This window comes from Agromyces rhizosphaerae (assembly GCF_027925245.1).
Taxonomy (GTDB): Bacteria; Actinomycetota; Actinomycetes; order Actinomycetales; family Microbacteriaceae; genus Agromyces; species Agromyces rhizosphaerae.
The window spans coordinates 2,943,090-3,000,760 of the sequence record NZ_BSDP01000001.1; the positions used below are offsets into that span (position 1 = coordinate 2,943,090).

The window sequence follows — 57,671 nt, forward strand, 5'->3', positions numbered from 1 at the left end:
TATCGAGCGGGTGCCCGTGACGCACTCGTCACGGTCGCGCGACGCGCCGCGGGCCTCGATTGGCGCGAAGGGGGTTCGTGATGCTACCGTTGACCCTCGGTTCGAGATGCGAAATGCTCGGATCGGAACGCACCTCTAGCTCAATCGGCAGAGCAACTGACTCTTAATCAGTGGGTTCAGGGTTCAAGTCCCTGGGGGTGCACCAGCGAAGCCCGGTCAGACGCCTGACCGGGCTTCCGTCGTCTCCGGCAGGTGACGCGAGCACTACACGTCGAGTTGCGCCTCGCCGGCGCTCGGCCCGCTCGCGAGCAGGCGCACGACGCCGTCGGGCAGGGTGGCCCCGACGTGGTCGGGGAGCACGACCGGGTACAGCTCCATCTCGAGGCTGCTGCCGGGCGCGCCGAGCGGACCGATCTGCACGGTGTGCTCGAGGCCCCCGCCGCCCGAGGTCGGCGTGATGTTCTGGCCGGTCCACTCGCCCGTGTAGTAGTCGCCGTGGAGTGAGAACGTGACGGAGACGAGCTGTCCGTAGTGCTGGTTGTCGCCGAAGCTCGGGTCGAGGCCGACGGCGACGCGGAGCGTGTCGACCTCCGTCGTCGGCTGTCGTCCCGCCGCCAGGCGCAGCGTGAGCTGCCAGAGCGAGACGGATGCCGCGGCGGTGGGTACGGCCCCGGCCACCACGATGGCCGGGGCCGTCCAGGCGGCCGTTCGAAGCACGGATCTCCTCGACGGACCGCGGGTGCGGCGGTCCGGTCCGGTCGGAGTCTGGTGCACGTGTTGCATGGTGGAACCTCGGCCGCGGGCGTCGGTGGCGACACCGCGGTTGCTTCCCGAACCTGTCACATGGCGCGAAACGGAGGGAAGTCGTCACTTCGGGGGACACGGCCCTCGGCGTCCGGATGGTTCGTCGCGCTCGCCGGGCCCGCTACCGGCGTCGTCACAGGCGTGAGGACTACCCTGAAGCGTGACCTCAAGCGACTCCCACGTCGAGGCAGCGGCTCCAGAAGAGCCGGCCGCGACCACGTTCTCCGACCTCGGACTCGACGGCGAGGTGCTGAAGGCACTCGACGACGTCGGCTACGAGACCCCGTCCGCGATCCAGGCGGCCACCATCCCCACGCTGCTGAGCGGTCGCGACGTCGTCGGACTCGCCCAGACCGGTACCGGCAAGACCGCCGCGTTCGCGCTGCCGATCCTCGCCCGCCTCGACGTCTCGCAGAAGCAGCCGCAGGCGCTCGTGCTGGCGCCGACGCGCGAGCTCGCGCTGCAGGTCTGCGAGGCGTTCGAGAAGTACGCCGCGCGCATGCGCGGCGTGCACATCCTGCCCGTCTACGGCGGCCAGGGCTACGGCGTGCAGCTGTCGGCGCTGCGCCGCGGCGTGCACATCGTGGTCGGCACGCCGGGCCGCATCATGGACCACCTCGACAAGGGCACGCTCGACCTCTCCGAGCTCAAGTACCTCGTGCTCGACGAGGCCGACGAGATGCTCAAGATGGGCTTCGCCGAGGACGTCGAGACGATCCTCGCCGAGACGCCCGACGACAAGCAGGTCGCGCTGTTCTCGGCGACCATGCCCGCCGCGATCCGTCGCATCTCGCAGCAGTACCTGAACCTCCCCGAGGAGATCACGGTCAAGGCGAAGACGCAGACCTCGGCGAACATCACCCAGCGCTACCTGGTCGTCTCGTACGCCCAGAAGGTCGATGCGCTCACCCGCATCCTCGAGGTCGAGAACTTCGAGGGCATGATCATCTTCGTCCGCACGAAGAACGTCACCGAGGAGCTCGCCGAGAAGCTTCGCGCCCGCGGCTACTCGGCGCAGGCGATCAACGGCGACGTGCCGCAGGCGCAGCGCGAGCGCACGGTGAACCAGCTCAAGCAGGGCAAGCTCGACATCCTGGTGGCGACGGATGTCGCGGCGCGAGGCCTCGACGTCGAGCGCATCAGCCACGTGGTGAACTTCGACATCCCGACCGACAGCGAGCCGTACGTGCACCGCATCGGCCGCACGGGCCGCGCCGGCCGCACCGGCGACGCGATCAGCTTCGTGACCCCGCGTGAGCGCGGCCTGCTGAACCGCATCGAGAAGGCGACCCGCCAGCCGATCGAGCAGATGCAGCTGCCGAGCGTCGACGACGTCAACGTGACCCGGCTGACCCGCTTCGACGACCGCATCACCGCGGCGCTCGAGCAGCACGAGCGCATCGACGGGTTCCGCGACATCATCGCCCACTACGTGCGACACCACGACGTGCCCGAGGCCGACGTCGCCGCGGCGCTCGCCGTGGTCGCCCAGGGCGACTCGCCCCTGCTCATGGAGCCCGAGCCCGAGCGGCCCCGGCGCGAGCGCGACGACCGGCCGGCGCGCGACCGCGACGAACGCGGTCAGCGTCCCCGACGCGGGAGCGGCAAGCCGATGGAGACTTACCGCATCGCGGTCGGCAAGCGGCACCGCGTGGAGCCCCGCCAGATCGTCGGCGCGCTCGCCAACGAGGGCGGCCTGCAGCGCGACGACTTCGGCGCCATCCAGATCCGCCCGGCGTTCTCGCTCGTCGAGCTGCCCGCCGACCTGCCCGGCGACGTGCTCGACCGGCTCTCGGGCACGCGCATCTCGGGCAAGCTCATCGAGCTGCGCCCCGACACGGGCGCGCCCAAGCGTCGCGACCGCGACGACCGCGGGCCGCGCCGCGACCGGGACGACCGCGCACCCCGTCGCGACCGCGACGACCGGCCGCCGCGCAAGCCCCGCCACAAGGGGTAGTCGTGCCGGGGCCCGGGCGAGGCCTGCAGGTCGTCGGTCCGCCCGGGCGAGCCCCCGAGCGGGCGCAGTAGACCACCACATCGTGGATCTGCACAGGGGGTCGACAGCGCCTCGTCCGCGGCGTAGCCTCCCCTAATCCGTAGCCCCCGTCTACGAAGTTCCGCGCACCCGAACCACCGCGCGGCCGACGGAAGGCCGGGAGTGCGCGCAACATCAGGTGATGGTCCATTTCGTGGACCGTCGAGAAGGACTGTCAACTCGGGACTGGCATGGACGGTTCCGTCGCTCCTCGTCGTGGCGAGCGTTCCGTCGTACGCCGCGTCGGTCGGTCCTCCGATCATCAGCGTCGGAGGAGCCTGCAAGCTGCCCGGCGCGTCGTGCTCGGACGTCTTCACCAACGGCTACGTCTTCGAGGTGTCCGTCACGAACACGACGAACGAGACGATCTGGCTGTACAACCAGCCCGGCTACATGATCGTCGTCACGGACGACAGTCCCGACATCGACCTCTTCTTCCAGGCTGCGGTGAACGGAGTGACGGGACTCGTCGTGACGTTCCCCGCCGAGCTCACTCCGGGCGCCTCGGTGACCGTCATCCTGAACGCGGGGAGCAACGGCGACGCGGGGAACATCGCCGACATCCAGGGGACGATCAGCGTTCCATGGGGCAACACGCCCGGTCCGACCGATCCTGTCCCGCCTCCCGCCGTGGCCGGATTCACCGCCCCCGGAACTCCACCGATCCAGAGTCCTGACTGCAGCATCACGCTGCCGCCGAACTGCGGCACGCAGCCCGGCTGAGTCCGGTCACCACCCGTTGCTCGCAGGTCGACCGCTCAGGCATCCGGTTCGCGAGCCGCGTGCAGGCGCGCAGCCTGACGCAGCAGGTGCTCCTGCTCGAGCGAGCTGGTCGCGCGACGGGCGGCCTCGTCGTACTCCGCCGCGGCCGCCTCGACGTCGCCCGTGCGCTCCAGCAGGTACGCGCGGGCCGCGTGGAAGCGCGGCAGGTCCGGATCGAGCGGCTCGAGCGCGGCGAGTCCCGCGCGGGGCCCTTCGGCCTCGCCGACGGCGATCGCGCGGCCGAGTCGCACCACGGGGGAGTCGGCGAGGCGGACGAGCTCGTCGTACCACTCGACGACCTGCACCCAGTCGGTCTCGGCTGCCGTCGGGGCATCCGCGTGCAGCGCGGCGATCGCGGCCTGCGCCTGGTACTGCCCGAGCCGGTCGCGTGCGAGCGCCGCCTGCAGGATGTCGATGCCCTCGGCGATCGCCTCGACGTCCCACCGCGAACGGTCCTGCTCGGCGAGCGGCACGAGCCGGCCGTCGACCACGCGTGCGGCCCGCCGCGCATGGTGGAGCAGCATGAGGCTCAGCAGGCCCCGCACCTCGGGCTCGTCGGTGAGGAGCGCGAGCTGTCGCGTTACGCGGACCGCCTCGACGGCGAGGTCGATCTCGCCCGAGTAGCCCTCGTTGAACAGCAGGTAGAGCACCCGCAGCACGCGCGACAGGTCGCCGGGCTGATCCAGCGGGACGCCCGCGAGGCGCTGCTTCGCGCGGCTGATGCGCTGCGCCATCGTCGGTTCGGGCACGAGGAAGGCGTCGGCGATCTGCCGCGTGGTGAGGCCTGCGATGGCCCGCAGCGTGAGCGCGATCGCCGACGTCGGCGAGAGCGACGGATGCGCGCAGAGGAAGTAGAGCCGCAGGGTGTCGTCGTGGTGCGACGCGGGGCCGGGCTCGGGCTCCGCGGCGATGCGCTCCTCGCGCGCCGACCGCGCCGCGTCGCTGCGCGCCTGGTCGAGGAACGCCCGCCACGCGGTGGTGACGAGCCACGCGCGCAGGTCGCGCACCGAGGCGGGGTCGGTGCGTTCGAGCGCGCGCACGAGCGCGGTCTGCACGGCATCCTCGGCCGACGCGAAATCCGCCCCGCGCCGGACGAGGATGGCGACGACCCCGGGGATCGACGCCCGCAGCGCCTCAGCGTCCCATGCGGTCATGGAGCCTCTGCGGGCGGCGCGCCCATCACCTCGCGCAGCTCCAGCCACTCGCCGAGCGGGTCGCCGCCGGCCCACGGCGCGGCCGACAGCGCCGAGGCGAGCGCGAGTGCGCGATCGTAGCTGTCGACCTCGACGAGCATCCATCCCGCGATGAGGTCCTTCGTCTCGGCGAAGGGTCCGTCGACCACCGGCGGGCGGCCCTCCCCGTCGAAGCGCACCCACGAACCGCCCATTGCGAGGCCCTCCGAGGAGACCAGCTCGCCGGAGGCGATGAGCCGCTGCTCCATGTCGCCCATGTAGGCGATGTGCGCCGCCCACTCGTCGGCCGTGAGCTGGTCCATCGGCACGCTGTTCAGCGCGGGCCGCCCGCCGCGGTAGTGCTTGAGCATCAGGTACTTCGGCATGTCTGCCTCCCGTTCGGTGCGGCCCATTCTGGCCGCTTCACCGGGGAGACGGAACCGGCGTGCCGTTCTCGACATCTTTCGGCGGATGCGGCGATCTGACCGCTCGCGGAGTCGCCGGCGTCGGAGGCCGGGCGGATGCTCAGTCGTCGTAGCCGCGAGCGACGAGCGCCTCGCCGAACGCGTCGGCGGTGCGTAGCGAGCGCACGATCACGGGCACCGCGATCGCCCGCAGCGACCCGCCGGCCCCCCGGGCGCGCCGCGCGTCGAGCACGTCGCGCACGATCGCGGCGAGCAGCGGCACGCAGCGGATCGTGAGCGCGAGCACCAGGCCGACTCGCTCCGCGTCGATCCACGGCACGCGTCGCAGCGCGGCCTGCACCGTGTCGAGCAGTGCCTCGACCCGGGTGGTCATGGTGAAGACGGCGGCGAGGGTCACGGCCGTGAGGATGCGCAGCGCCATCGCGGCCGCATCCGTCCAGGTGCCGAAGAACGCGTGCACCGGCACCGCGACCGCGAGCAGCCAGAGCACCGGTGCCACCTGGCGCGCCGCCTCCCGCAGGGGCAGGCGCGCGAGCGGCACGAGCGCGCATGCGAGCGCGAACGCCACGGCGAGCCAGACCGGATCGCGCAGCACCGCGACCACCGTGACCGTCACGGCCAGCAGCGCGAGCTTCACGCCCGGCCGCATCCGATGCAGCACCGAGGTGCCCGGCACCGCGAAGCCGATCACGCGACCACCTCGCGGTAGGCGTCGAGCGCCACGGCCGGCACGTCGTCGGCGACGATGCGCCCGGCGTCGACGACGAGCACCCGGTCGAACCCGGCCAGCGCGTCGAGGTGGTGGGTGACCATCACGAGCTGCTGGGGGAGCGCGGCGAGGTGCTCGCCGACGATGCGCGCGTTGCGCGCGTCGAGCAGGGTCGTCGGCTCGTCGGCGACGAGCACCGCGGGGCGCGCCACCAGCACCGCCGCGAGCGCGAGGAGCTGCTTCTGCCCGCCCGACAGCCGGTGCGCGGGCCGGTCGGCGAGGTCGGCGAGCCCGAACGACGCCAGCGCCTCGTCGACGCGCGCGGTCACCTCGTCGGCCGGCAGCCGGTGCCGGCGCAGGGTGAACGCGACGTCCTCGCGGACGGTCGGCATGACGATCTGGTTGTCGGGATCGGTGAAGACGAAGCCCACTCGGCGGCGCACGTCGCGGCCGTGCCGGGCGACGTCGAGGTCGTCGACGAGCACGCGTCCGGCGGTCGGCCGCACGAGCCCGTTGACCATGCGCGCCAGGGTCGACTTGCCCGACCCGTTCGCGCCGACGATGCCGATGCGGCGCTCGGTGAGCCGGAGCGAGACGTCCTCGAGCACGGGCACGTCGCCGAAGCGGTGCCCGACGCGGTCGAAGACGATCTCGGCCATGCTCACGAGCGGTCGTCGCGGTCGGCAGGCGGTGCGTAGGCCTGGTCGTCGGAGCCTTCCGGAGCGGCGTCGGCACCCGCATCCGTCCCGTCCGTCGCCGTCGCCCACGGCCACGGCTTCGGCTCGATGAGGCCCGGCCAGGCGCGGTGCACGGCGGCGGCGACGAGCACCGTCGCGACGACCTTGATGAGGTCGCCCGGGATGAACGCGAGCGCACCGAGGGCTGCGACGTCGAGCGGGATGCCGACCGAGACGGCCGTCCACGGGATGCCGATCAGGTAGATCGCGACGATGCCGCCGATCGCGGTGACGAGCAGCGCGGGCAGGATGCGGTAGCGGGGGAGCAGGCGCGCGGTGCACCAGCCGATGACGAACGCGCCGAGGATGAAGCCGAGCAGGTAGCCGCCGGTCGGGCCGACGAACACGCCGAGGCCGCCGCGCCCGCCCGGCAGGATGGGCAGGCCGATCAGCGCGAGCACGACGTAGGTGGTGACCGCGAGCGTGCCCTTGCGCGGCCCCAGGATCGCGCCGGCGAGCATGACGCCGAGCGTCTGCAGCGTGATCGGCACGCCGAGCGACCCGATCGGGATGGCGCCGGGCAGGCTGAGCCCGGCGATGAGGGCGGCGAACACCGCGATCTGGGCGAGATCGCGGACGGTGGAGCGTGCAGGCATGTGCGTGTCCCGTCGGTCGGATGGATCGGCGGTTCTCACGTTATGCAGCGCCGGAGGGGCCGCGCGCGGATGCCCGTACAAAAACCGGGCCCGGAATTTTCACGCGCGCCCGGCGCGCGGTCGCTACGCGGCGTCGGCGGCCGCGAGCTCGTCGGCGGAGACCGGCGTGATGTCGGCCACGACGTCGGCTGCAGCGGCATCCGTCGGGTCGGCCCAGACGACGAGCGGCTCGGGCGTCCAGCTCAGCGCCATCTCGCTCGTGGCCGCCGCGTGCTCGGCGTCGCCGGTCGAGTGGGCGTCGGCCTGCGTGGCGAGGATCTCGCGGGTCAGCTCGGCGGCGATCTGGTGGGTCACCATCGCACGGAAGATGCCGTCGGTGTCGTCGTCGGTGCGGCGGACGAGGGTCCAGTCTCCGGATGCGCCGATGAACTGCGCGAGGCGCGCGTTCAGGAGGTCGAAGACCTGCTCACCCGTGAGGGTGATCTGCTTCGGCGCCTCGGCGGCAGCGGCTCGCGCCTTGCGGCGCCGACGGCGGCGGAACATGCGGGCCCCTTCCGGGAGTGGATCGACTGCTGCACCAAGTCTGGTACGCGCGACGCGTGCCCCACCCCCGACACGCCGCCCCCTGTGGACGGCGGGAGGGTCAGTCCTCGATCTCCTCGAGCGCGTACTCCTCGGCGACCGTGCCGATCGCGATGGCGAGGCTCGCGCCCCACGCCACCCACATGAGCAGCAGGCGCCAGTCCCTCGGTCCGCTGGCGGTCGCGCGCACCACCCCGATGCCGCTGAGGAGCGAACTGATCACTGCACCGCTGAAGAGGTACTTGCGCATGCGCCCACGCTACCGCGATGTGTCGCGAGGCTGAGAGCAACCTTGGAATCCGTGGGAACGGTTCCGTCCTGACCGATCGGTCAGCCTACGCTGCTGTGGTGACCTCGACGACGCCCGCGGCCCGCAACCGGCCGAGCGACGAACTGCGCCTCGCGGCGCTGCGCAACTTCGCTGCCAACGGGTTCGCCGGCGCGTCCCTGCAGCAGATCGCCGACGACGCCGGGTACGCGAAGTCGAGCGTGCTGTACCACTTCGGGTCGAAGGAGGCGCTGCTCGAGGCGGGGATCTCGCCCGCGCTCGAGGCGCTCGAGCAGGTGATCGACGAGCTCGTGGCATCCGACCTCACCGCAGGAGACTGGGTGCGCTTCCGCGAGCGGTTCATCGAGATGCTGCTCGCGCACCGGCTGGAGGTCTTCACCTTCATCAACCACCGGTCGTCGTTCGCCGGCGCGCCCGTCTGCACGCGCACCGACGCGGTCATCCGGCGGCTGACCGACCTCATCTTCGCCCAGCGGCCGAGCACCGAGGAGCGCCTGCGCTTCGGCATCGCGCTCGGCGGGGCCGCATACGCCCTCGTCGCGGGCATGACCTACCGCGACGAGGCCGACTTCGCCGAGGACGACGTGGTCCGGCAGGCGCTCAACCGCATCGTCGGCGAACTGCTCGAACCCGTCACCGCACAGCGATAAGGACACACCGTGGCACTGCTCCTCCACCGTCTCGGCCGCTTCTCGTACCGCCGTGCCTGGCTCGTCATCGTCGGCTGGGTGGTCGTGCTCGGCGCGCTCGTCGGCGGCGGCTTCGGCCTCGGCGGGCAGCTGCAGGAGTCGTACGCGATCCCCGGCACCGAGTCGCAGGACGCGCTCGACACGCTCGAGGCGGTGTTCCCGCAGACCGCCGGCGCCTCGGCGAACGCGATCGTGCAGGCGCCCGAGGGCGGCATCGTCGAGAGCGAGCCGTACCGGTCCGCGATCGAGGAGATGGCCGACGAGCTCGAGGGGCTCGAGGGCGTCGCCTCGGCGACGAGCCCGTTCGACGAGTACGCGGGCAACGCGGTCTCGGGCGACGGGCGCACCGCCTACATCCAGGTGCAGTTCGACGGCCAGGTCACCGACGTGACCGAGGCGCAGATCGAGGCCGTCACCGACACCGCGACGATCGGCGAGGAGGCCGGCCTGCTGGTCGCGTTCGGCGGCGACGTGTTCCAGGAGACCGAGTTCGGGCTGACCATCACCGAGGCGTTCGGCGTGATCTTCGCCGCGGTCGTGCTCGTGGTCACGTTCGGCTCGCTGCTCGCGGCGGGCATGCCGCTGCTCAGCGCGCTCGTCGGCGTCGGCGTCTCGTTCGGCGGCATCTCGATCGCCGCCGCGTTCACGACGGTGTCGAGCACCGCGCCGATGCTCGCGGTCATGATCGGGCTCGCGGTCGGCATCGACTACTCGCTGTTCATCCTGTCGCGCCACCGCACCCAGCTCGCGCGCGGCGCCGACCCCGAGGACTCCGCGGCCGAGTCGGTCGCGACCGCGGGCGGCGCGGTGGTGTTCGCCGGCCTCACCGTGATCATCGCGCTGCTCGGTCTGCTCGTCGTGGGCATCCCGTTCCTGTCGGTCATGGGCCTGTCGGCCGCGCTCGCCGTGCTCGTCGCGGTGCTCTGCGCGGTCACCCTGCTGCCTGCGGTCATGGGACTCGCCAGGGGGCGGCTCGCGCCGAAGCCGGGCGGGCGCACGGCCCGGCGCGCGATCGCAGCCGACGAGGGTGGTTCGCGCCCGATGGGTCGTCGCTGGGTCGACGCGGTGCTGAAGGCGCCCGTGGTGGCGGCGCTCGCGGTTGTCGGCGTGCTGGGCGTCGCGGCAGCGCCCGCGCTGAGCCTCGACCTGAACCTGCCCACGAGCGGATCGGAGCCCGAGACCTCGCCGGTGCGCGAGGCGTACGACCTCATGGAGGACGGCTTCGGTCCCGGCTACAACGGACCGCTGGTCATCACCGTCGACATCACCCAGACCACCGATGTGTTCGACGACCTCGACGCGATCGGCGCGCGCCTCGAGCGCCTCGACGGCGTCGAGTACGTGGCCGACGGCATCCCGAACGAAACCGTCGACACCGCCATCATCCGCGTGATCCCGGAGACCGCTCCCGACGACCCCGCGACCAAGGCGCTGGTCGAGTCCATCCGTGAGCTCGGCCCCGAGATCGAGGCCGACTACGGCACGCCGATCGCGGTGACCGGCTACACCGCGGTCTCGATCGACATCTCCAACCGTCTCTCCGACGCGCTGATCCCGTTCGCGCTGATCGTCGTCGGGCTGTCGGTGCTGCTGCTCATGGTCGTGTTCCGGTCGGTCTTCGTGCCGCTCACCGCCGCGCTCGGGTTCCTGCTCTCGGCCTTCGCCGCGATCGGCGCCACGGTGGCGATCTTCCAGTGGGGGTGGTTCGCCGACCTGCTGCACATCGAGCCCGGCCCGATCCTGAGCTTCCTGCCGATCATCCTGATGGCGGTGCTGTTCGGCCTCGCCATGGACTACCAGGTGTTCCTCGTCTCGGGCATGCGGGAGGAGTACGTGCGCACCGGCCGGCCGCGGCAGTCGGTCGTGCACGGCTTCCAGCACGCCGCACGGGTCGTCACGGCGGCCGCGCTCATCATGTTCTTCGTCTTCTTCGCGTTCGTGCCCGAGGGCTCGGGCGTGATCAAGGGCATCGCCTTCGCGCTCGCGGTCGGTGTGGCGTTCGACGCGTTCCTCGTGCGCATGACCCTGGTGCCCGCGGCCATGGCGCTCGCAGGCAGGGCCGCGTGGTGGCTTCCCGCGCCGCTCGCGAGGCTGCTGCCCGACGTCGACATCGAGGGCGAGGGGCTGCGGCTCCACCTCGACGACGCGAGCTGGGCCGCGCGCGACGGTGGCGCCATCGGGGCATCCGCGGCCGTCTTCGGGCTGGCCGACGAGCCGATCGGACCGATCGACCTGCACGTGGCCGAGGGCGGCGTGCTGCACGTGACCGGCACCCCCGGGTCCCGGCGCATCGTCGGTGCGACCCTCGCGGGACGGCTCGACCCGGTGGACGGCCGCCTGCACGTGCTCGGCGCCCCGTTGCCGTCGGATGCCTCGCGGGTGCTGCGCCGAGTGGCGCTCGTCGACCTGCCCGGCGCCGCCGTGGACGGCGACCGCACGGTGCGCGAGGTGGTCGCCGAGCGCGCCGAGGCGGCCGCCCCGTGGTGGCGCCTGACCACGCCCCGGTCGGCCGTGGACCGCGCGCTCGACCGGCTGCACGGCGCGGGCGTCGAGCTCCACCCGGATGCCCCGCTGGCGAGCCTCGACCCGGTCGCCCGCGCGGCGGTGCAGGTGACGGCGGCGCTCGCCGAGCGCCCCGCCGTGCTCGTCGTCGAGCAGGACGACGCGGTGCCGGCAGCCCGCCACGCCGAGTGGGCCGAACTGCTCGACCGGCTGCTGCCCGTCGACGTCACCCTCGTGCTCACGGGCCCGGCGGACACCGCCGACGCGGTGCCGACGCGACGCGCGCGCCGCGACCTCGACCTCTTCTCCATTGACACCGACGCGCCCGGCGCGTCCGCGCACGACCGGAAGGCCGGCCTCCGATGACCACCAGACTCGACGCAACCCTCGGCCGCACGCCCGCCCAGCGCCGCACCCGCCTCGCGGTCGCCATCGCCGCCATCGTCGCCGTGCCGCTCGCCGTCGCGGGGCTCGTGACCGCCGCCATCGCCGGCGGGGACGACCAGCTCGAGGCGATCCCCGCCGTGGTCGTGAACAACGACGAGTTCGTCACCATGACCGATGCCGACGGCGAGGAGCAGATGCTGCTCGCGGGCCGGCTGCTCGTGACCGAGCTGACCGGACCAGACGTCGTCGGGTTCGACTGGACCATCTCGAACGACGAGGAGGCCGCCGACGCGCTCGCCGACGGCGAGGCGTACGCCGTGCTGACGATCCCCGCCGACTTCTCGGCCTCGGTCGCCACGATCTCGGGCGACGACCCGGTGCAGGCCGAGCTCGCCATCGTCACCGACGACGCGCACGCGTACCTCACCGGTTCGGTCGCGCAGTCCGTGGGCGATGCCATGTCGGGCGCCTTCGGACGCGAGATCACCGAGCAGGTGCTCGCCGGGCTCTACGGCGGGCTGCAGACCTCCGCCGACGCGATCGGCGAGGCGGCCGACGGCGCGACGCAGCTCGCCGACGGCGTGGACGACCTCGCGGGCGGACTCGACGGCCTCGCCGGGGGCGCCACCGCCACCGCCGACGGCATGTCGGCGACGGCCGACGGCGCCGCCGCGACCGCGTCGGGCGCGGGCGAGATCGCCGGCGGCGTCGGCGGGCTCGCGACCGGGCTCGACCAGCTCGCCGCGGGCGTCGGTTCCGCATCGACGGGCGCCGCGGACGCGGCATCCGGCGCGTACGCGTATGCCGACGGCGTGGCGTTCTACGCGTCGGGCGTCGACGAGGTGGCCGCCGGCGCGGGGGCCTTCTCGGCCGGGCTGTCCGATCCCGCGACGGGTCTCGACGGGCTGACCGCCGGCGTCACGAGCTACGTCGGCGGGGTGAGCGACGCAGCCGACGGGTTCGGCATGCTCGCGCCCCAGCTCGAGGCGGTGCTCGCCGCCGCCGACGCGGCGGGCGTGCCCGGTGCCGCGCAGCTCATGGGTGCGCCCACCGCGACCGCGCAGGGTCTCGACGCGCTCGTCGTGGCGGGGGAGACCGGCACGCCGACCCAGCCCGGCCTGATCCCCGGCACGGCAGCCGCGGTGGGCGCGACCCAGGCGGGTGCCGCAGACCTCGCCGACGGTGCAGCACAGGTCTCCGCCGGCTCCGACGAGGTGACGGGCGGCGCGAACGAGCTCGCCGCCGGCGTCGACGGGCTCGCGGCGGGGCTCGCCCAGCTGTCGATCGCGTCGACGGATGCCGCGGGCGGTGCCTCCGCACTCGCGGGCGGCGCGTTCGCGCTCGCCGACGGTGCGAGCCAGCTCGCGGGCGGCGCGACGCAGCTCGCCGACGGCGCCCGCCAGATCGCGGACGGCACGAGCGGCGCGGCATCCGGTGCCTCGGAGCTCTCGAACGGTGCCGGCGCGCTGGCCGAGGGGCTCACCGAGGGGGCCGACGAGGCCGCCGCAGCCGCCGACATCGACGCCGAGCAGGCGGCCGCCGTGGTCGCGGAGCCCGTCGTGATGACCGCCGAGCGCGCCAACCCGATCGGCTCGGTCGGCGAGGCCGTCGGCATGTTCTTCGTGCCCGTGGGGCTCTGGGTCGGCGCCCTCGCGCTCTTCCTGATCTTCCGCCCGGTGACCGCCGCCGAGCTGCGCAGCACCGCGCCCACGGGGCGCATCGTCTTCCGCGGGCTCGCGCGGGCCGGCCTCATCGGGCTCGCCCAGGCGGTCGTCGCGACCGTGCTGCTGCACGTGTCGCTCGGCGTGACGTGGTCGACGCTGCCGCAGACGCTCGCGTTCGCGGGACTCGTGGCACTCGTGTTCACCGCGCTGCACGCGTTCCTCGCGACCTGGCTCGGGCGCATCGGCATGATCGTGTCGCTCGTGCTGCTCGCGGTGCAGCTGCTCGCGTCGGGCGGGCTGTTCCCCGTCGAGATCCTCAGCGCGCCGTTCCAGGCGATCAGCCCGTTCCTGCCGCTCACCTGGGCGGTCGCGGGCATGCAGGCGATCGTCTCGGGCGTCGGCGGGTCGGCCGTGGCGGTGCCGGCGCTGATCCTCGCGGCGTTCGGCGTGTTCGCGGTGATCGGCTCGCTCGCGCTCGTCGCACGCCGCCGCGGGGCGCGCTCGTTCGGCTTCGCCTCGGCGTCCCTCGCCGACCGCTGACGCGGGTGGGTCACTTTTCAGGAGCGGTGGCGACTGCCGCGTCGCATCGGTGCGGCGGGGTCCTCGGTGGCGCCGGATGCGTGCGGAATCGGTCCAGCAGCGACCAGTCGTTGCGCCGGCGCGCCGCGGGTTCCTGAAAAGCGACGGGTCTCCCGCGTCAGGCGGGGTCGGGAACCGGCTCGGATGCCACGGCGGTGTGCTCGCGCGCGAAGTCGAGGGTCTCGCGCAGCAGCTGCATCCGCTCGTCCTCGTTCCGGGCCTTGCGGGTGTTGACTTCCGCCGCGATCTGTCCGTCCCAGCCCGCGTCCGCGAGATCGCGCAGCGTCTCGGCGACCGGCTGCGTGCCGCGGCCCGGCAGCAGGTGCTCGTCGAAGATGCGGCCGTCGTCGCTGCTGCCCGAGCCGTCGCACAGGTGGATGTGGCGCAGGCGCCCGCCCACCTCGCGGGCGAACTCGCGCGAGTCGACGCCCGCGAGCGAGGCGTGCGAGAAGTCGAGCGTGATCGCGTCGCAGTCCATCGCCCGGGGATCGGGCCCCGGCGCGTAGGCCTTCATGTTCCGCCCCGCGACGCGCCACGGGAACATGTTCTCCACGGCGATGTGCACGCCGTACTCCTCGGAGGTCTCGCGGACGATCTGGAGGAACTGCTCGGCGTAGCCCGCCTGCCAGCGGAAGGGCGGATGCACCACCACGGTGTCCGCCCCGGTGTCCCGCGCGAGCGCGGCCGTGCGCTCGAGTTTCACCCGGGGGTCGCGCCCCCACACGAAGTGCGTGAGCAGCAGCACGGGCGCGTGGATCGACATGACCGGCAGCCCGTGCGCGTCGGCGAGTGCGAGCAGCGCGGCGGCATCCTGCGTGGTCTCCTCCTGCGTGACCATGATCTCGATGCCGTCGAAGCCGACCTCGGCGGCCTCGCGGAATGCGGCCGCGGGCGGGAGAGGGTAGACGCACGTGGTGCTCATGCCGATCGGGATCATCAGCCGCAGTGTGGCAGGTCCGTGTGAACGGCGTGTGACGCCCGGGCGCACGCGTGGAGAAGCTGCGCGAACGGCCGACTGTTAGCCTGTGGGCGAAGTCACGAGGCGGTTCGACGAGCCGCGCGGAAGGAACACCTGCGTGAACCAGCAGCCCGACCAGACCCATCCCGACGACGTGTACTCGATGGTCATCGTGTCGAACCGGCTGCCGGTCGACTACGACGAGCAGCCTGACGGCACGCCGGGGTGGAAGACCTCGCCGGGCGGACTGGTCACCGCGCTCGAGCCCATCATGCGGGCCGCCGACGGCGCCTGGGTCGGCTGGGCCGGCGTCGCCGACCGCGAGTTCGCGCCCTTCGAGAACGACGGCATCTCGATCGTGCCCGTGCCGCTCAGCGAGGACGAGATCCAGGAGTACTACGAGGGCTTCTCGAACGACACCCTCTGGCCGCTCTACCACGACGTCATCGCGCCGCCCACGTACCACCGCGAGTGGTGGGACGCGTACGTGCGGGTCAACCGCCGCTTCGCCGAGGCCGCCGCGCGCGCCGCCGACGAGGGCGCGACCGTGTGGGTGCAGGACTACCAGCTGCAGCTCGTGCCGAAGATGCTGCGCGAGACGCGGCCCGACCTCGTGATCGGGTTCTTCAACCACATTCCGTTCCCCGCATACGGCATCTACTCGCAGCTGCCGTGGCGACGGCAGGTGATCGAGGGCCTCCTCGGCGCCGACGTCATCGGGTTCCAGCGACAGGCCGACGCGGGCAACTTCCAGCGGGCGGTGCGCCGGCTGTACGGCTACACGACCCGCGGCGCGGTCGTCGAGGTGCCCGAGGGCGACGACGTGCGCCGGGTGATCGCCCGCCACTTCCCGATCTCGATCGACGCCGAGGGCTTCGAGCAGCTCGCGCGGCGCCCCGACGTGCAGGCGCGCGCGAAGGAGATCCGCGAGGGCCTCGGCAACCCGAAGACCGTGATGCTCGGCGTCGACCGGCTCGACTACACGAAGGGCATCCGGCACCGGCTGAAGGCGTTCGGCGAGCTGCTGCGCGACGGCCGGCTGAGCGTGTCGGATGCCTCGCTGGTGCAGGTCGCGAGCCCGTCGCGCGAGCGCGTCGAGACCTATCGCCAGCTCCGCGACGAGATCGAGCTGACCGTGGGCCGGCTGAACGGCGACTACTCCACCATCAGCCACCAGGCGATCGCGTACCTGCACCACGGCTACCCGCGCGAGGAGATGGCGGCGCTCTACCTGGCCGCCGACGTGATGCTCGTGACTGCGCTGCGCGACGGCATGAACCTCGTCGCGAAGGAGTACGTCGCCTCGCGCTTCGACGAGGACGGCGTGCTCGTGCTCAGCGAGTTCGCCGGCGCCGCCGACGAGCTGCGCCAGTCGGTGCTCGTCAACCCGCACGACATCGAGGGGCTGAAGGACGCGATGGTGGCCGCGGCCGAGATGCCGCGCAAGGAGCGGGCGAGGCGGATGCGGGCGCTGCGACGCCGCGTGCGCGACTACGACGTGGCCCGCTGGTCCGCCGACTTCCTCGAGACCCTCACGGGCAACGCGACGATCCGCCCCGGCGTGCGCGACGACCTCGGCCGGGCGCTCGCGCGCCTCGCGGCCACCGAGCGGCTGCTGGTCGCCCTCGACTTCGACGGCACGCTCGCGCCGCACGTCGACGTGCCCGACGACGCCCGCGCCTCGGACGGGGCCAAGCGATCGATCGAGCGACTCCTCGAGGCGAAGGACACCGCGGTGGCATACGTCTCGGGGCGCGCGATCGACAGCCTCCGGCACGTCTCCGACCCGCACGACGACGTGCTGCTCGCCGGCTCGCACGGCGTGGAGCTGCAGTTCGCAGGCGGCGAGGGCGCGCTCGACCTCCACGAGACGGAGATCGCCGACCTGCACGCGCTCTCGAAGATCCTGGACGAGGTGGTCGACTCCGCACCCGGCGCCTGGGTCGAGCGCAAGCCCGCGGGCCTCGCACTGCACACGCGCAAGCTCAGCACCTCGGCGGGGGAGAAGGCGCAGCGCGCCGCCCGCACGAAGGTGAAGCAGGAGCTGCCCGAGCTCACGCTCCGCGAGGGCAAGAACGTGCTGGAGTTCGCCGTGCGGTCGAGCACCAAGGGCGACGCGATCGCCCGGCTGCGCCAGCACACCGGTGCGACCGCGGTGCTCTACGTGGGCGACGACGTGACCGACGAGGACGGCTTCGCCGCGCTCGAGCCGGGCGACGTCGGGGTGAAGGTCGGCCAGGGACGCACGTTCGCCCGGTACCGCGTGCGCGGCACCGATGACGTCGACCGCCTGCTCGAGATGCTCGCCGAGCTCCGCGCCGCGCGCTGAGGCCGCGGGCGGGCGCGATTCGAGGCATCCGCTGGGCAATAGACTGCCTGCATGCCTCACGATCCGAAGCCGCGTAGTCGCGTCGTCACCGACGGTATCGAAGCCACGACCTCCCGGGGCATGCTCCGCGCGGTCGGCATGGGGGACGCCGACTGGGACAAGCCGCAGGTCGGCATCGCCAGCTCGTGGAACGAGATCACGCCCTGCAACCTCTCGCTCGGCCGCCTCGCGCAGGCCGCGAAGGAGGGCGTGCACGCCGGCGGCGGCTACCCGCTGCAGTTCGGCACCGTGTCCGTCTCCGACGGCATCTCGATGGGCCACGAGGGCATGCACTTCTCGCTCGTCTCGCGCGAGGTCATCGCCGACTCTGTCGAGGTCGTCATGCAGGCCGAGCGCCTCGACGGCTCGGTGCTGCTCGCCGGCTGCGACAAGTCGATCCCGGGCATGCTCATGGCCGCGGCGCGCCTCGACCTGGCATCCGTGTTCCTCTACGCCGGTTCGATCGCGCCCGGCTGGGTGCGCCTGTCGGACGGCACCGAGAAGGACATCACGATCATCGACTCGTTCGAGGCCGTCGGCGCCGTCAAGGCGGGCAAGATGAGCGAGGCCGACGCCAAGCGCATCGAGTGCGCCTTCGCGCCCGGCGAGGGCGCCTGCGGCGGCATGTACACCGCGAACACCATGGCCTCCGTGGCCGAGGCGCTCGGGCTGAGCCTCCCCGGCTCCGCGTCGCCGCCCTCGGCCGACCGGCGCCGCGACTACTTCGCCCACCGCTCGGGCGAGGCCGTCGTCGAGATGCTGAAGCAGGGCATCACCGCGCGGCAGATCCTCACCAAGGAGGCGTTCGAGAACGCCATCGCGGTGGGCATGGCGCTCGGCGGCTCGACCAACATCGTGCTCCACCTGCTCGCGATCGCCCGCGAGGCCGACGTCGAGCTCACGCTCGCCGACTTCAACCGCATCGGGTCGAAGGTGCCGCACATCGGCGACCTGAAGCCGTTCGGCAAGTACGTGATGAACGACGTGGACCGCCGTGGCGGCCTGCCCGTGCTCATGAAGGCGCTGCTCGACGCCGGGCTCATGCACGGCGACGCGCTCACGGTCACCGGCAAGACGCTCGCCGAGAACCTCGCCGAGATGGACATCGAGCCGCTCGACGGCGAGGTGCTCCGCTCGCTCGACGACCCGATCCACGAGACCGGCGGGCTGACGATCCTGCACGGCTCGATGGCGCCCGACGGTGCGGTCGTGAAGACGGCCGGCTTCGACGCGGCGACGTTCGAGGGGCCCGCCCGCGTGTTCGAGCGCGAGCGCGCCGCGATGGACGCGCTCACCGAGGGGCAGATCTCGGCCGGCGACGTCGTGGTCATCCGCTACGAGGGCCCGAAGGGCGGCCCCGGCATGCGCGAGATGCTCGCGATCACCGCCGCCATCAAGGGCGCCGGGCTCGGAAAAGATGTACTACTCTTGACGGACGGCAGATTCTCAGGCGGCACAACCGGCCTGTGCATCGGCCACGTAGCACCCGAAGCGGTCGACGCAGGTCCGATCGCCTTCGTGCGCGATGGTGATCTGATACGGGTCGATATCGCAGCTCGCAGCATCGACCTACTGGTCGACGACGCAGAGCTGGCAGCCCGCCGCGACGGCTGGGCACCGCTTCCCCCGCGCTATACCCGTGGCGTCCTCGCGAAGTACTCCAAGCTCGTGCGCTCCGCCTCCGAAGGCGCGACCACGGGCTGAGTCTCGCTCGCACCCGCACGCACTCGCATCAGAACAGGAATTCGCATGTCCACGGACTCGACCACCGTGCCCACGCCAGCCGCCGCCAGACCAGCGGCGCCCGAGACGATGACCGGCGCCCAGGCGGTCGTCCGGTCGCTCGAGAAGCTCGGCATCCGCGACGTCTTCGGCCTGCCCGGCGGCGCCATCCTCCCCGTCTACGACCCGCTGCTCGACGCGCCCGACATCAACCACATCCTCGTGCGCCACGAGCAGGGCGCCGGCCACGCGGCCGAGGGCTACGCGTCGGCGACCGGCAAGGTCGGCGTCGCGATCGCCACCTCCGGCCCGGGCGCCACGAACCTCGTGACCGCGATCGCCGACGCGCACATGGACTCGGTGCCGCTGCTCGCGATCACCGGCCAGGTGTTCTCGAACCTGATGGGCACGGATGCCTTCCAGGAGGCCGACATCGTCGGCATCACCATGCCCGTGACGAAGCACTCGTTCCTGGTCAAGCGCGCCGAGGAGATTCCCGCGACCATCGCGGCCGCGTACCACATCGCCTCGACCGGCCGGCCCGGCCCGGTGCTCGTGGACATCACCAAGGACGCCCAGCAGGACACGCTCGAGTTCAGCTGGCCGCCGAAGATGGACCTGCCCGGGTACCGCCCGATCACGCGCGCGCACGGCAAGCAGGTGCAGGCCGCGGCGCAGTTGCTCGCCGAGGCGAAGAAGCCGGTGCTGTACGTCGGCGGCGGCGTGATCCGCGGTCGCGCGTCGGAGGAGCTGATCGAGCTCGCCGAGACGACGAACGCCGCGGTCGTGACCACGCTCATGGCGCGCGGCGCGTTCCCCGACTCGCACCGGCAGCAGCTCGGCATGCCCGGCATGCACGGCACCGTTCCCGCGGTGCTCGCGCTGCAGGAGGCCGACCTGCTCATCGCCCTCGGCGCGCGCTTCGACGACCGAGTGACCGGCAAGGCGGCCCTGTTCGCGCAGAACGCGAAGGTCGTGCACGTCGACATCGACCCGGCCGAGATCTCGAAGATCCGCACCGCCGACGTGCCCATCGTGGGCGACGTCAAGGAGGTCATCACCGAGCTGACCGCGGCGTACCGGGCCGTGGCATCCGATGTCGACCTCGGCGAGTGGTGGACCTACCTCGACGGGCTCCGCGACGAGTTCCCGCTGGGCTACACGCCCACGAGCGACGGGCTGCTCGCGCCGCAGTACGTCATCGAGCGCATCGGCGCCCTGAGCGGACCCGAGGCCGTGTACGCGGCGGGCGTGGGCCAGCACCAGATGTGGGCGGCGCAGTTCATCAAGTACGAGCGCCCGAACTCGTGGCTGAACTCCGGCGGCGCAGGCACCATGGGCTACTCGGTTCCCGCGGCGATGGGCGCCAAGGTGGCCGAGCCCGAGCGCGTGGTGTGGGCGATCGACGGCGACGGATGCTTCCAGATGACGAACCAGGAGCTCGCGACCTGCGTCATCAACGACATCCCGATCAAGGTCGCGGTGATCAACAACTCGTCGCTCGGCATGGTGCGGCAGTGGCAGACGCTGTTCTACGACGGCCGCTACTCGAACACCGACCTGAACACGGGCCACGACACCCGCCGCGTGCCCGACTTCGTGAAGCTCGCCGAGGCGTACGGCGCCCTCGGCATCCGCGTCGAGAAGGAGGACGAGGTCGACGCCGCCATCAAGCTCGCCCTCGAGACGAACGACCGGCCGGTCGTGATCGACTTCGTCGTGAGCGCCGACGCGATGGTGTGGCCGATGGTGCCGCAGGGCGTCTCGAACTCCTTCGTGCAGTACGCACGCGACCACAGCCCGGCCTTCAACCAGGAGATCTAGCAGATGTCACACGTGCTCTCCCTCCTCGTCGAGGACAAGCCCGGACTGCTCACCCGCGTGGCGGGACTGTTCGCCCGTCGCGGCTTCAACATCGAGTCGCTCGCCGTCGGTCACTCCGAGATCGAGGGGCTCTCGCGCATCACCGTGGTGGTGGACGTCGAGGACCTCCCGCTCGAGCAGGTGACCAAGCAGCTCAACAAGCTCGTGAACGTCATCAAGATCGTCGAGCTCGACCCGAGCCAGTCGGTGCACCGCGAGCACCTGCTGATCAAGGTGCGCGTCGACAACACGACGCGTTCGCAGGTGCTCGAGGCGGTGAACCTCTTCCGGGCGCGCGTCGTCGACGTGGCGACCGACGCGCTCGTGATCGAGGTGACCGGCGACTCGGGCAAGACCAACGCGTTCCTCAAGGTGCTCGAGCCCTACGGCATCAAGGAGATCGCACAGTCGGGCCTGCTCGCCATCGGGCGCGGCTCGAAGTCGATCACCGACCGCGTCTTCAAGAACTAGACGGCACCCGCCGCACACCCAGACCCCGATCAAGGAGAAAGAAACAGCATCATGGCTGAGATCTACTACGACAGCGACGCCGACCTCTCGCTCATCCAGGCCAAGAAGGTCGCCGTCATCGGCTACGGCTCGCAGGGCCACGCGCACGCGCAGAACCTCCGTGACTCCGGTGTCGAGGTCGTCATCGGGCTCAAGGAGGGCTCGAAGTCGGCCCCGAAGGCGCAGGAGGCGGGCTTCGAGGTGCTGAGCGTGGCGGATGCCGCCGCGAGCGCCGACGTCATCGTCATCCTCGCGCCCGACCAGTTCCAGCGTCACATCTACGCCGAGTCCGTCAAGGACAACCTGAAGCAGGGCGACACCCTCGTCTTCGGCCACGGCTTCAACGTGCGCTTCGGCTACATCGAGGCGCCCGAGGGCGTCGACGTGATCCTCGTCGCGCCGAAGGCCCCGGGCCACACGGTGCGCCGCGAGTTCGTCGCGGGTCGCGGCATCCCCGACATCATCGCCGTCGAGCAGGACGCCACCGGCACCGCCTGGGACCTCGCGAAGTCGTACGCCAAGGCCATCGGCGGCACCCGCGCCGGCGTCATCAAGACGACCTTCACCGAGGAGACCGAGACCGACCTGTTCGGCGAGCAGTCCGTGCTCTGCGGCGGCGTCTCGCAGCTCGTGCAGTACGGCTTCGAGACCCTCACCGAGGCCGGCTACCAGCCCGAGATCGCCTACTTCGAGGTGCTCCACGAGCTGAAGCTCATCGTCGACCTCATGTGGGAGGGCGGCATCTCGAAGCAGCGCTGGAGCGTCTCCGACACCGCCGAGTACGGCGACTACGTGTCGGGCCCGCGCGTCATCGACCCGCACGTCAAGGAGAACATGCAGGCCGTGCTCGCCGACATCCAGTCGGGCGCGTTCGCCAAGCGCTTCATCGACGACCAGGACAACGGCGGCAAGGAGTTCCAGGAGCTCCGCGCCAAGGGCGAGGGTCACCCCATCGAGACCACGGGTCGCGAGCTGCGCAAGCTGTTCGCCTGGGCCCAGGTCGAGGAGGACGACTACGTGGACGGAGAGGTCGCGCGCTAGTACGCCGCATCCGCTCACGAGGGCGCCCCCGCACATCGCGTGCGGGGGCGCTCTCGTCGTTGGCGTCAGTCGGACGCCTCGATCGCCCCCGTGACGTCGGCGCAGGTGGCGACGTACGGCTCGTCGCCGAAGTAGGTCGACCACTCGAGCTCGGTGAGGTCGCGGCCGACCATGCGGCAGGCGGCGTCGCGCATCGGCTCGGTGGCGATGTCCCAGATGAGCACGCCCTCCGCGGCGTTGGTGGCGAGCATCGTGCCGTCCCGGCTGATGAAGCCCGACGGCCACCACACGTTGGGGCCGCCCGGCATGAGGATCTCGTCGCCGAGCCGGCGAGCGTCGTCGAGATCGTAGAGCGTGATGGACTGGTCCCATCCCGAAGTGAGCAGCGTGCGGCCGTCGGCGCTGACCTCCATGTGGAGTGGTGCCACGCCCGACTTCGGAAGCGAGTGCAGCGGCTCGAGGTCGCCCGTGCTGCGATTCAGCCGCGATGCGCTCGCGCTCAGCGCGTCGCCGTTCGGCAGCCCGACCACGTCGACGTCGTCCTCGAGCCCGCGCGCGAGTTCCTCGCCGGTCTCGATGTCGTAGACCGACGTGAACGAACGGCCGAGCGATTCGTCCCACCAGGTCAGCGTCATGCGCCCGCTGTCGCCGAGCTCGGCGTGGTCCATGGCGTCGATGAGCGGGTTGACCTCGGTCTCGATGAGCGGACCCGTCGCGCCCGTCTCCGGGTCGATCAGCATCATGCCCGCCTGCGTGACCGCGAAGACGTGCGGTCCGCCGCGCTCCGCCGGGATCCACCAGCCGCCGCCGGCCGACCCCGGCATGTCGATCACCCGAGTCTCGTCGGAGCCGACGTCCTGCAGGTAGCGGTCGCCGATGCCGGTCTCGGAGACCGCGACCGTCTCGTCGGTCACCCAGAGCATCTCGTACGCTGGTGCGCCGACCCCCTCGTCGGCGGCGATGTCCCAGAGCTGCATGTCGTCCACGGTCTCCACCAGTGGTGGGGGCGCCGGTGCGGTGATCAGCATCGTGTCGTCCATGCCGAACCCGCCGATCGTGATCCGGTCCTCCGCGATCGCCCGCGTGATCGACGGCCGTCCGTCGATCCGCCAGACGAGCGCGGCGGCCGGGGACCGCGAGGTGAACGTCACGATCTCGTCGCCGTCGCCCACGACGTCGATGCCGCGGTTCCAGTCGGAGAGCGTGTCGAGACTCGCGCCGGTCGGCAGGCCGGTGTCGAGCTCGAACGCCCGCACGAGCCCCACGCCGTTGTTGCACACGAGCACGACGTCCGGCACGACCGCCGCGTTCACGCAGCGCATCTCGCTCGCCTGGCGTCGCCAGAGCTCCTCGCCGGTCTCGAGGTCGACCTTCACGACGCCCTCGTCTCCGCTCGCGATGAGCCCGCCCTCACCGTCGGGAACGAGGGTGAGATGGGCGTACCCGTACGGCACCTGCCCGAGCATGCCGACCGGGTCCAGCGTCTCCGCGTCGTAGATGCCGATGCCGTCGTCGCCCGTGGTGTAGAGCCGATCGTCGACCAGTGCGACGCCGTTCGTCCGGATGACCGCCGCCTCGAATTCGTCGGGGTCGTGCTCGACCAGCTGGGTGATCTCGCCGGTCTCCAAGTCGATCCAGCCCGGGTCCCCGGTGATCGAGTGGCCGAAGTACGCGCGCGACCCGTCCTCGGTGAGGACGGGGATCTGCCCGGTGCGGTCGTCATAGGTGACGGTCGGGAACGGCTGCGTCCCGGTCGCGAGATCGATGACGACGAAGTGGTTCTTGCAGCAACTCGGCTCGTCCGGCCGCCGCATCTCGCCGGTCTGGATGAGCGCCGTGGACCCGTCGCCGCTCACGAACACGTCCCGCTCGAAGTAGAAGTTCACGGGTGGCAGCTCCACGTCGAACTCGCGCAGCGTCTCGCCGGTGTCGAGGTCGATCACGCGTATCGACGCGGGCTCGGTCGGGGCTTCCGCCGTCTCCGCGTCGGTCAGCTCGTCCTCCACGATGAGGGCGGTGCGGGTGCCCGGCACCGCCGCGCTGAACGCGCGCGTGCCCTCGCCGATCCAGTGCCGGGCGACCAGGCCGTCGCCGCCGGTCAGGTTGCCGAGGAGTGCGGAACGCGCGCGTGCATCGTCGGGCCAGCGGCGATACAGCTCGGCGGCGAGCAGCGCGGCCACGTCGCGGTCGCTGTCGCGGATGGCGAGGGACGTGGCGGCGAGCGCCTCGATGGTCGCCTCTTCGGCGGCGGCGGATGCCTCGGAGCCGCGCACGACCGCGATGCCGCCCGAGACCACGGCGACGAGCAGCAGTACGGCTGCGGCGATGAGCGCGCTGCGCAGCCACCGGTTGCGCGTGCGGTCCCGCACCGATCGGGCCTCCAGTTCGCGGAGCTCCGCCTCGTTCCGAGCGATCGATGCGTCGAGGTAGGCGGACTCGACGGGCGTGAGGTCGGGCTGCGCGCCCTCGCGCCACTCGGTGGCGCCGTGCAGGCGGGCGCCGCGCAGCAGGTCGTCGTCGGGGCGGCCCGCAGCATCCCAGGCGGCGGCGGCGACCTCGACCTGGCGGAGGATGCGCGCGTTCGCGGCGTCCTCGGTCAGCCATCCGTCCAGCCGCGGCCAGGTCGTGCCGACCGCCTCGTGCGCGATGATCGCGGCGTCGCCGTCGATCGTCACCAGGCGCGCGTGCACGAGCCCCTCGACGACCGCGCGACGCTGCGGGTTCGTGCTGAGCGTGGCGAGCGGCACGCGCCGACGCACGGTCATCCCCTCGGGCGTGCGCTCGACCAGGCGCATCATGAGCGATCTGCAGACCTCCTGGCGGGCGGGGGAGAGGCCCTGGAACACCTGCTCCGCCGACTGCGCGATGGCGCCCGCGATACCGCCCGACGTCTCGTAGCCGTCGACCGTGAGCGTCGCGCCCTCGCGCCTGGTCCAGGTGGCGACCAGCGCGTGCGAGAGCGGCGGGAGGATGCCCGGTCGATCACCCGCGTCGCGCAGGATCACCTCGACGAGCCCGGACTCGATCTCGAGGCCCGCGGCTTCGGCTGGGCGGGCGATCGCCTCACGTAGTCCGTCGGGGCCGAGCGGGGGCAGTGCGTACAGTCCGCGGCCGACCAGCGGCCCGAGGGACGGAATGGCGGTCGCGCCGTCGAGGAAGTCGGAGCGGAGCGCCAGCACGAGGCATCCGCCGTGCTCGACCCATGCCGCGGAGCGCGTGCCGATGTCGCGGAGCTCGTCGTCCGGCAGCATCCGGAACTCCTCGGCCTGGTCGATGCAGACGACCGCCGCCGTGCCCGAGAACGCCGCCCGCAGCTGCTCGGCGCCGGTGGCGCCCGGCGTCACGATCACGACCTCGCGGCCCTGATCGCGCAGGCGGGGCACGACGCCGGCGCGCACGAGCGACGATTTGCCCGAACCGCTCGGTCCGACGACCGTCACCACCGACTGGCGGCCGCAGCGCGCGAGCACCTCCTCGATGTCGTCGTCGCGGCCGAAGAACCACGCGCGGTCGTCGTCGCCGTACGCGGCGAGGCCGCGGTAGGGGCATGCGTCGGAGACCTCGCGCTCGGCGAGCGCGATCGCGGGCGCCTCGAGCTCGGGGTCCTGCCGGAGCATCGCCGTCTCGAGGTCGACGAGGCTGCGGCTCGGGTCGATGCCGAGGTCGCTCGACAGCCGCTCGCGTGCGCCGCGGATGACGGCCATCGCCTCGGCCTGCCGGTCGGCGCGGTAGTTCGCGAGCGCGAGGATCGCCCAGCGGTGCTCGCGCAGCGGCTCCTCGCGCACCAGCCGCTCCGCGTCGGCGATCACCGCGCCCCGCTCGCCGGCCGCGAGCCGCGCGTCGAGCAGCTCCTCCTCGGCGCTGCGCCGCACCTCGACCAGGCGAGCGGCCTCGATCGCGGCGGGCGGCCAGTCCGCAGCATCCGGCAGCGGAGCCCCGCGCCAGAGCGCGAGGGCCTTCTCGAAGCCGGCCGCGGCGCGATCGTGCGCGCCCTGGAGCGCGTGTCGGCGGGACTGTGCGACCGCCTGCTCGAACTGCACCGCATCGATCGCGTCCGCGTCGAGGCCGAGCCGGTAGTCGACGCCCACGGTGCGCACCGCCTCGGCGCCGAGCTTCGAGCGGATCTTCGCGACGGCGTTCCGCACCTGCTGCGCCCACGTGGCGGGCGGTGCGTCGCCCCAGCACGCCTCGGCGAGTTCGTCGGGGGAGACCGCCGCCTCGCGCCGCACGATGAGCGCGGTCAGGATGGTGCGTTCCCTCGGGCTCAGCGAGGGGCCGCCGGTGTCCATCGGTCCCAGGATTCGCATGCTCATGCCTGCAGTGTCGAGAAATCGTCAGGTGTTCGTCAATGCTGCCGTGCTTGGACGGATATCGCACGGATATCGACCGATCGTCCCCCGATATCCGCGATTGCGAGCGTGAGAGCAGTCGCCGGAACCGCTCCGGCCGAAGGGAGCATCATGAACACCCGCATCGGAATCCACCGGGCCCGCATCGTTCGCGCCTCGGCCGGGGCTGCACTGGTCGGCGCGCTCGCACTGTCGGTCTCCGCCTGTGCAACGGTCGCGACCGACCCGGAGGCGCCGGGTTCGGGCGGCGCCACGGCGGGGCGTTTCGCCGTCGTCTCGCACCTCGCGACCGCGGACGCCCTCGAGCGGGCCATCCGGCAGGAGGTCGAGCAGCGCCAGGCGCTGGCCGAGTCGCTCGCGGGCCTTCCCGCGGACCGCATCCAGCAGCGCGTCGACGCGCAGACCGCCTCGGTCGGCCGGACGGCGCGCTCGGTGAAGGAGTGCGCGGCGCTCGCGCTCGCGCAGCGCCCGCTCGTCACCGCCGACACCGCGGAGCGACTGGTCGGAGGCTCGTGCGCCTGAGCTCGGGTGCTGCGGCGTGCGAGGGTGGTCGCCCGGGTTGAGCGCCGCACGGTCGGCACTCGCTCGGATGAATCGCCCTCGCACTGCCATGTCCGCGCCGGTTCCCGGACCGCTATCGTCGTGGGCATGACCCGATCCGACGACGACGCCCTGCGCTGGGCGGGCGACGAGGACGCCGACCTCGCCCCCGGCTGGAAGCCGGTCGGCGAGCCGTCGGTCGTGCCGCCCGCGCCCGACGAGCCCGACGAGTCCACCATGGGCGCGACCACGCTCGTACTGTTCGGCGTGTTCGCCGGCGTGTACCTGCTCTTCTCCGCGGGCTGGGCGCTCTCGGCGCTGGAGGCGGGGCCGGTGTTCGCCGACCCGGTCGCGCAGGTGATGTACGACGTGGGCCGCTGGCTCGCGGTGCTCGCCGCTCCGCTGTGGTTCGCCGGCGTGCTGCTGCTCGCGCACGGGCGGGCGCGGCTGTGGTGGCTGCTCGCCGGCGTGGTCGTGCTGGTGCCGCTGCCGTTCGTGCTCGGGGGAGGGATCGCGTGAACGCCGACGAGCGACAGGCCCGGGCGGAGGCCCGCGAGGCCACGGATGCCCCCGAGTCGACGGATGCCCCTGAGACGACGGATGCCCCCGAGTCGACGCCCGACGCGTCGGCGACCCGCTCCGCCGCATCCCGCTGGGTGTTCGCCGTGGTGGCCGGCGTCTTCGGCCTCCTCTACGCGTACGACCTGTGGGAGGGCGTCGGCAACTTCGTCGGCGTCGGAGGGCAGGCCGCCGCGCTCGGCATCGGCATCAGCACCTGGGGGCTGACGGTGCTCGTGATCGGCCTGGTCGCGCCGCTCGCCGTGTTCGCGGGGGCGTTCTGGCTGGCGCACCGCCGCGGTGCGCTCGCCGTGCTCCTGCTCTTCCTCACCGGCTGGGCGGTGGTGCAGGTCGTGCAGCTCGACCTCGAGGTGCTCTTCGGCCTCGGCGGGTACGACTTCGGCTCCTGAGGTGCCGCGACGGCGCCGATGAAGCCCGGCGTCATGCGTTTCGGGGGCCCCGCGGCGCTCCGCTAGAGTGATGCTGGCCGGCCGCCGCCGAGCGACGCCGAGCCGTCTCCTCGCGTCTTGCTCACCACCACGAAGGATCCACCCGTGTCACGACCGGTCGTCCTGATCGCCGAAGAACTCTCGCCCGCCACCGTCGACGCCCTGGGGCCCGACTTCGAGGTCCGATCGGTCGACGGGACGGATCGCCCCGCGCTGCTGGCCGCCCTCGCCGACGCGAACGCCATCCTCGTGCGCTCCGCGACGAAGGTCGACGCCGAGGCCATCGCCGCCGCGCCGAACCTCAAGGTGATCGCCCGCGCCGGCGTGGGCCTCGACAACGTCGACATCAAGGCGGCGACGCAGGCCGGCGTCATGGTCGTCAACGCCCCCACGTCGAACATCATCTCGGCCGCCGAGCTCACGGTCGGCCACATCCTGAGCCTCGCCCGGCACATCCCCGCCGCCCACGCCGCGCTCGCGGTCGGTGAGTGGAAGCGCTCCGCGTACAGCGGCACCGAGCTCTACGAGAAGACGGTCGGCATCATCGGGCTCGGCCGCATCGGCGCCCTGATCACGGCCCGACTGCAGGCGTTCGGCGTCGAGGTGATCGCGTACGACCCCTACATCACGTCGGCGCGCGCCCAGCAGCTCGGCGTGCAGACGGTCTCGCTCGAGGAGCTGCTCGAGCGCAGCGACTTCATCACCATCCACATGCCGAAGACGCCCGAGACGACCGGCATGATCGGCGCCGAGCAGATGAAACTGATGAAGCCGACCGCGTACATCGTGAACGTCGCGCGCGGCGGGCTCATCGACGAGGACGCGCTGCACGACGCGCTCGTCGCCGGAACGATCGCGGGTGCGGGCCTCGACGTGTTCGTGAGCGAGCCACCGCGCGAGTCGCCGCTGCTCGCCCTGCCGAACGTCGTCGTCACGCCGCACCTCGGCGCGTCGACCGGCGAGGCGCAGGAGAAGGCCGGCGTCTCGGTCGCGAAGTCGGTGCGCCTGGCGCTCGCGGGCGAGCTCGTGCCCGACGCCGTGAACGTCGCCGGCGGCGTCATCGACCCGTACGTGCGACCCGGCATCCCGCTCGTCGAGAAGCTCGGCCAGATCTTCTCGGGGCTCGCGACCGGCTCGCTCACCGCGGTCGACATCGAGGTGCGCGGCGAGCTCGTCGACTACGACGTCAGCGTGCTGAAGCTCGCGGCGCTCAAGGGCATCTTCACCAACGTCGTCAGCGAGACGGTGTCGTACGTGAACGCCCCCGTGCTCGCCGAGCAGCGCGGCATCGCCGTGCGGCTCATCACCGAGGCCGAGAGCCCGGAGTACCGCAACGTCATCACGATCCGCGGCGCCCTGGCCGACGGCACCCAGGTGTCGGTCTCGGGCACGCTCACGGGCACGAAGCAGACCGAGAAGCTCGTCGGCATCAACGGCTACGAGATCGAGGTGCCGCTCGCCGAGAACCTCATCGTGATGCTGTACACCGACCGCCCCGGCATCGTCGCCGTCTACGGCCGCGAGTTCGGCGAGTCGGGCATCAACATCGCGGGCATGCAGATCGCGCGCCACGAGGCGGGCGGGCAGGCGCTCAGCGTGCTCACCGTCGACTCGCCGGTGCCCGCCGAGGTCATCGACCGCGTGCGCACCGCGATCGACGCCGACGCGCTCGTCGCGATCGAGATCACCGAGTAGCGCGCGGCCCGCGGTCGAGCGGGGCGGATGCCGCGCGGCATCCGCTCACGACCCGGCGAGCCGCTCCACGAGCGCGACGATCGCGTCGACCTCGTCGCGCCCGATCGAGTCGTCGGCCTCGCCGCCGAGCGCCGAGTTGAAGTAGAGCCCGTCGCCGATGAGCGAGATGGCGAGGGCGAGCGTCGGGTCGGCGACGTGCGGTTCGATCGTGGCCAGCCAACGGCGGCGGATACTGCGGAGCCCCGCCTGCGCCGTGGGATGCCCGCCCTGGGCGAGGCGCGCGGTGGCGACGAACGCCCGGTCGAGCGGTGAGCCGGTCGCGACCGACGTGCGGAGGTAGTGCGCGACCGCACCCTCCGGTGCCTGCGCGATGGCCGCCACGTCGCCGTCGACCAGCCGGTCGAGGCGGGCGACGAGCCCGTCGACCAGCGCCTCCTTCGTGCCGAAGTGGTAGAGCAGGCCGCCCTTCGAGACGCCGGCCTCGCGCGCGGTCGCCTCGAGCGTCGCCGCGCGCTCGCCGTCGTCGATGAGGATGCGCTCGAACGCGTCGAGCACGGCTTCGCGGGCGCTGGGCGGACGTGCCATGCCCCCGATGCTAGCGGTGCGCATCCGCAGCCGGAGGGTGTTACTATACCGGCTGGACGGTAAACGAACGGAGACAGGCAATGACGGGGGCGATGACCGGGGCGATCGCCGTGGTGCGCACGGGACGCGGCGAGCACGGGGCGGATGCACCCCGCGAGACGCACGGGAACGGGCCGACGCGCGGCCGGGCACGGCGCTGGGCCGCGCTGGTCGTGCTCATGCTGCCCGTGCTGCTCGTGTCGATCGACAACACGGTGCTGGGATTCGCCCTGCCGCAGATCTCGGCCGCGCTCGCGCCGACCGCGGCCGGCCAGCTCTGGATCATCGACGCCTACCCGCTCGTGCTCGCGGGGCTCCTGGTCGCCATGGGCGGCATCGGCGACCGCGTCGGCCGCCGGCGGCTGCTGCTGATCGGCTCGACCGGGTTCGCGCTCGTCTCGATCGTCGCGGCGTTCGCGCCGACCGCCGAGGCGCTCATCGCTGCGCGCGCGGTGCTCGGCTTCTTCGGCGCGATGCTCATGCCGTCGACCCTCAGCCTGCTGCGCTCGACCTTCACCGTGCGCGAGGAGCGTCGGCTCGCGATCGCGATCTGGGCGTCGGGCTTCGCGGCCGGCGCCGCGCTCGGCCCCATCGTCGGCGGCCTGCTCGTCGAGCACTTCTGGTGGGGGTCGGTCTTCCTCATCGCCGTCCCGGTGCTCGTCCCGCTGCTCGTGCTCGCGCCGATCCTGATCGACGAGAGCCGCGACCCCGCGCCCGGCCCGGTCGACCTGCTCGGGATCGTGCTCTCGCTCGCGGCGATGCTGCCGGTCGTGGCGGGCATCAAGCTGCTCGCGACCGACGGCCCCGGCCCGCTCGCGTTCGCGCTGCTCGCCGTCGGCGTCGCGGCCGGCGCCTGGTTCGTGCGCCGCATGCTCGGGTCGCGCGACCCCATGCTCGACGTGCGCCTGTTCCGTCGCGGCGCGTTCGGCGGCGCCGTCGTGGTGAACCTGCTGAGCGTCATCGCGCTCGTCGGGTTCCTCTACTTCGTGTCGCAGCAGCTGCAGCTCGTGATCGGCCTCGAGCCGGTCGCGGCCGCGCTCGTGCTCGTGCCGGGCCTCGCCGCGATGATCGTCGCGGGCCTGGTCGTCGTGCCGATCGCGCGCCGCGTGCGCCCTCGCATCGTCGTGCCCGCCGGCCTCGCGCTCTCGGCGACCGGATACCTGATCGTGGCGCTCACGGCGGAGATGCGCTCCGTGCCGGCGATCATGATCGCGTTCGTGCTGCTGGGCATCGGCATCGGCGCGGCCGAGACCGTCTCGAACGAGCTCATCCTGAGCACGGCTCCGGCCGACCGCGCGGGCGCCGCGTCGGCGGTCTCCGAGACGGCGTACGAGCTCGGCGCGGTGCTCGGCACCGCCGTGCTCGGCAGCATCCTCACCGCGCACTACCGACAGGTGCTCGTGGCCCTGCCCGGGCTCGACCCGTCGGCCGCGGGCGCGGCGCGCGAGACGCTCGCCGGCGCGATGGGCGAGGCCGAGCGGTCGGGCGGCGAGGTCGGCGCGGCTCTCGCGGCATCCGCAGCCCATGCCTTCGAGTCGGGCATCGCGGTCACTGCGTCGATCGGGGTGGCGCTGATGCTGGTGGCCCTGCTGGTCGCGGCGACCACCCTGCGCGACACCGACGGCTGACCGCGGAGACGACGACGGGCCGGGCATCGCGCCCGGCCCGCCATCGAGAAGTGCGTCAGACCTCGTCGGGTCCGGGAGCCGTGTGCTCCGTCCTGGTCACCTTGTTGCCGTTCTCGTCGACCGTGGTGCTCGAGGTCGACGACGCCGTGCGACGGCGGGCGAGCATGATGATGCCGATGATCACGACCACGGCACCGGCGACCATGAGGATGATCCCGACCATGCCGAGGTTGATCCAGTCGACGGCGACGTTCAGCGCGAAGGCCAGGATGGCCCCGATCGCGAACAGGACGATTCCGAGTCCGATGCTCATGTGCAGCGTGCTCCTCTCTTCATGGTCATGGCCGCATTTCGGCCGTGACCTGCCCGCGATCCGGGGTGGGGATCGCGACGACACGTCACTCTAGCGAGCGGAGCCGATTCGGACAGTACGCTGGAAATCATCGAAGGAGAAGGAGTACCATGCCCCGCACCGTCAGGCTCGCCGTCATCCCGGGCGATGGAATCGGACCCGAAGTCGTCGAGCAGGCGCTGCGCGCGCTGGACTCCGCGATCGCGGGCGAGGACGTCGCGATCGAGCGCACCGAGTTCTCGCTCGGCGCGGCCCGCTACCTCGAGACGGGCGACGTGCTGACCGATGCCGACCTCACGTCGATCGCCGGCCACGACGCCATCCTCCTCGGCGCGGTCGGCGGGAAGCCGGGCGACCCGCGCCTCGCGGGCGCCAACATCGAGCGCGGCCTGCTGCTGCGCCTGCGCTTCTCGCTCGATCACTACGTGAACCTCCGCCCGTCGGTGCTGTACCCGGGCGTCGCGAGCCCGCTCGCCGACCCGGGCGAGGTCGACTTCGTCGTCGTGCGCGAGGGCACCGAGGGCCCGTACGTCGGCAACGGCGGCGCGATCCGCGTGGGCACGCCGGCCGAGGTCGCCAACGAGGTGTCGGTGAACACCGCGTACGGCGTCGAGCGGGTCGTGCGGCACGCGTTCCGCGTGGCATCCGCCCGCGACCGCAAGAAGGTCACGTTCGTGCACAAGACCAACGTGCTCGTGTTCGCCGGCTCGCTCTGGAAGCGCACGGTCGACCGCATCGCCGAGGAGTTCCCCGAGGTCTCGGTGGACTACCTGCACGTCGATGCGGCGACGATCTTCCTGGTCACGGATCCTGCTAGATTCGACGTCATCGTCACGGACAACCTCTTCGGCGACATCCTCACGGATCTCGCCGCCGCGATCAGCGGCGGCATCGGCCTCGCCGCCTCGGGCAACATCAACCCCGACGGCCGGTACCCCAGCATGTTCGAGCCCGTGCACGGTTCGGCTCCGGACATCGCCGGGAAGGGCATCGCCGACCCGACCGCCGCCATCCTCTCCGTGGCGCTCCTGCTCGACCACCTCGGTCTGCCGGAGGCCGCGGGGCGCGTGCAGCGGGCGGTCGCCGCCGACATCGCCGAACGCGCCGGGGCGCAGCGCTCCACCTCCGAGGTGGGGGATGCCATCCTCGGGCGAATCGGCGCACACTAGACACGCACCCCTCGAAGAAGGAACCGCGATGACGATCCACCTCCCCATGGCCGACCAGGGACTGACGTTCCAGGTGACGCCGAACGAGCACGCCAAGACCGACGCCGAGCGCGAGGCGATCCTCGCCGCGCCCGGCTTCGGCCAGCAGTTCACCGACCACATGGTCGACATCTGCTGGTCGGTCACGGGCGGCTGGCACCGCCCGCGCGTACAGCCCTACGGGCCGATCCAGCTCGACCCGGCCGCCGCGGTGCTGCACTACGGGCAGGAGATCTTCGAGGGGCTGAAGGCGTACCGCCACGCGGACGGCTCGATCCACAGCTTCCGGCCCGAGGCGAACGGCGCGCGCCTGCAGCGCTCGGCGCGTCGGCTCGCGCTGCCCGAGCTGCCGGTCGAGTACTTCATCGAGTCGCTCAAGCAGATGATCGCGGTCGACGGCGCCTGGGTGCCGAGCGCACCCGAGACGAGCCTGTACCTGCGGCCGTTCATGTTCGCCAAGGAGGCGTTCCTCGGCGTGCGGCCCGCGCACAAGGTGGCGTACTACCTCATCGCGAGCCCCGCGGGCGCGTACTTCCACGGCGGCATCGCGCCTGTGTCGATCTGGCTGTCGACGAACTACGCCCGCGCGGGCAAGGGCGGCACGGGTGCGGCCAAGACCGGCGGCAACTACGCGTCGAGCCTGCTGCCCCAGTCGGAGGCGGCCGAGAAGGGCTGCCAGCAGGTGCTGTTCCTGCGCGACGGCGAGTACGTCGAGGAGCTCGGCGGCATGAACGTCGTGCTCGTCTACAAGGACGGCACGCTGGTCACGCCCGAGTCGGACTCGATCCTCGAGGGCATCACGCGCGACTCGGTGCTGCGGCTCGCGGAGGACCGCGGGCACACCGTGGAGCGCCGCAGGGTGACCATCGACGAGTGGCGCGAGGGAGCGGCATCCGGCGACATCGTCGAGTCGTTCGCGTGCGGCACCGCCGCGGTGATCACCCCGATCGGGCAGATCGTGGCCGAGGACTTCACGATCGGCTCGCCCGACGCCGAGGCCGGCGAGCTCACCATGTCGCTGCGACAGGAGCTCACCGACATCCAGTACGGCCGGCTCGACGACCGCCACGGCTGGATGCTGCGCCTCGACGCCTGACGGTTCGACTGCGGGGCGAGCGGATGCCCCGGGGCATCCGTTCGCCTCGCCATGGCCGCTTGTAGGCTGAACGCGTGAAGATCGCGCGTTTCAGCCACGGTGGAGCCATCACCTTCGGGATCATCGACGAGGAGGAGCGCGAGCTCGTGGTCCTCAAGGGCGACCCGATGTTCTCGGGGTACGACCCGACCGGCGAGCGCGTGCCGCTCGGCGAGGTGGCGCTGCTGGCGCCCGTGATCCCGCGGTCGAAGGTCGTGGCCGTGGGCCGCAACTACCACGAGCACGCGGCCGAGTTCGGCAACGAGGCGCCGAGCGAACCCCTGCTGTTCTTCAAGCCGAACACGTCGGTGATCGGCCCGGGCGACGCGATCGTGCTGCCGCCGCAGAGCGAGCGCGTCGACTTCGAGGGCGAGCTCGCGGTCGTGATCGGGCGCATCGCCCGGAACGTGGCCGCGGAGGACGCCGACGACGTGATCTTCGGCTACACGGTCGCGAACGACGTGACCGCGCGCGACCTGCAGAAGACCGACGGCCAGTGGGCCCGCGCGAAGGGCTTCGACACGTTCTGCCCGGTCGGGCCGGTCATCGAGACCGAGTTCGACGTGTCGGCGGGGGAGATCGAGACGCTCGTGAACGGCGAGCGGAAGCAGCACGGCACGTTCGACCTGATGGTGCACTCCATCGCCGACGTGATCGCCTACGCGTCGGCCGCGTTCACGCTGCTGCCCGGCGACCTCGTGCTCACGGGCACGCCCGCGGGCGTGGGCCCGATCGTCGACGGCGATCGCGTCGAGGTGAAGGTGCCGGGCATCGGCACGCTCGGCAACCCGGTCCGCAGCGCGGGCTGATCCGCCCGCGGGGGCATCCGCCCGCCGTTCTCGGCGCCCGGCCGCGCGCCCTAACATGGAGGGCGATGAGCGACACCTCCCACCCCTTCTCGACCGCCACCGGCTCCGACGTGCGCGTGCGGTTCTGCCCCTCGCCGACCGGCACGCCCCACGTGGGCCTCGTGCGCACCGCGCTGTTCAACTGGGCGTACGCGCGCCACACCGGCGGCACCTTCGTGTTCCGCATCGAGGACACCGACGCCGCCCGCGACAGCGAGGAGAGCTACGGCCAGCTCATCGACGCGCTGACCTGGCTCGGCCTCGACTGGGACGAGGGCGTCGAGACCGGCGGCCCCCACGGCCCGTACCGCCAGTCGCAGCGCGGCGAGATCTACCGCGAGATCATCGAGCGCCTGCTCGCGGCCGGCCACCTCTACGAGAGCTACTCGAACGCCGAGGAGATCGACGCGCGCAATGAGGCGAACGGCCGCCCGAAGCAGCTCGGCTACGACAACTTCGACCGTGACCTGACCGACGACGAGCGGGCCGCGTTCCGCGCCGAGGGCCGCTCGCCCGCACTGCGCCTGCGCGTGCCCGACGCCGACCTGTCGTTCACCGACCTCGTGCGGGGCGACATCTCGTTCCCCGCCGGTTCGACCATCGACTTCGTCGTGGTGCGCCCCAACGGCGCCCCGCTCTACACGCTCGTGAACCCCATCGACGACGCGCTCATGGGCATCACCCACGTGCTGCGCGGCGAGGACCTGCTCTCGTCGACGCCCCGCCAGATCGCGCTGTACCACGCGCTCATCGACATCGGGGTGACCTCGTTCGTGCCGCAGTTCGGCCACCTGCCCTACGTGATGGGCGAGGGCAACAAGAAGCTCTCCAAGCGCGACCCCGAGTCGAACCTGTTCCACCACCGCGACCGCGGGTTTATTCCCGAGGGGCTCGTGAACTACCTTGCGCTGCTCGGCTGGGGCTTCTCGGCCGACCGCGACGTGTTCAGCCGCGCCGAGCTCGTCGAGGCGTTCGACGTGCACGACGTGAACCCGAGCCCCGCGCGCTTCGACCTGAAGAAAGCCGAGGCGATCAACGGCGACCACCTGCGCGCGCTCGACGTCGCCGACTTCGCCGGCCGCACCGTGCCGTACCTCGAGGCCGCCGGGCTCGTCGAGACGCCGATCGCGCCCGCGCAGGAGGCCGTGCTCGCCGAGGCCGCGCCGCTCGTGCAGGAGCGCATCGGGCTCTTGGGCGAGGCGCCCGGCATGCTGGGCTTCCTGTTCACGGATGCCGCCGGGCTGGCGTACGCCGACGACGCGCTCGGTGCGCTGAAGGACGACGCCCCGGCGACGCTCGCGGCGGCGGGGGAGGCGCTCGTGCGCATCCCCGCGGCCGACTGGACCCACGACCAGATCGAGCAGGCGCTGCGCGGTGCCCTGGTCGAGGGGCTGGGACTCAAGCCCCGCCTCGCGTTCGGCGCGGTGCGCACCGCGATCTCGGGCCGGCGGGTGTCGCCGCCGCTGTTCGAGTCGATGCAGATCCTCGGCCGCGACGACTCGCTCGCGCGCATCGAGCGGCTGCGCGCGCAGCTCGCGGGCTGAGCGCGGGCGCGGCGCGCCCGGCTCGTTCGCTCGGTTTTGCCCGAGGCGTGAGTCTGGGCTAGAGTTGCATGTCGGTTCGGGCTTCGGTTCGAGCCGGGTTCGGGCTGCGGTCTGGGCCATTGGGGTATGGTGTAATTGGCAACACGGCTGATTCTGGTTCAGTTGTTCTTGGTTCGAGTCCAGGTACCCCAGCAGTGAAGAACCCCCGCTCAGGCGGGGGTTTTCGTGTGTCGGCTCTCTTGTCCGGTTCTTGCCGCTAACCCGTGTTGCCTCGTTCGCGCTCATCGAACTCGGCACATGAAGTTCGCTCGTTTGCCGATGTCTGAGTGGACCTATTGAACCCGAAACTTGAACCCGAAACGCACGTACTGCTAGCTTCATCCCCATCGGGCGACCCGCAGGGTGACACCGGTCGTCCTCATTCGGGGCCGGAGGTGTTCCGTGGATACCGCGCTCTACTTTCCGTACATTCGCGTTCCGCAATCAGCGTGGTTCAGTCAGGTGCTGCTCTATTGGGACCAGGCGGCGACAATTGTGCCGAGAGAGATGATCAGCGACCCAGAAAATCTCGACCCGTACATGAGAGAGCTACAAGAAGCTCGGCTCCTCACCTTGCTCGAGCCGGAGAACGAGATTTGGGAGGTGCGCGAAGACGCGTTCAGCGAGGGCTTCCTCCGCGTATTGGGCGAGCGCCAGATTCCTGATACCGCTGAGAAGCGCTCGCTGATACACGCTGGCAAGGTCTCGCACGAGCTCTTCAGCGAGTTGGAGGATCGAGGTCTCGCTGCCTACGCGCACGGGCCAGAGTGGTCCACTTGGTACGAGGTCGAGTCGTCCACGGCAGAGCAGTACATGGCTTACCTTGCGGCAGTCATGAGCGCGAAGCTGGAGAACTCGCTGCCGGTGACTGATCGGTCCGCGTCGATTGCCGCGATGGGAAACGTCGAGCGTCCTGTTGCGCAAAGCCTGGCCGAACTTCGGTATGCGGTCGTGAACGAAGCTCTGCCGACTCCGCTCGGACCCGTGCCGCCAAACGAGCTGCGCGATTTCAAAGAGAAGTACCACGAGGAACTTCGTCGCTGCAGGGTTTACCTCGACGGCCAGCTCGCGGATGTTGCGGCCAAACCGACGGCAGAACTTCAGGTCGCCAAGTTGAAGGACGTAAACCGTGCAATCGAGGATGACGTAGCAAAGCTCGTCGAGCAAATGAACAGGCGCAGGTGGCCAAGAGTGGCATTTCGCGGTTTTGGGGCGGTGGCTGCAGGAGTGCTCACAGGTGCGACTGCGGTCGCTATCGCCGACACGGCCCTTATGATCGGACTCGCCGTCGGCGCTGGTGTCATCAACTTCGGTACGCTCGCACATCGCGCCGTAGAGATGGCTCGAGAGCCGCGCTTCGACCCCAGAGCCCCACTCGTCTACGCCGCACTTGGATCGAAGCAGTAGGAAGGATGCGGCGCTCAACCGAGAGCACTCGCGATGGCCGAGGACCCGCACCGGAGGCCCGAGAACTGCGACTCCCGCATGTCGCCACCCCAGGTTCGCGCACGAACCGAGTCCGCGAGTGCGATCGACCTTCGTGACCGACCTATTGGGCCGACCGGCAGGCCCGGGAGCGGCGCCTTCGATCGCGCTCGCGTCGGACGATAGCCTGACCCGATGATCCTCGAGCACACCATCCTGTCCGTCGTTCCGGGCCGGGAGGCCGCGTTCGAGGCGGCGTTCGCCGAGGCATCCGGCATCATCTCGTCGATGCCCGGGTTCGTCGACCTGCGCCTGTCGCGTTCGATCGAGTCGCCGAACGCGTACCTGCTGCTCGTGCACTGGGAGTCTGTCGAGGCGCACGAGGTCGGCTTCCGCGGGTCGCCCGAGTACGCGCGCTGGCGCGAACTGCTGCACGGCTTCTACGAGCCGTTCCCGACGGTCGAGCACTTCGCCGAGGTGCACCGGGCCTGAGCTGGCAGCGGTCGGCACGAATCGGAGTCGTGCGGGTGGCCATCCTCCGGGCATCGGTCCATCATGGCTGCATGCGGGCGGTGGTGTACGAGCGGTACGGGTCACCCGACGAGCTCGAGCTTCGGGAGGTCCCGAGGCCCGACCCGGGTGCCGATGACGTGGTCGTCGAAGTGGTCGCGGCGTCGGTCAACCTCTCGGATTGGGAGGGGCTGCGCGGCGACCCCGCATACGCCCGGATGGCGGGGCCGGTGCGGCCGAGCGCCGGTCGGCGCATCCTCGGCACCGATGTCGCGGGCCGAGTCGCGGCGGTGGGCGCGAACGTGACGGACTTCACCGTCGGCGACGAGGTGTTCGGCGACATCATGCCGCGATACGGCACGTTCGCCGAGTACGTCGCCGCGCCCGCCGCGAGTGTCGTCCGGATCCCGCGCGGGCTCACGTTCGCCCAGGCGGCCGCCCTGCCCCAGGCCGCCGCCATCGCGACGTACGCGGTCTCGCTCGCGCGCCCGGGCGATCGATTGCTGTTCAACGGCGCGGGCGGAGGCTCCGGCAGCCTCGCGGTGCAGCTCGCCGTCGCGAAGGGCGTGCACGTCACGGCGGTCGACAACGCCGGCAAGCTCGACTTCCTGCGGCGGCTCGGCGCCGACGAGGTCATCGACTACCGCCGCGACGACTTCACCCGCCGCGGCCCGTTCGACGTCATCGTCGATGTGGTCGCCCGACGATCGATCTTCGCGTACCGCCGCGCCCTCGCGCCGGGCGGGCGCTGCGTGGTGGTGGGCGGCACCACGCGCGCGGTGCTGCGGATGCTCACGGTGGGAGCGTTGCTCGGCGTTGTCAGCGGCACACGCCTCGGCGTGCTGATCGTGCACCAGGTACCGGCCGCGTTCCTGCCCGTCGCCGAACAGGTCGCGCGGGGCGAGCTGGCGATTCCGATCGACGGGCGATACAGCCTCGACGCCGTGCCGGAGGCGCTGGCCCGGCACGGCCGGGGCGAGGCGCTCGGGAAGGTGGTGGTCGCCGTGCGGGATGATCCGCGAGGGGGTCCTCCGCTGGAGCCCGACCGTCGGTAGGCGCCGGATCGAGCCGGAGACGTCAGACGTGACGGCTGGCGTCCGGAGGCCGGACCCGGGTGCGCATCAGACACCCGACCACGACAACGCGTACGACGTGCCCCACTCGTTCGTCGCGTAGGCGTCGATGGTGAGGAGGGTCGCCTCGGCCTCGTCCTCGGAGCAGGGCCTGGGGACCATGACCGTTCCCCGCTCAGGACCGTTCGACACGAGCTGGACGAACCCGGAGGTCGCGCGCACGTCGGCGTTCGTGACGGCGTAGTAGATGTCGACCGTGTTGCCCGGGCGCGCCTCCCACATCATCTCGACGTACAGGGTCTTCCCGGCGTCGCCGGGGCCGCAGTGGTTGAAGCCGTCGATCCCGCCCACCGGCTCGAGCTCCATTACGGCGGGTTCAGTGCCGCCCCAACCCATCGGGACGTAGCTGGGCGGCACCCCGTCGCCCGCGATGGGCACGTCGCCGCTGTACGAACCTGCCGCCAGCTGGCGCTCGGCCGCGGCCGCCGCGGCCGCCTCTGCTGCCTTCACCGCGGCGTCCTGCGACGCGACGACGGCACTCGCTGCCGCAGCGATGGGTTCGAGCGCGACCCAGGCATCGACCGCGTCGCCGAGTCCGTCGAGTGCGGTCGTTAACGCGCTCGTCGACGTCTCATCGGCGAGCGGATTCGCGTCGATGATCGTCTCCACCCGACCGGCCACGCTCGCCAGGAGCGCGTCGAACGCGTCCGTGAGGTCCTGCACCGCCGCCGACACCTCCGCTTCGCCGCCGTCGGCGATCGCCTCGGCCAGGCCGGCGCGAGCCGCTTCGAATGCGGTCGCCTCGTCGCTGCCGAGCACCGAGGCGTACTCGGTGCTGAGGCCCTCGAATCCGGCGTCGAACGCACGCGCCTCCTGCTTCACCGCCGCGACCGCCACGGCGACCTCGGCCGCAGCGAGCCGCTCGGCCGCGGCTTCACGCTGCGCGAGTTCGAGCGCGACCTGCTGCTCGTGCCGATCGATCGCTGCGGCGGTCACCGGGATGCCGACGGCCACGAGCACGACGGCGATCGTCGTCACGATCGCGGTGAGGCGGGCCCATCTCGGCAGACGTGCGACCCGCTCTCGGAACCGTGCAACGGGTGATGGACTCGGCTCCGGCGTCATGCCTTGCATCCTCGCGTCGTCTCGTGCGGCGTCCGCGGTTGTCCACAACCACGGACACGCGACGAATGCGACAGCACTGGGAATGTACGGCATATTGCCGTACATTGGTGCTCATGCCCGCCGCAGCGAAGAACCAACGACTCGAGCTTCGCCTCACCCAGGAGCAGAAGGCCGAGATCGAGCAGGCCGCTCAGCTCTCCGGTCGCACGGTGACCGACTTCTCGGTGAGCTTCCTGGTCGAGCAGGCGCGAGAGGTGATCCGTGCCGAGCACGAGCTCCGCATGTCGGACCTCGCCCGGGCGGAGTTCAGCATCCGGCTCGAACAGCCGGCGCGGCCGGTCGCGCAGCTCGCGGAGCTGCTGAAGCGGCCCTCGGCCTTCGTCGACTGAACGTGTTCCACCGTCCGCGTCCGATCGACGACGATGACGAACTCGACGGCTTCGACTGCGGAGAGCCGAGTCTCGACGACTGGCTCATCCGACTCGCCCGACGCAACGAGCGCAACGGGTCGTCGCGCACCTTCGTCAGCAGCGCGGTCGGCGAGCACCGCATCGCGGGCTACTACGCGGTCGCGATGCACGCGCTCGTGCATGACCGCGCGCCATCCAGACTCCGCCGGAACTCGCCGGACCCGATCCCGGTGATCCTCCTCGGCCGCCTCGCGGTCGACTCCCGCGATCAGGGGCGAGGGCTCGGGGCATCGCTGCTGCAGGATGCGATGCTGCGCTGCGTTGCCGCGGCCGACGCGGTCGGCGCCCTGGCGATCGTCGTCGATGCGATCGACGACGACGCGGTCGCCTTCTACGTACGTTGGGGCTTCACCCTGATGCCCGACTCCCGTCGATGCCTGTACCTGCTCATGAAGGACGTGCGGGCGACCATCGCCACGATCTACTGACCGTCGGCGCGCGCCGGCCCAGGGGCATCCGCTCGACATTCGCTTCTACTGCCCGTTCCCGACGGTCGAGCGCTTCGTCGAGGTCCGCCGGGACTCATCGGCGCTGGGGGCTTCGGGAGTGCGACGACCCCGTGCGCTTCGTCGCAACCCCGCGATTCAGTCGCGGTCAGCGCCGCATCCGATTGCTCGGTCCAGAACGACAGTCGTGCACGCGAGCCGTGATATCGATTTCAGAATTCTCCGCGCCAAGGGTTGACGTCATGGGACGCGGCGATGATACTTCCGTGTGACTAGTCACAATGCTTGATGGCCGGTCGACGAACTCCATCCGGACTGTCAAGGGAGACACTCGTGACGTTGAGACGTCGTATTCGCACGGGCGCGGCCGCTGCCGCGCTCCTGGCACTCGTCATCGGCGTGGGCGGGGTCGCGACGGCCTCGCCCGCGACTGCCGTCGATGGCGACGGTACGGTGCTGCGGGGGGTGGCCAGCAGTAGGTGCATCGATGTGCCGGACGCCACGCGCGAGCCCGGCACGGTCGTCGCCTTGCAGGATTGCACGGGCGCCGAGAACCAGCTCTGGACGTGGACGAGCGAGCAGGAGCTGCGCGTCTACGGGGATCGCTGTCTCGATGTCGACGGCGACGCCCCAGGTGCAGGCACCCGCGTGGTCATCGCCGAGTGCGACGGCACCGACCTGCAGAAGTGGAACGTCCGGGACGACCTCAGCATCCAGAATGTCGGGGACGGCGCCTTCTGCGTCGACGCTTGGCAGGCCACGACGACGAACGGCACCGAGATCGCGATCTGGTGGTGCAGTGGTGCACCCAACCAACTCTGGAAGCGGAACCTCGTCGATGGACCCGCGAGCGTGAGCGTCGACCTCGCGGTCGACACGGGCGCGGTCTACGGCGGCGCCACGGGCGTCCTCTACGGCATGAGCGACGACGGAGTCCCGAGCGACGACCTGGTCGCCGGGATGCGACCGCGCACGCTCGCGCAGAAGCCACCAGCGGGCGACCAGCACCCGAACGGCGATGTGCTCGACATCTCAGCCGCGTTCTTCGACAACGGCGGCGAGCAGATGGTCGTCTACATGCAGGACGTCTACAGCTCGTGGCCGTACCAGGAGCCGGCGGACATCCAAGCGGACTACCTGCCCCGAATTCGTACGCAGATGCAGGCCGTCATCGACTCGGGCCTGCCGATGGAGGACTTCGCCTGGGTCCCGTTCAACGAGCCGGACGGCATCTGGTACCAGAACTGGAACGGCGGCGAGAAGGAGAACTTCCTCGAGGACTGGGATGCGGCCTACGCAGTCATCAAGGAGATGGACCCGGATGCGCTGATCGTGGGCCCGAACGAGGCGATCTGGCACCCCGACCGCGTCGAGGACCTGCTCACGCACGCGAAGGCGGTCGGTACGCTCCCCGACATCATGGCGTGGCACGAGCTCGGTACGGGCTCGCTCGGAGCGACCGGGTACCGCGAGAACTACGAGGAGTACCGCGAGATCGAGCGCAGGCTCGGCATCGGCCCCCTCCCGATCAACATCGATGAGTACGGCAACCGCCACGACATGGGCAACCCGGGCCGTCTGATCCAGTGGCTGAGCATGTTCGAGGACACCAAGGTCGACGGTGACATGGCCTTCTGGACCTATGCGGGAAACCTGTCCGACCACGCGGCCCAGACCAAGATGGCCAACGGTGGGTGGTGGGTGACCAAGTGGTACTCCGACCTCTCCGGGCACACCGTGGAGTTCACGCCCGAAGCCGTGCGCCCCGACACCATGCAGGGCCTCGCGGCGCTCGACGAGACGAAGCAGCTCGCGACCGTCCTCCTCGGCGGCAACCCGCTCGGAGCGACGCTGACCGTCGAGAACATCCCGGCGGCGGTGTTCGGAGACGAGGTCGACGTCCTCATCGAGACCGCCGACCTCACCGGTCAGGAGGGCGAGACCTCAGCGCCCCGGGTCGACACCGTGGAGCGCTCGGAGGTGATCGACGGAGCGATCTCCGTCGTCGTGCCGGCCAACCAGCAGGCGGCGTACCGCGTCAGCATCGTGCCGGCGTCCGTCGATGGGCCGGTCGCGCCGGATGCGGTCTGGTCCGCCTCGTACGAGGCGGAGGACGCGGCGATCGTCGATGCGCAGGCGTTCTCGCAGACGGGCGACTGGAGCTATGCCGCGTCCAATCTCATGGACGTCGGCGCGTTCAACCGCCCCTCGTCGCGGGTCACATTCGACATCGAGGTGCCGGCGAGCGGCACCTACGAGCTGGGAATCATCCACGGGTCCAACACGAGTTGGGGCCAGCAGGCGCTGTACATCGACGACGAGTTCGCGCAGCGGGTCACCTACTCCGCCACACTCGGCTGGACGTACCGTGCACGCGCAGAGGTCCCCGTCGAGCTGACCGAGGGCGCGCACACCGTCTCCCTGCGTGCAACCGACGAGGACGGGCCGCTCGACGTCTACTACGACATCACGCTCGACCGGCTGGATGTCTCGGTCCCCGAGCCCGATACGCTGCACTACCCGGCGTGGCAGGCACGCCTGGCGGGAGACGTCTCAGTCGACCACACGTGGTCCGCTCGCCCGGTGACTCTGGGGTCCGGCGCATCCGCGCAGTTCTTCCTGGGCGCACCGGCCGACGGGTACTACGACTTGGTGCGCACGGGCATGGCGACGGATGCCGGTGAGCTGCAGGTCGAGCTCTCGAACCGCGACCTCGGAACCGAGGCGGGTGCCGTGCCCGCGGGTGCGTCCACCGTCGCGACGACGGTGTACCTGCACCGGGGCGTCAACCAGGTTGAGCTGACCAACACCGGGACCACTCCGGTCGCCGTCTCCGAGCTCGCAACCATCCGGAACCGGGACGCGGATGCGGCCACCGTCAGGACCGAGGCGGAGGACCTCGCGCTCGCCGGCAGCAGTGCCGTCAACGACAGTCGCTGGGCCTCGGGAGGCGAGTTCGTCGGCGACCTCGGCCAGAACGGATCCGTGACCTGGGATCGTCCGGGCGGTGTCGGTGCGGGGGAATACGTGCTGAACGTGGCGTACGCCCAGAACGAGCGCAACTTCGGCCACCCCTACAACGTCGACATCGTGACCCGGTTCATGGACACGACCGAGGCGGGCGGAGCGACGACCCGGTCGCCGTACCGCAACAACTACACCTGGAACGGGTTCTGGGCGGTCACCTCCGAGCTCACGCTCAGCACCGATGACGGCGCGCTGACGTTCGATCGGAGCGACGGTTGGGCGCCCAATGTCGACTGGCTGTCGCTGTCGCCGCTCACACAGGGCACGACGGTGCGGTCCATCTCGGACTTCGCGGAGCCGGTGCGGACCGACGGCTCGTTGCAGCGGGTCAAGGTCGGGCGCGTCGTACCGGTGAAGTTCGAGGCGTTCGTCGACGGCGTCGAGGTCGTGGACTCCGCGCAGGTCTCGATCGCCGTGAAGGAGGCGTCCTGCGACACCGGAGCCGTCGTCGGCGAGGACATCGCATCGTCGGCGGCATCGGGTGGGACGGACCTCCGCTACGACACCGAGGAGGGGGCCTTCGTCTACAACTGGAAGGCGCCGAAGCCGGCGGGCACATGCTGGCAGGTGACCGCGACGCTGCCCGACGGTGGGTCGGTCGCGGCGGCGTTCGAGGTCGTCTGAGCATCCCGTTCGCGTCGGCGCGCCGGGTGGGGCGGGAGATGTGCAGCGCCCCACCCGGCGTTCGTCGAACCGGCGCGTGGCGGTCGGCATGACGGCAGTCGGGAGTTCAACAGGACACGAACAGCACCGTCGTGCCACAATCGCTGCCGTGGCGAACCTCGAGCCGGACGACGCGCAGGCCGCATCACGTCATCACGCGCCGAACATCCGCGACGTCGCGACGGCGGCCGGCGTGTCGTACCAGACGGTGTCGCGGGTGCTCAACGAGTCTCCTCACGTTCGGCCGGAGACCCGGCGGAAGGTGCTCGACACGATCGCGGGATTGGATTACCGACCCAGCCGTGCGGCGCGCTCCCTCAACTACGGTCGATTGGGCGCGGTCACGGTCGTGACGGCCGACACCAGCCTCTACGGCCACGCGAGGACGCTGCGCGGTATCGAGGAGAGTGCGCGCAGTACCGGGCACACGGTCAGCATCACCGTGGTGGAGTCCGAGTCGACCTCCCACGTGCGGCGGGTCGTGGAACACTTGGGCGATCCCAGTTCGGGCGCGGTGGTGCTCATCGGCTTCGACCCCGCGTCGTTCGCCGTCCTCGCCGAGATCCCGGCGGAGGTGCCGGTCGTGGTGGTGGCCGAACCGGGGCACGTCGACCTCGGTCGTCCGGCACTCTCGCTGGATGAACGGAGCGCCGCCGCCCGCGCGACCGCCTACTTGCTCGAACTCGGCCACACGACCGTCCATCGCGTCGCCATCCCTCCCGAACGCCCGTCCGCGGGGCGTCAGGCCGGCTGGAGGGATGCGCTGCGGGCGAGCGGTGCGCCGATCCCCGAGGTGATCTCCGCGGGCTGGAGCCTGCAGGACGGCTACGAAGCCGGGCGGCGGCTCGCGACACGCGACGACGTGACGGCGATCTTCTGCGGCAACGACGACATCGCACTGGGAGTGCGCCGCGCGATGTACGACGCCGGTCTGGACGTACCTCGTGACGTCAGCATCGTCGGCTTCGACGACGCCCCCTCCACCGCACTGTGGACTCCCTCGCTCACGACGGTGCACATGGACTTCGTCACTCTCGGCCGGGCCGCACACGCTCTGGCCGATGCCGTCACCCGTGGTGAGTCGCCTGCCCCGCCCGAGCTCCCCGTGCCCTCCTTGGTCGTGCGCGAGTCCACCGCCGCGCCGGTACGGTCGTGATCCGGGCCGGCGAGCCGCCGCCGTGCGCAAGTGCGACGGGTCCCCGCCGTCACGCCAGGTCGACGAACTGCTTCGCGTCGGCGAGCATCGCGGGGATGCCGGCCTCGAGCGTCGGGGCGAACGTGTCGCCGGGGCGCTCGCCGTTGCGCCAGCGCGTGTAGATGGCCTCGCAGAAGATCGCTGCCTTCCAGAGCGCGAGCGCCTGGTACCAGGCGAGGCCGGAGACGTCGAGGCCGGTGCGCTCCGCGTAGCGCGCGACGAGTTCGTCGCGGGTCGGGTAGCCGGGCGACCGCGTGACCGAGGTCAGCTCGATCGGGGTCGCGGAGCTTCCGGGCACGGCGTAGGTGGCGGTGAGGTAGCCGAGGTCGGCCAGCGGATCGCCGAGCGTGGCCATCTCCCAGTCGAGGATCGCGGCCACGCGGGCCGGCGCGCTCCGTTCGAACATGAGGTTGCCGAGCCGGAAGTCGCCGTGCACCACGGAGTGCCGCTGCGTCTCGGGGAGGTTCGCGGCGAGCCATCCGCCCAGCTCCTGGACCTCGGGCACGGAACGCTCGGTCGCCTGGTCCCAGATCGCCGAGAACCGCCTGACCTGCCGCTCGAGGTAGCCCTCCGGGCGGCCGATCGCCGAGATCTCGCCGGCGGCGACGTCGATGGCGTGCAGGTCGACGAGCGCGTCGACCGCGGCGAGGGCAGTGCGGCGCCGTTCCTCGGGCGCGTCGAGGGCCGGGGGGATGTCGTCGGTGATGACCTCGCCCTCGAGGAAGCGCATGACGTAGAACGGCACGCCGAGCACCGACGCGTCGTCGCAGACCGAGACGATCTCGGGCACCGGCACGCCGAACTGCGACACCAGTCGCTGGATGCGCGCCTCGCGCACCATGTCGTGCGCCGACGGGGGATACGGCGGCCTCGGCCCCCGACGCAGCACGAACGACTCGTCGCCCCGCCGGATGAGGTACGTCAGGTTCGCCTGCCCCTCGCCGATGCGCTGCCAGGCGAGCTGGCCGGAGCCGAGCGACGCGGCGTCGAAGTAGCGGCGCAGCGGCTCCAGCACGAGTAGCGGCGCGAGCGGCAGCGACTCGGCCTCGGCGTGGGTCTCGACGACCTCGACGGCGTCGGCGAGCGGGCTCACTCGACCGGCTCCAGCAGCACGTCGGCGCGTGGCTCGCCCGCCCGCGCGCGTGCCGACGACGCGCGTCGCGCGATCGCCCACCGGTGCGTCTCGTTCGACCCGTCGTAGATGCGGAACGGACGCACCTCGTTGAGGTACTGCGCGAGGGGGAGGCCGTCGGAGACCCCGTCGCCGCCCGTGAGCTGGATCGCGCGATCGATCACGCGGTGGATCGCCTCGGAGCAGTGCACCTTCGCCACCGAGCTCATCGCCGAGCCCGCACGGGAATCGGAGACCAGCAGGGCCGCGGTCTTCGCGATGATGGCGTCGGAGGTCTCGATGTCGATCGTGGAGTCGGCGATGAGCGCCTGCGCGACGCCGAGGTCCTTGAGCGGCGAGCCGAACAGGTCGCGATGCGCGACGCGGTCCAGCGCGATGTCCTGCGCCCTGCGGGCGAGTCCGAGCCAGCGCATGCAGTGGGTGAGTCGCGCGGGACCCAACCGCACCTGGGCGTAGGCGAATCCGCGACCGGGCTCGCCGAGCACGGCGTCGTCGGGCACCACGCAGCCGTCGAAGTGCACGAACGGATGCCCGCCGTCGATCGCCCGGTCGATGGTGTGGATCGACGCGCCGAGCGACATGCCGGGGGTGTCCGCGTCGACGAGGAGCATCGTCGCGCCCGCCGGCGCGGCATCCGACTCGTCGTTTCGGGCCATGACGATCGCGAACGCGGCGCCGTCGGCGCCGCTGATGAAGCGCTTGGTGCCGTCGATGCGCCAGCCGCCGTCGACCCTGGTGGCGGTCGTGCGGAGCCCCGCCGGGTCGCTCCCGGCTCCCGGGTGGGGCTCGGTCATGGCGAAGCACGAGCGGATGTCGCCCGCGACGAGCGGCGCGAGGTAGCGTGCCTGCTGCTCGGGCGTCGCGATGAGCTCGAGCATGTGCATGTTGCCCTCGTCGGGCGCCATGCAGTTGAGTGCGCTCGGGCCGATGGGGGAGTACCCGGCCTCCTGGAGCACCGGCGACCACTGGTCGATCGTGAGCCCGCGACCGCCCAGTTCGACGGGCGCGTGCGGCGCGAACACGCCGGCGGCCTTCGCCTGCACGTTCAGGTCCCTGCGGACGTCGGGATCGAGCCGGTCTCCCGGGCGGGGTTCGGCGGGGATCACCACGTCGCGGACGAACGCCCGGGTGGCGAGTCGGAGGTCATCGAGTTCGGTGGCATCCATCAGGCGGTCCCTCCCGCGGTCAGCAGACCGCCGTCCAGCGTGAGCACCTGGCTCGTGATCCAGGCGGCGTCGTCGGAGACGAGGAACGCCACGGCGGACGCCACGTCGTCGGGCGTGCCGAGCCGTCCGAGCGGGTAGTCGCTCGCGACATCCGACTCCTTCCCCTCGTAGAGTGCACGCGAGAAGGTCGTCTTCACGACCGCCGGCGCGACCGCGTTCACGCGGATGTCGGGGGCGAGCTCGACGCCGAGGGTGCGGGTCAGGTGGGCGTTGGCCGCCTTGCTCACGCCGTACCAGCCGATGCCCTCCGACGGCACCTGGCCGGTGACCGACGAGAGGATGACGACCGAGCCGTGCCGCTCGCGGAAGCGGAGCCCGGCGTGCCGCACGACCTCCTGCACCCAGGCGAGGGTCGCGACCACGTTCACCTCGAGCACCTTGCGCGCGCCGTCGAGGTCGAGCGCCTCGAGCGGCCCGTAGAGCGGATTGATGCCGGCGTTGTTCACGAGGATGTCGAGGCCCCCGAACGCCTCGGCCGCGGTGTCGAGCACAGCGGCCCGGTGCTCGGGGTCGTCGGCCTTGCCCGCCACGGCGATCGCGCTGCCGGCGGGCATGGTCTCGACGGCGGCGTCGAGCGACTCCTGCTTGCGGCCGGTGATGAGCACTCGGGCCCCCTCGGCGACCAGCCGCTGCGCGACCGCCAGGCCGATGCCGCGGCTGCCGCCGGTGACGATCGCGCTGCGGCCGACCAGGCGGCGGGGTGTTCCGGTGTCGTTCACGTGTGGGCTCCTCGGGTGTCGGATGCGGTGCCGGGGCGTGCGGCCGCGGTACCCGCGCGGACTGTGCCGCGCTGGATCTTGCCGGTCGCGGTCTTGGGGATCGCGTCGACGACGTAGACCTTCCGCGGGTACTTGTAGGCGGCGAGCCGCTCCCGCGAGAACGCGATGAGCTCCTCGGGCTCGACCCGGCTGCCGGGTGCGAGCGACACGTAGGCGACGACCGTCTCGCCGCGGTACTCGTCGGGCTCGCCGACGACCGCCGCCTCGAACACCGCAGGGTGCGCGTACAGCACGTCCTCGACCTCGCGCGGCCAGACCTTGAACCCCGAGGCGTTGATGAGGTCCTTCAGCCGGTCGACGAGGTAGATCCAGCCGTCGTCGTCCATGATCGCGACGTCGCCCGTGCGGAGGCGCCCGCCGGGGAAGGTCGAAGCCGTGGCATCCGGCTTGTTCCAATAGCCCGACACCACCTGAGGTGCGTCGAACTCGAGCTCGCCCTCGGTGCCGGCGGGGACCGGGTCGCCGTGCTCGTCGACGATCCGCACGGCGACGTTCTGCATCGGGACGCCGATCGACAGCGTGCCGCTGGACGGGTCCACCGGGGCGAGCCGACCGGACGGCACCGCGATGCCGCCGCCCGTGGTCTCGGTCATGCCCCAGACGTTGTGCAGGTAGGGGCCGAAGCGCTCCTGGAACGTCGCGATGGTCGCGGGCGGGATGGGGGCGCCGCCCGAGAAGAACGTCCTGACCGAGCGGAAGTGGCGGCCGGTGGCCCAGGGCACGGTGAGCATGGCGTTGAAGGCCGTGATCGAGCCGATCGTGAACGTGACCGCATGGTCGGCGATCGCCTGCACGATGACGCCCGGCTCGTAGCGGGCCGTGAGCACGAGGGCGGTCCGGTTGAGCAGCGCGATGCCGGCGTTGAGCGTGAGCCCGGTGATGTGGAAGAGCGGCGCGATCGCGAGCACGACGTCGCCCGGCGCGAGCGCCACCCAGGTGGCGTAGTTCATCGCCGCGTGCAGGAAGTTGCGGTGCGAGTTCAGCGCGCCCTTCGGGGGCCCGGTCGTGCCCGAGGTGTACGTGATGAAGGCGAGGTCGTCGCCCCGCAGCGCGACGGGGCTAGGAGTGCGGCCGTCGTGTCGCCGGATCAGCTCGCCGACGTCGCCGTCGGGCAGGGGCGTCGCGGGGAGCGGGGCCAGCACGCGCGCGTCGTCCGTCGTCTGGAAGTCGCGATCCGACGCCGACAGCACCCACCCGACCGTGCTCGCCTCGAGCGTCGCGAGCAGGTCGTCGGCCTCGACCGGCGCCGCCACGATCCCGACGATCCCGGCATCGTCGACCAGCCGGCGGAGTTCGGCCCGGCGGTACATGGGGTTCAGGGGCACCGCGACGGCGCCGATCTTCCACAGCGCGAGCAGCGTGATCGGGTAGTACGGGATGTTCTGGAGGTAGATGCCGACGCGGTCTCCGGCGCGCACGTCGCGGTCCTGCATCGCCGCGGCCAGTGCGTCGGAGGCGCGGTCGACCTCGCCCGCCGTGAGCACGCCGTCGAAGTAGTGGATGGCGATGTCGTCGGGATCGGCGTCGACCCGCGCTCGCCACGCGTCCACGATGGTCGCGTGCTCCGGCACCGGCTCGGGGTCGACCCGGTCCGGGTAGCTCCCGAGCCATGGGCGATCGGTCGTCGACCCTGCTCGTCCCGCCTCCATGGCCACCTCCTCGTGCCCGACCGAGCGATCGCTCGGTCGCCCTGTAGACTATGGATGACCCAGCAGATGGATGTCAAGGAGGCGGGCGTGGCCATCGCAGACCCGACCGCGAGTGACGTCGCGCCGATCGACGACTGGCGCGACTACTCGGACGACCCGCTCCCGCCGATCCTGCGCGCCGCCGTGGAGTGCTTCGTCGAGAGCGGCTTCCACGGCACGACCGTGCGCCTGATCGCGGCGCGGGCGGGGCTGTCGGTTCCCGGGTACTACCATCACTACCCGTCCAAGGAGGACACGCTCGTCGCGGTCATGCGCCACGCGATGGCCGACCTGTACGGGCGGACGCTCGCCGCCGATGCGACGGCCGGGTCCGACCCCGTCGACCGGCTCGCGGCGCACGTCGAGTGCCTCGTGCTCTTCCACGCCCACCGCGGCGACCTGGCGTTCATCGCCGCCTCCGAGATCCGCGCGCTGGGCCCGTCGGCGCGCGACGAGCACATCGCCGCCCGCGACCGGCAGCAGGCCGTGCTCGAGCAGATCGTGGCGGCGGGCGTGCGCTCCGGCGCGTTCGACGTCGCGCACGAGCGGGACGCCGTGCGCGCCCTCGTGACCATGTGCACCGGGGTCGCCCAGTGGTTCCGACCGGGCGGCGGCCTGGCTGCGGGGCAGCTCGCGGACGAGTACGTCGAGCTGGCGCTGCGGATGCTCGGCTCGCGCTGAGCCGCCGGCCGGGCGCCCGCGTCCGGCCGGTCCGCGCCTGCCCGGAGGGTCCGCCGCAGACCGGACCGAACGCGACGATAGGCTTTCGCAATGGCCGGTCGCAACTACCCGAAAGGTGCCGCGAAGCGCGAGGAGATCCTCGACGTCGCGCTCGAGACGATCGCGCGCAGCGGGTACGACGCGGCGACCATCCGCACCATCGCCGAGGCGGCCGGCCTCAGCAAGACCGGGGTCGGCCACCACTTCGCGAGCAAGCACGAGCTGCTGACCGCCGTGCTCGCCAGGCGCGACGAGGTGGGTATCGAGGCTACGCAGGACGTCGGGCCGGAGCTGCTGTTCGAGACGATCCGCGAGGCGATCACGACCCGGGCGAAGGACACCGGCCTCACCGAGCTCTACGTCCGCCTCGCGGCCGAGGCGACCGATCCCACCAACGTCGCGCACCAGTTCTTCGTCGATCGGTACCAGCGGCTCGAGGAGCTGGGCGTCGGCGAGCTCGCCGAACTCCAGCGCGCGGGCGGCGTGCCGCGCAACCTCGACCCGAAGGTGCTCTCGGTGCTGATCTCGGCACTCGTCGACGGGATGCAGCTCCGGCTCCTGTACGACCCGACGCTCGACCAGGACGCGGTCGTCGACGCGTTGCGCGAACTGCTCGCGACCGCGGCGAAGGCACCGCCCCACTCCTGACGCGCGCGATCGCGGCCGCTCGGGCCTGACCTGACCCGACCGGCCGGCCCTTCGCCGCGCCCGGACGCGGTCCGGTATTGCATTACCGGACGATGTCCTGTTATCTAGGTGCACCGCCTCGGGGTGTGCGACGACGCCCACCCGACGAGTCGGACCGCAATGGCGCGATCCCGACGAAAGGTCTGCACGCATGGTTGCTGCAATCGACGAGTCCCTGCTCATCCGCGAGCGCTCCGAGATCACCGACGACTGGCTCTCGCGGGTGCTGGACACGCCCGGCCTCCGCATCGAGGAGGTCCGGGGGATCGGCGCCGGGGCGATGGCCCTGACGCTCCGCGTGACGTACGCGGGGTCGCGCTCGGGTACGACGATCGTCAAGCTCGCCTCCGAAGACGAGTCGACGCGGAACGTCGGGCTCATGATGGGCGCGTACCGGCAGGAGGTGCGCTTCTACGAGCACATCCGCGAGCACATCGCGGGCCCGCTGCCGACCGCGCACTTCAGCGCCTTCGATCCGGTCGAGGGGTGGTTCACCCTCGTGATGGAGGACGTCGTCGACGTCGTCGCGGGCGACCAGGCGGTCGGCGCGACGGTCGAGCAGGCGGCCGAGGTCATGCGGATGCTCGCTGCCGTGCACGCGCCCGTCGTGGGGCGCGACGACCTGGCCGAACTGCCCCCGTTCGCCGGTGCGCCCGAGAACTTCATGAGCACCGACCTGCTGAGCGGGTGCGTGACGACGTTCTCGGAGCGGTTCGGGCATCGGCTCGATACCGAGCACATCGACGTGCTCGAGCGGTACGCCCTCGCCGCCGATGCGTACAACGCGGACCGGCGCGCGCCGTTCGGCGTCGTGCACGCGGACGCCCGCCTCGACAACGTCCTGTTCGGCGGGCACCACGGCGCCGTCCTCGTCGACTGGCAGACCGTGCAGTGGGGGAGCGTCATGACCGACGTGGCCTACTTCCTCGGCAGCAGCCTGCCCGTCGAGACTCGTCGCGCCGAGGAGGAGCGCCTGGTGCGCACCTACCACGAGGCACTGGTCGCGCACGGCGTGGCGGACTTCGGCTGGGACGAGGCCTGGGAGGGGTATCGGCGCCAGGTGTTCTGGGGCATCGCCATGCCGCTCGTCTCCGCGGTCTTCGTCGAGAACAGCGAGCGCATCCAGGAGGTCTTCGTCGAATGGACGATCTCCGCGTGCCAGCAGGCGATCGACCTCGGTTCGCTCGAGTTCCTCCCCGAGGTGGAGGAGCGGACGGCGCTGCGGGTCGACCCGGTCGACGAGGGTGCGCACGACACCGAGCCGCCGAAGCTGTGGAGCGAGAGCTACTACGCCGACGCGGTCAGCGACGACCAGCGGATCGGCGTGTACGCCCGCATCGGCGACACCCGGAACCTCGGTCGATCACTCGTGTCGCTCGCGATCGTGCGACCCGGGCAGGCGCCGGTGATCCTGTCTGACGCGGAGGCGCCGTTGCCGGAGTGGGCAGACGATGGTGTCCGGCTGGGGGTGCGTGCGCCGAGCTACACCCTCGAGATCGACATCGCGGAGCCGATCGAGCGCTTCACGGTGGCGTTCGAGGGCGAGGCCACGACCTACGCGGACGACGTCGCGATCCTGCGGGGCGAGGCGGGGGTCGCGACCCAGGTGTCGCTCCGGCTGACCTGGGAGCGCGACGGCATCGACTACCGCTGGCGACGGGCGACCCGCTACGAGATCCCCTGCCGGGTGACCGGCACGATCACGATCGACGGCGAGGAGTTCGACTTCGCCGGCGACGGGCAGCGCGACCACTCCTGGGGCATCCGCGACTGGTGGGGCAACGCCTGGATGTGGAGCGCGTTCCGGCTCGACGACGGCACGAAGGTGCATGCGGTGACCGTCGAGGAGACGCCCGGTCTCGCGTTCGGGTACGTCCAGAAGGGGGACCGCATCGCCGAGCTGAGCGCGGGCGGCTCGACGATCGAGGTCGGCGAGACCGGCCGGCTCACGAAGGCGATCGTGAAGGTCGACGCGGAGGACCTCGTGGTCAAGGTGCGACCTCAGGCCTACGGGTCGCTCCTGCTCACCGCCGACGACGGGCGCGTCGCGCACTTCATCCGCGCGCTGGCGACGTTCTCGACGACCGACGGCCGCGAGGGCGTCGGCTGGATCGAGTGGGAGCACCTCGTCGACGGCCCCAGGGGCGGGCTCGGGCTGTGAGCACGCCCGCGGCACGGCCCCCGGTGGTCCCATCCGGCCTTCAGGCGGTTGCGATCTGCACGGGCCGACGACACGATGCACAAAACCGGACAGTGTCCTGTTATTCTCTTTCCAGAATTGCCGGCACGGTCCGATCCAACGAAGGAGCATGACCATGGGAACCATCTACGACATCACCGAGACGCACGAGGAGCCGGCGCCGAAGCCGATCACCGACGCGGACGTCCAGGGTGACGAGCGACGCTGGCGGCGGGGCTACGTCCCGGTCGCGGCGGGCGAGACCACGAAGGCCGACGGCACCCCGGACTACGGCGTGTTCGGCCCCGACACCGTGGTGTGGGAGGTCTTCACCCACCCGGCGATGGTGATCTTCCATCACGCGGCGCAGAAGCTCGCGCAGGACGTCTACCTGCCGATCCAGGCCGCCGTACGCGACTACGAGCCGCTGAACAAGAAGGCCCGTGCGGGCGTCTTCACCCTCTTCGACGCGATGGAGCGCGTGACCCGCGGCGCCGGCATGCACGTGCCGCTGTGGCTCGGCGACACCGCGACCGCCGAGCACATGGCGTCGTGGCTGCACAAGATCCACACGCCGCTGAAGGGCGACGTCATCGACTCCGGCCGGCCGGAGCTGGGCGGATACGACGCGGTCAGCACGCGCGAGACGCTGTGGGCGACGTACACCGAGATGCATCCGATGCTCTGCGCCTACGAGGCGTTCGCCTGGAACGGCTGGCGCGCCCCCAAACGCCTGCCGGCCTGGAAGCGCGACAAGTTCATGGACGAGTCGGCGAACTACGCGATCCTGCACGGCGCGGACCCCGACGAGGTGCCGCACTCGATGGCCGAGCTCGACGCGCTCTACGCGAAGTACGCCGAGTTCTTCGCGCACAGCGAGACGGTGCAGAACCAGCTCGACACGGGCGAGAGCATCCTCGACGTCTCCGCCCGCGTCGGCAAGAAGAACTGGGACAAGACGCAGAGCAAGGCGCTCAAGGTCATCTTCGTCGCGATCCTCGGCATGGAGCTGCCGATGCTCGGCGCACTGCCCCGCCCGTACCGGCTCGCCCACGGGCTGAGCCCCGCGAAGGCGACGTGGGCGGCGATCGTCGCCAAGCTCTTCGTGCCCGTCGCCTGGTTCATGCAGCGCCCCCGGTTCGAGCGCAAGTGGATCCGCACCCTCTGGGGTCCGGACGGCCAGCGGCTCATCGACAGCGCCCGCAAGGTCCGCGCGGAGTACCTCGCCGCCCACCCCGAGACGCTCAAGTCCCCGCAGCACGCCTGACCATTCCCACCGCACACCGAAACACCAACAGAAAGCAGAGACGACGATGTCCACGCAGATCGGCACCTGGAACCTGACCGTCAAGGCCCCGACCGGGCCGCAGCAGTTCGCCCTCCGCCTCGAGGAGGGCCCCAAGGGCTACGTGCTCGACGGGCCCGACGGCGACGTCGAGATCCCCGTCATCGCCTTCGACGGCGACGACGGCGTCACCTTCGAGAACGACACCGACAAGCCGATGAAGCTCCACATGTCGTGGAACCTCCTCGTCGAGGGCGACGAGATGAGCGGCACCGTGAAGCCCGGCGTCTTCCCCGCGCAGAAGGTCACGGGAACCCGCGCCTGAGCGCGGGCCCGGACAGGGGAGGACCGAACATGGTCGACACCACGGTCGCGACCGCATCCACCGCCTCGGCGACGGATGCCGGGGCAACCATCGCCGAGCAGGTCGCGGTGGTCAGAGCCGGCTTCGACTCCGGCATCACCCGCCCGCTCGAGTGGCGACGCGAGCAGCTCGAGGCGATGAGGCGGATGCTCGTCGAGAACGGCCCCGCCATCGAGCAGGCCGTGCTGGCCGACCTGGGCAAGCCGCCGGTCGAGGGCTACATGACCGAGATCGGCTCGGTGAAGACCGAGATCGCACTGACGCTGAAGCACCTCGCGAAGTGGACGAAGCGGCGGAAGATCCCCTTCGTGCCG

The 57,671-nt window shown here is 71.3% G+C and carries 49 protein-coding genes and 2 tRNA genes (1 of these 51 only partly in view); 34 read left to right on the forward strand and 17 right to left on the reverse strand.

The window, feature by feature from the left end:
• The first annotated feature begins 129 nt into the window (after positions 1–129).
• Positions 130–205: transfer RNA gene (locus QMG39_RS13925), tRNA-Lys, on the forward strand.
• Positions 206–264: 59 nt separating this feature from the next.
• Here the strand turns inward: QMG39_RS13925 and QMG39_RS13930 are convergent.
• A complete protein-coding gene (locus QMG39_RS13930; protein WP_281885991.1) occupies positions 265–717 on the reverse strand; it encodes a hypothetical protein in 453 nt (150 codons plus the stop codon).
• Positions 718–964: 247 nt separating this feature from the next.
• Here QMG39_RS13930 and QMG39_RS13935 point away from each other — a divergent pair, with 247 nt between their 5' ends.
• Together QMG39_RS13935 and QMG39_RS13940 are read left to right on the forward strand one after the other, a co-directional pair.
• On the forward strand, positions 965–2,761 hold the full coding sequence (locus QMG39_RS13935; protein ID WP_281885993.1) for a DEAD/DEAH box helicase: 1,797 nt from the start codon (positions 965–967) through the stop codon (positions 2,759–2,761).
• 294 nt (positions 2,762–3,055) lie between these two features.
• Complete coding sequence (locus QMG39_RS13940) at positions 3,056–3,562, forward strand: hypothetical protein (RefSeq protein ID WP_281885996.1); 507 nt, start codon at positions 3,056–3,058, stop codon at positions 3,560–3,562.
• A gap of 35 nt (positions 3,563–3,597) precedes the next feature.
• On the opposite strand, the gene QMG39_RS13945 is transcribed toward QMG39_RS13940, so the two are convergent.
• The 7 genes from QMG39_RS13945 to QMG39_RS13975 form a co-directional block, all read right to left on the reverse strand.
• Entirely contained in the window at positions 3,598–4,755 is a 1,158-nt protein-coding gene (locus QMG39_RS13945; RefSeq protein WP_281885998.1) for an RNA polymerase sigma factor, read from the reverse strand.
• Positions 4,752–5,159 carry a YciI family protein gene (locus QMG39_RS13950; protein ID WP_281886000.1) on the reverse strand — a complete coding sequence of 136 codons (408 nt, stop codon included), beginning with the start codon at positions 5,157–5,159 and terminating at the stop codon, positions 4,752–4,754. Before QMG39_RS13950 ends, QMG39_RS13945 begins: the two co-directional genes overlap by 4 nt.
• Before the next feature lie 139 nt (positions 5,160–5,298).
• Complete coding sequence (locus QMG39_RS13955) at positions 5,299–5,889, reverse strand: energy-coupling factor transporter transmembrane component T family protein (RefSeq protein ID WP_281886002.1); 591 nt, start codon at positions 5,887–5,889, stop codon at positions 5,299–5,301.
• Complete coding sequence (locus QMG39_RS13960; protein WP_281886004.1) at positions 5,886–6,566, reverse strand: energy-coupling factor ABC transporter ATP-binding protein; 681 nt, start codon at positions 6,564–6,566, stop codon at positions 5,886–5,888. The genes QMG39_RS13955 and QMG39_RS13960 overlap by 4 nt, the downstream gene beginning before the upstream one ends.
• Positions 6,567–6,568: 2 nt before the next feature.
• Positions 6,569–7,240: a biotin transporter BioY gene (locus QMG39_RS13965; RefSeq protein ID WP_281886006.1), complete on the reverse strand. Its 672-nt coding sequence runs from the start codon at positions 7,238–7,240 to the stop codon at positions 6,569–6,571.
• A gap of 123 nt (positions 7,241–7,363) precedes the next feature.
• Entirely contained in the window at positions 7,364–7,783 is a 420-nt protein-coding gene (locus QMG39_RS13970; protein WP_281886008.1) for a hypothetical protein, read from the reverse strand.
• Positions 7,784–7,883: 100 nt separating this feature from the next.
• The gene (locus tag QMG39_RS13975; RefSeq protein ID WP_281886010.1) at positions 7,884–8,072 is read right to left on the reverse strand and encodes a hypothetical protein; all 189 of its coding nucleotides are present in this window, start codon (positions 8,070–8,072) and stop codon (positions 7,884–7,886) included.
• A 98-nt stretch (positions 8,073–8,170) separates the two neighbouring features.
• Here QMG39_RS13975 and QMG39_RS13980 point away from each other — a divergent pair, with 98 nt between their 5' ends.
• Genes QMG39_RS13980 through QMG39_RS13990 form a run of 3 tightly spaced genes read left to right on the forward strand, consistent with a single transcriptional unit; the run spans position 8,171 to position 13,893 of the window.
• Entirely contained in the window at positions 8,171–8,761 is a 591-nt protein-coding gene (locus tag QMG39_RS13980) for a TetR/AcrR family transcriptional regulator (RefSeq protein WP_281886012.1), read from the forward strand.
• Positions 8,762–8,770: 9 nt separating this feature from the next.
• Positions 8,771–11,668, forward strand: a complete 2,898-nt coding sequence (locus QMG39_RS13985) for an MMPL family transporter (RefSeq protein ID WP_281886014.1) — start codon at positions 8,771–8,773, stop codon at positions 11,666–11,668.
• A complete protein-coding gene (locus QMG39_RS13990; protein WP_281886016.1) occupies positions 11,665–13,893 on the forward strand; it encodes a YhgE/Pip family protein in 2,229 nt (742 codons plus the stop codon). The genes QMG39_RS13985 and QMG39_RS13990 overlap by 4 nt, the downstream gene beginning before the upstream one ends.
• A gap of 157 nt (positions 13,894–14,050) precedes the next feature.
• Here the strand turns inward: QMG39_RS13990 and QMG39_RS13995 are convergent, their stop codons facing one another.
• Positions 14,051–14,869, reverse strand: coding sequence for a sugar phosphate isomerase/epimerase family protein (locus QMG39_RS13995; RefSeq protein ID WP_281886018.1), 819 nt, complete (start codon positions 14,867–14,869; stop codon positions 14,051–14,053).
• 184 nt (positions 14,870–15,053) lie between these two features.
• Between QMG39_RS13995 and QMG39_RS14000 the strand changes: the two genes are divergently transcribed.
• The 5 genes from QMG39_RS14000 to ilvC are packed head-to-tail and all read left to right on the forward strand — an operon-like array spanning position 15,054 to position 22,394.
• Complete coding sequence (locus QMG39_RS14000) at positions 15,054–17,219, forward strand: bifunctional alpha,alpha-trehalose-phosphate synthase (UDP-forming)/trehalose-phosphatase (protein WP_281887294.1); 2,166 nt, start codon at positions 15,054–15,056, stop codon at positions 17,217–17,219.
• Positions 17,220–17,270: 51 nt separating this feature from the next.
• Complete coding sequence (gene ilvD / locus QMG39_RS14005) at positions 17,271–18,962, forward strand: dihydroxy-acid dehydratase (protein WP_281886020.1); 1,692 nt, start codon at positions 17,271–17,273, stop codon at positions 18,960–18,962.
• A 45-nt stretch (positions 18,963–19,007) separates the two neighbouring features.
• The gene (locus tag QMG39_RS14010; RefSeq protein WP_281886022.1) at positions 19,008–20,804 is read left to right on the forward strand and encodes an acetolactate synthase large subunit; all 1,797 of its coding nucleotides are present in this window, start codon (positions 19,008–19,010) and stop codon (positions 20,802–20,804) included.
• A gap of 3 nt (positions 20,805–20,807) precedes the next feature.
• A complete protein-coding gene (gene ilvN, locus QMG39_RS14015; protein ID WP_281886024.1) occupies positions 20,808–21,314 on the forward strand; it encodes an acetolactate synthase small subunit in 507 nt (168 codons plus the stop codon).
• Positions 21,315–21,365: 51 nt separating this feature from the next.
• On the forward strand, positions 21,366–22,394 hold the full coding sequence (ilvC, locus tag QMG39_RS14020; protein WP_281886027.1) for a ketol-acid reductoisomerase: 1,029 nt from the start codon (positions 21,366–21,368) through the stop codon (positions 22,392–22,394).
• 65 nt (positions 22,395–22,459) lie between these two features.
• Here the strand turns inward: ilvC and QMG39_RS14025 are convergent, their stop codons facing one another.
• Positions 22,460–26,707, reverse strand: coding sequence for an nSTAND1 domain-containing NTPase (locus tag QMG39_RS14025; RefSeq protein ID WP_281886029.1), 4,248 nt, complete (start codon positions 26,705–26,707; stop codon positions 22,460–22,462).
• 147 nt (positions 26,708–26,854) lie between these two features.
• Between QMG39_RS14025 and QMG39_RS14030 the strand changes: the two genes are divergently transcribed.
• The 4 genes from QMG39_RS14030 (at position 26,855) to serA (ending at position 29,985) form a co-directional block, all read left to right on the forward strand.
• A complete protein-coding gene (locus tag QMG39_RS14030; protein ID WP_281886031.1) occupies positions 26,855–27,265 on the forward strand; it encodes a hypothetical protein in 411 nt (136 codons plus the stop codon).
• Between the two features lie 126 nt (positions 27,266–27,391).
• Entirely contained in the window at positions 27,392–27,802 is a 411-nt protein-coding gene (locus QMG39_RS14035; protein WP_281886033.1) for a hypothetical protein, read from the forward strand.
• A complete protein-coding gene (locus QMG39_RS14040) occupies positions 27,799–28,251 on the forward strand; it encodes a hypothetical protein (protein WP_281886035.1) in 453 nt (150 codons plus the stop codon). The genes QMG39_RS14035 and QMG39_RS14040 overlap by 4 nt, the downstream gene beginning before the upstream one ends.
• 144 nt (positions 28,252–28,395) lie before the next feature.
• A complete protein-coding gene (gene serA, locus QMG39_RS14045) occupies positions 28,396–29,985 on the forward strand; it encodes a phosphoglycerate dehydrogenase (RefSeq protein ID WP_281886037.1) in 1,590 nt (529 codons plus the stop codon).
• Positions 29,986–30,030: 45 nt separating this feature from the next.
• Here serA and QMG39_RS14050 read toward each other — a convergent pair whose 3' ends face one another.
• On the reverse strand, positions 30,031–30,570 hold the full coding sequence (locus tag QMG39_RS14050; protein WP_281886038.1) for a TetR/AcrR family transcriptional regulator: 540 nt from the start codon (positions 30,568–30,570) through the stop codon (positions 30,031–30,033).
• A gap of 80 nt (positions 30,571–30,650) precedes the next feature.
• Here QMG39_RS14050 and QMG39_RS14055 point away from each other — a divergent pair, with 80 nt between their 5' ends.
• On the forward strand, positions 30,651–32,237 hold the full coding sequence (locus tag QMG39_RS14055) for an MFS transporter (protein ID WP_281886040.1): 1,587 nt from the start codon (positions 30,651–30,653) through the stop codon (positions 32,235–32,237).
• 55 nt (positions 32,238–32,292) lie between these two features.
• On the opposite strand, the gene QMG39_RS14060 is transcribed toward QMG39_RS14055, so the two are convergent.
• Positions 32,293–32,550, reverse strand: coding sequence for a DUF6458 family protein (locus tag QMG39_RS14060; protein ID WP_281886042.1), 258 nt, complete (start codon positions 32,548–32,550; stop codon positions 32,293–32,295).
• Between the two features lie 149 nt (positions 32,551–32,699).
• Between QMG39_RS14060 and QMG39_RS14065 the strand changes: the two genes are divergently transcribed.
• From QMG39_RS14065 to QMG39_RS14100, 8 genes are all read left to right on the forward strand, one after another.
• On the forward strand, positions 32,700–33,758 hold the full coding sequence (locus tag QMG39_RS14065) for a 3-isopropylmalate dehydrogenase (protein ID WP_281886044.1): 1,059 nt from the start codon (positions 32,700–32,702) through the stop codon (positions 33,756–33,758).
• Between the two features lie 28 nt (positions 33,759–33,786).
• Entirely contained in the window at positions 33,787–34,893 is a 1,107-nt protein-coding gene (locus tag QMG39_RS14070) for a branched-chain amino acid aminotransferase (protein WP_281886046.1), read from the forward strand.
• A 74-nt stretch (positions 34,894–34,967) separates the two neighbouring features.
• Positions 34,968–35,741, forward strand: coding sequence for a fumarylacetoacetate hydrolase family protein (locus tag QMG39_RS14075; RefSeq protein ID WP_281886049.1), 774 nt, complete (start codon positions 34,968–34,970; stop codon positions 35,739–35,741).
• 65 nt (positions 35,742–35,806) lie between these two features.
• Positions 35,807–37,324, forward strand: coding sequence for a glutamate--tRNA ligase (gene gltX / locus QMG39_RS14080; protein WP_281886051.1), 1,518 nt, complete (start codon positions 35,807–35,809; stop codon positions 37,322–37,324).
• A gap of 120 nt (positions 37,325–37,444) precedes the next feature.
• Positions 37,445–37,516 (forward strand) — tRNA-Gln (locus QMG39_RS14085).
• 249 nt (positions 37,517–37,765) lie between these two features.
• Positions 37,766–38,770 (forward strand): hypothetical protein, encoded by a 1,005-nt coding sequence (locus QMG39_RS14090; protein ID WP_281886053.1) that lies wholly within the window; start codon positions 37,766–37,768, stop codon positions 38,768–38,770.
• 213 nt (positions 38,771–38,983) lie between these two features.
• On the forward strand, positions 38,984–39,280 hold the full coding sequence (locus QMG39_RS14095; protein WP_281886055.1) for an antibiotic biosynthesis monooxygenase family protein: 297 nt from the start codon (positions 38,984–38,986) through the stop codon (positions 39,278–39,280).
• Positions 39,281–39,351: 71 nt separating this feature from the next.
• Positions 39,352–40,353, forward strand: a complete 1,002-nt coding sequence (locus QMG39_RS14100; RefSeq protein WP_281886057.1) for an NAD(P)-dependent alcohol dehydrogenase — start codon at positions 39,352–39,354, stop codon at positions 40,351–40,353.
• Between the two features lie 66 nt (positions 40,354–40,419).
• Here the strand turns inward: QMG39_RS14100 and QMG39_RS14105 are convergent, their stop codons facing one another.
• Complete coding sequence (locus QMG39_RS14105; RefSeq protein WP_281886059.1) at positions 40,420–41,409, reverse strand: hypothetical protein; 990 nt, start codon at positions 41,407–41,409, stop codon at positions 40,420–40,422.
• Between the two features lie 200 nt (positions 41,410–41,609).
• On the opposite strand from QMG39_RS14105, the gene QMG39_RS14110 reads away from it, so the two are divergent.
• From QMG39_RS14110 to QMG39_RS14125, 4 genes are all read left to right on the forward strand, one after another.
• Entirely contained in the window at positions 41,610–41,885 is a 276-nt protein-coding gene (locus tag QMG39_RS14110) for a type II toxin-antitoxin system TacA family antitoxin (protein ID WP_281886061.1), read from the forward strand.
• 2 nt (positions 41,886–41,887) lie between these two features.
• The gene (locus tag QMG39_RS14115; protein WP_281886063.1) at positions 41,888–42,394 is read left to right on the forward strand and encodes a GNAT family N-acetyltransferase; all 507 of its coding nucleotides are present in this window, start codon (positions 41,888–41,890) and stop codon (positions 42,392–42,394) included.
• A gap of 306 nt (positions 42,395–42,700) precedes the next feature.
• Positions 42,701–46,063, forward strand: coding sequence for a PxKF domain-containing protein (locus QMG39_RS14120; RefSeq protein WP_281886065.1), 3,363 nt, complete (start codon positions 42,701–42,703; stop codon positions 46,061–46,063).
• Between the two features lie 148 nt (positions 46,064–46,211).
• A complete protein-coding gene (locus QMG39_RS14125) occupies positions 46,212–47,258 on the forward strand; it encodes a LacI family DNA-binding transcriptional regulator (RefSeq protein WP_281886067.1) in 1,047 nt (348 codons plus the stop codon).
• A 49-nt stretch (positions 47,259–47,307) separates the two neighbouring features.
• On the opposite strand, the gene QMG39_RS14130 is transcribed toward QMG39_RS14125, so the two are convergent.
• From QMG39_RS14130 to QMG39_RS14145, 4 genes are read right to left on the reverse strand one after another with little or no spacing between them, the layout of a single operon-like run.
• A complete protein-coding gene (locus tag QMG39_RS14130) occupies positions 47,308–48,390 on the reverse strand; it encodes a phosphotransferase family protein (RefSeq protein WP_281886069.1) in 1,083 nt (360 codons plus the stop codon).
• Positions 48,387–49,595, reverse strand: a complete 1,209-nt coding sequence (locus QMG39_RS14135; protein ID WP_281886071.1) for an acyl-CoA dehydrogenase family protein — start codon at positions 49,593–49,595, stop codon at positions 48,387–48,389. Before QMG39_RS14135 ends, QMG39_RS14130 begins: the two co-directional genes overlap by 4 nt.
• Positions 49,595–50,374, reverse strand: a complete 780-nt coding sequence (locus QMG39_RS14140) for an SDR family oxidoreductase (RefSeq protein ID WP_281886073.1) — start codon at positions 50,372–50,374, stop codon at positions 49,595–49,597. The genes QMG39_RS14135 and QMG39_RS14140 overlap by 1 nt, the downstream gene beginning before the upstream one ends.
• The gene (locus tag QMG39_RS14145) at positions 50,371–52,083 is read right to left on the reverse strand and encodes a class I adenylate-forming enzyme family protein (RefSeq protein WP_281886075.1); all 1,713 of its coding nucleotides are present in this window, start codon (positions 52,081–52,083) and stop codon (positions 50,371–50,373) included. The genes QMG39_RS14140 and QMG39_RS14145 overlap by 4 nt, the downstream gene beginning before the upstream one ends.
• A 54-nt stretch (positions 52,084–52,137) precedes the next feature.
• Here QMG39_RS14145 and QMG39_RS14150 point away from each other — a divergent pair, with 54 nt between their 5' ends.
• The 6 genes from QMG39_RS14150 to QMG39_RS14175 form a co-directional block, all read left to right on the forward strand.
• The gene (locus QMG39_RS14150) at positions 52,138–52,803 is read left to right on the forward strand and encodes a TetR/AcrR family transcriptional regulator (RefSeq protein ID WP_281886077.1); all 666 of its coding nucleotides are present in this window, start codon (positions 52,138–52,140) and stop codon (positions 52,801–52,803) included.
• Between the two features lie 90 nt (positions 52,804–52,893).
• Positions 52,894–53,490 carry a TetR/AcrR family transcriptional regulator gene (locus QMG39_RS14155; protein ID WP_281886079.1) on the forward strand — a complete coding sequence of 199 codons (597 nt, stop codon included), beginning with the start codon at positions 52,894–52,896 and terminating at the stop codon, positions 53,488–53,490.
• 190 nt (positions 53,491–53,680) lie between these two features.
• The gene (locus QMG39_RS14160; protein ID WP_281886081.1) at positions 53,681–55,690 is read left to right on the forward strand and encodes a DUF7064 domain-containing protein; all 2,010 of its coding nucleotides are present in this window, start codon (positions 53,681–53,683) and stop codon (positions 55,688–55,690) included.
• Between the two features lie 148 nt (positions 55,691–55,838).
• Positions 55,839–56,975, forward strand: a complete 1,137-nt coding sequence (locus QMG39_RS14165) for an oxygenase MpaB family protein (RefSeq protein ID WP_281886083.1) — start codon at positions 55,839–55,841, stop codon at positions 56,973–56,975.
• Positions 56,976–57,021: 46 nt separating this feature from the next.
• Positions 57,022–57,318, forward strand: coding sequence for a hypothetical protein (locus QMG39_RS14170; RefSeq protein ID WP_281886085.1), 297 nt, complete (start codon positions 57,022–57,024; stop codon positions 57,316–57,318).
• Between the two features lie 29 nt (positions 57,319–57,347).
• A protein-coding gene (locus tag QMG39_RS14175; protein WP_281886087.1) for an aldehyde dehydrogenase family protein crosses the window boundary here: on the forward strand, positions 57,348–57,671 show its beginning. 1,098 nt of this gene lie beyond the right edge of the window; the window shows 324 of its 1,422 coding nt (coding positions 1–324); its start codon is at positions 57,348–57,350; its stop codon lies beyond the right edge, outside the window.

Excerpts from the sequence above, each read along its gene's own strand:
- QMG39_RS13945 (WP_281885998.1), bottom strand. The coding sequence starts at position 4,755 with ATGACCGCATGGGACGCTGAGGCGCTGCGGGCGTCGATCCCCGGGGTC.
- QMG39_RS13950 (WP_281886000.1), bottom strand. The coding sequence starts at position 5,159 with ATGCCGAAGTACCTGATGCTCAAGCACTACCGCGGCGGGCGGCCCGCG.
- QMG39_RS13960 (WP_281886004.1), bottom strand. The coding sequence starts at position 6,566 with ATGGCCGAGATCGTCTTCGACCGCGTCGGGCACCGCTTCGGCGACGTG.
- QMG39_RS13965 (WP_281886006.1), bottom strand. The coding sequence starts at position 7,240 with ATGCCTGCACGCTCCACCGTCCGCGATCTCGCCCAGATCGCGGTGTTC.
- QMG39_RS13970 (WP_281886008.1), bottom strand. The coding sequence starts at position 7,783 with ATGTTCCGCCGCCGTCGGCGCCGCAAGGCGCGAGCCGCTGCCGCCGAG.
- QMG39_RS13975 (WP_281886010.1), bottom strand. The coding sequence starts at position 8,072 with ATGCGCAAGTACCTCTTCAGCGGTGCAGTGATCAGTTCGCTCCTCAGC.
- QMG39_RS13990 (WP_281886016.1), top strand. The coding sequence starts at position 11,665 with ATGACCACCAGACTCGACGCAACCCTCGGCCGCACGCCCGCCCAGCGC.
- QMG39_RS13995 (WP_281886018.1), bottom strand. The coding sequence starts at position 14,869 with ATGATCCCGATCGGCATGAGCACCACGTGCGTCTACCCTCTCCCGCCC.
- QMG39_RS14000 (WP_281887294.1), top strand. The coding sequence starts at position 15,054 with ATGGTCATCGTGTCGAACCGGCTGCCGGTCGACTACGACGAGCAGCCT.
- ilvD (WP_281886020.1), top strand. The coding sequence starts at position 17,271 with ATGCCTCACGATCCGAAGCCGCGTAGTCGCGTCGTCACCGACGGTATC.
- QMG39_RS14010 (WP_281886022.1), top strand. The coding sequence starts at position 19,008 with ATGTCCACGGACTCGACCACCGTGCCCACGCCAGCCGCCGCCAGACCA.
- ilvN (WP_281886024.1), top strand. The coding sequence starts at position 20,808 with ATGTCACACGTGCTCTCCCTCCTCGTCGAGGACAAGCCCGGACTGCTC.
- ilvC (WP_281886027.1), top strand. The coding sequence starts at position 21,366 with ATGGCTGAGATCTACTACGACAGCGACGCCGACCTCTCGCTCATCCAG.
- QMG39_RS14025 (WP_281886029.1), bottom strand. The coding sequence starts at position 26,707 with ATGAGCATGCGAATCCTGGGACCGATGGACACCGGCGGCCCCTCGCTG.
- QMG39_RS14030 (WP_281886031.1), top strand. The coding sequence starts at position 26,855 with ATGAACACCCGCATCGGAATCCACCGGGCCCGCATCGTTCGCGCCTCG.
- QMG39_RS14035 (WP_281886033.1), top strand. The coding sequence starts at position 27,392 with ATGACCCGATCCGACGACGACGCCCTGCGCTGGGCGGGCGACGAGGAC.
- QMG39_RS14050 (WP_281886038.1), bottom strand. The coding sequence starts at position 30,570 with ATGGCACGTCCGCCCAGCGCCCGCGAAGCCGTGCTCGACGCGTTCGAG.
- QMG39_RS14055 (WP_281886040.1), top strand. The coding sequence starts at position 30,651 with ATGACGGGGGCGATGACCGGGGCGATCGCCGTGGTGCGCACGGGACGC.
- QMG39_RS14060 (WP_281886042.1), bottom strand. The coding sequence starts at position 32,550 with ATGAGCATCGGACTCGGAATCGTCCTGTTCGCGATCGGGGCCATCCTG.
- QMG39_RS14065 (WP_281886044.1), top strand. The coding sequence starts at position 32,700 with ATGCCCCGCACCGTCAGGCTCGCCGTCATCCCGGGCGATGGAATCGGA.
- QMG39_RS14070 (WP_281886046.1), top strand. The coding sequence starts at position 33,787 with ATGACGATCCACCTCCCCATGGCCGACCAGGGACTGACGTTCCAGGTG.
- gltX (WP_281886051.1), top strand. The coding sequence starts at position 35,807 with ATGAGCGACACCTCCCACCCCTTCTCGACCGCCACCGGCTCCGACGTG.
- QMG39_RS14095 (WP_281886055.1), top strand. The coding sequence starts at position 38,984 with ATGATCCTCGAGCACACCATCCTGTCCGTCGTTCCGGGCCGGGAGGCC.
- QMG39_RS14100 (WP_281886057.1), top strand. The coding sequence starts at position 39,352 with ATGCGGGCGGTGGTGTACGAGCGGTACGGGTCACCCGACGAGCTCGAG.
- QMG39_RS14110 (WP_281886061.1), top strand. The coding sequence starts at position 41,610 with ATGCCCGCCGCAGCGAAGAACCAACGACTCGAGCTTCGCCTCACCCAG.
- QMG39_RS14120 (WP_281886065.1), top strand. The coding sequence starts at position 42,701 with ATGGCCGGTCGACGAACTCCATCCGGACTGTCAAGGGAGACACTCGTG.
- QMG39_RS14135 (WP_281886071.1), bottom strand. The coding sequence starts at position 49,595 with ATGGATGCCACCGAACTCGATGACCTCCGACTCGCCACCCGGGCGTTC.
- QMG39_RS14145 (WP_281886075.1), bottom strand. The coding sequence starts at position 52,083 with ATGGAGGCGGGACGAGCAGGGTCGACGACCGATCGCCCATGGCTCGGG.
- QMG39_RS14150 (WP_281886077.1), top strand. The coding sequence starts at position 52,138 with ATGACCCAGCAGATGGATGTCAAGGAGGCGGGCGTGGCCATCGCAGAC.
- QMG39_RS14155 (WP_281886079.1), top strand. The coding sequence starts at position 52,894 with ATGGCCGGTCGCAACTACCCGAAAGGTGCCGCGAAGCGCGAGGAGATC.
- QMG39_RS14160 (WP_281886081.1), top strand. The coding sequence starts at position 53,681 with ATGGTTGCTGCAATCGACGAGTCCCTGCTCATCCGCGAGCGCTCCGAG.
- QMG39_RS14165 (WP_281886083.1), top strand. The coding sequence starts at position 55,839 with ATGACCATGGGAACCATCTACGACATCACCGAGACGCACGAGGAGCCG.
- QMG39_RS14170 (WP_281886085.1), top strand. The coding sequence starts at position 57,022 with ATGTCCACGCAGATCGGCACCTGGAACCTGACCGTCAAGGCCCCGACC.